This is a genomic window from Streptomyces sclerotialus (genome assembly GCF_040907265.1).
Classification (GTDB): Bacteria; Actinomycetota; Actinomycetes; order Streptomycetales; family Streptomycetaceae; genus Streptomyces; species Streptomyces sclerotialus.
In genome coordinates this window covers 7,411,143-7,468,813 of sequence record NZ_JBFOHP010000002.1, presented here as the reverse complement: position 1 = coordinate 7,468,813, position 57,671 = coordinate 7,411,143, and the positions used below count along the sequence as shown (strand labels likewise).

51 protein-coding genes (3 of these 51 running past the window's edge) are annotated in these 57,671 nt (G+C 71.2%); 14 read left to right on the top strand and 37 right to left on the bottom strand.

Annotation, left to right across the window (positions count from 1 at the left end; genetic code table 11):
- Positions 1-902: the 3' portion of a D-alanyl-D-alanine carboxypeptidase family protein gene (locus tag AAC944_RS32760; RefSeq protein ID WP_030609110.1), read on the top strand. It extends 25 nt beyond the left edge of the window; 902 of the gene's 927 nt are visible here — the last part of the coding sequence; its start codon lies beyond the left edge, outside the window; its stop codon occupies positions 900-902.
- A gap of 111 nt (positions 903-1,013) precedes the next feature.
- On the opposite strand, the gene AAC944_RS32755 is transcribed toward AAC944_RS32760, so the two are convergent.
- From AAC944_RS32755 to AAC944_RS32730, 6 genes are all read right to left on the bottom strand, one after another.
- Positions 1,014-3,407: an ATP-binding cassette domain-containing protein gene (locus tag AAC944_RS32755; protein ID WP_030609114.1), complete on the bottom strand. Its 2,394-nt coding sequence runs from the start codon at positions 3,405-3,407 to the stop codon at positions 1,014-1,016.
- Positions 3,408-3,641: 234 nt separating this feature from the next.
- Positions 3,642-4,058, bottom strand: a complete 417-nt coding sequence (locus AAC944_RS32750) for a VOC family protein (RefSeq protein WP_030609117.1) — start codon at positions 4,056-4,058, stop codon at positions 3,642-3,644.
- A 10-nt stretch (positions 4,059-4,068) separates the two neighbouring features.
- The gene (locus AAC944_RS32745) at positions 4,069-4,443 is read right to left on the bottom strand and encodes a helix-turn-helix transcriptional regulator (RefSeq protein ID WP_051871470.1); all 375 of its coding nucleotides are present in this window, start codon (positions 4,441-4,443) and stop codon (positions 4,069-4,071) included.
- 112 nt (positions 4,444-4,555) lie between these two features.
- Positions 4,556-5,125 carry a hypothetical protein gene (locus AAC944_RS32740; protein WP_030609123.1) on the bottom strand — a complete coding sequence of 190 codons (570 nt, stop codon included), beginning with the start codon at positions 5,123-5,125 and terminating at the stop codon, positions 4,556-4,558.
- Positions 5,126-5,274: 149 nt separating this feature from the next.
- Positions 5,275-5,679 (bottom strand): type 1 periplasmic-binding domain-containing protein, encoded by a 405-nt coding sequence (locus AAC944_RS32735; protein WP_368396621.1) that lies wholly within the window; start codon positions 5,677-5,679, stop codon positions 5,275-5,277.
- A gap of 71 nt (positions 5,680-5,750) precedes the next feature.
- The gene (locus AAC944_RS32730) at positions 5,751-5,972 is read right to left on the bottom strand and encodes a hypothetical protein (protein ID WP_368396619.1); all 222 of its coding nucleotides are present in this window, start codon (positions 5,970-5,972) and stop codon (positions 5,751-5,753) included.
- A gap of 907 nt (positions 5,973-6,879) precedes the next feature.
- Here AAC944_RS32730 and AAC944_RS32725 point away from each other — a divergent pair.
- From AAC944_RS32725 to AAC944_RS32705, 5 genes are read left to right on the top strand one after another with little or no spacing between them, the layout of a single operon-like run.
- Positions 6,880-8,388 (top strand): ATP-binding protein, encoded by a 1,509-nt coding sequence (locus AAC944_RS32725; RefSeq protein WP_196942804.1) that lies wholly within the window; start codon positions 6,880-6,882, stop codon positions 8,386-8,388.
- Between the two features lie 57 nt (positions 8,389-8,445).
- On the top strand, positions 8,446-8,832 hold the full coding sequence (locus AAC944_RS32720; RefSeq protein WP_030609140.1) for a roadblock/LC7 domain-containing protein: 387 nt from the start codon (positions 8,446-8,448) through the stop codon (positions 8,830-8,832).
- Positions 8,829-9,200 (top strand): DUF742 domain-containing protein, encoded by a 372-nt coding sequence (locus AAC944_RS32715; RefSeq protein WP_030609143.1) that lies wholly within the window; start codon positions 8,829-8,831, stop codon positions 9,198-9,200. The genes AAC944_RS32720 and AAC944_RS32715 overlap by 4 nt, the downstream gene beginning before the upstream one ends.
- Positions 9,181-9,804: a GTP-binding protein gene (locus tag AAC944_RS32710; protein WP_030609145.1), complete on the top strand. Its 624-nt coding sequence runs from the start codon at positions 9,181-9,183 to the stop codon at positions 9,802-9,804. Before AAC944_RS32715 ends, AAC944_RS32710 begins: the two co-directional genes overlap by 20 nt.
- Entirely contained in the window at positions 9,798-11,264 is a 1,467-nt protein-coding gene (locus AAC944_RS32705) for a cytochrome P450 (RefSeq protein ID WP_051871449.1), read from the top strand. The genes AAC944_RS32710 and AAC944_RS32705 overlap by 7 nt, the downstream gene beginning before the upstream one ends.
- A gap of 28 nt (positions 11,265-11,292) precedes the next feature.
- On the opposite strand, the gene AAC944_RS32700 is transcribed toward AAC944_RS32705, so the two are convergent.
- Positions 11,293-12,534 (bottom strand): pyridoxal phosphate-dependent aminotransferase, encoded by a 1,242-nt coding sequence (locus AAC944_RS32700; protein WP_030609151.1) that lies wholly within the window; start codon positions 12,532-12,534, stop codon positions 11,293-11,295.
- A gap of 5 nt (positions 12,535-12,539) precedes the next feature.
- Positions 12,540-13,607, bottom strand: coding sequence for a tryptophan dimethylallyltransferase family protein (locus tag AAC944_RS32695; RefSeq protein ID WP_368396616.1), 1,068 nt, complete (start codon positions 13,605-13,607; stop codon positions 12,540-12,542).
- Between the two features lie 456 nt (positions 13,608-14,063).
- Here AAC944_RS32695 and AAC944_RS32690 point away from each other — a divergent pair, with 456 nt between their 5' ends.
- Positions 14,064-14,642, top strand: a complete 579-nt coding sequence (locus AAC944_RS32690) for an Rv1733c family protein (RefSeq protein ID WP_030609171.1) — start codon at positions 14,064-14,066, stop codon at positions 14,640-14,642.
- 131 nt (positions 14,643-14,773) lie between these two features.
- On the opposite strand, the gene AAC944_RS32685 is transcribed toward AAC944_RS32690, so the two are convergent.
- Complete coding sequence (locus AAC944_RS32685) at positions 14,774-15,127, bottom strand: hypothetical protein (protein WP_030609174.1); 354 nt, start codon at positions 15,125-15,127, stop codon at positions 14,774-14,776.
- 66 nt (positions 15,128-15,193) lie between these two features.
- On the opposite strand from AAC944_RS32685, the gene AAC944_RS32680 reads away from it, so the two are divergent.
- The gene (locus AAC944_RS32680) at positions 15,194-15,883 is read left to right on the top strand and encodes a CGNR zinc finger domain-containing protein (RefSeq protein ID WP_063759874.1); all 690 of its coding nucleotides are present in this window, start codon (positions 15,194-15,196) and stop codon (positions 15,881-15,883) included.
- A gap of 188 nt (positions 15,884-16,071) precedes the next feature.
- Here the strand turns inward: AAC944_RS32680 and AAC944_RS32675 are convergent, their stop codons facing one another.
- Positions 16,072-16,572 carry a DedA family protein gene (locus tag AAC944_RS32675; RefSeq protein WP_030609180.1) on the bottom strand — a complete coding sequence of 167 codons (501 nt, stop codon included), beginning with the start codon at positions 16,570-16,572 and terminating at the stop codon, positions 16,072-16,074.
- A 312-nt stretch (positions 16,573-16,884) separates the two neighbouring features.
- On the bottom strand, positions 16,885-17,982 hold the full coding sequence (rutA, locus tag AAC944_RS32670; protein ID WP_030609183.1) for a pyrimidine utilization protein A: 1,098 nt from the start codon (positions 17,980-17,982) through the stop codon (positions 16,885-16,887).
- 342 nt (positions 17,983-18,324) lie between these two features.
- Between rutA and AAC944_RS32665 the strand changes: the two genes are divergently transcribed.
- From AAC944_RS32665 to AAC944_RS32655, 3 genes are all read left to right on the top strand, one after another.
- Positions 18,325-18,648, top strand: coding sequence for a hypothetical protein (locus AAC944_RS32665; RefSeq protein ID WP_490368277.1), 324 nt, complete (start codon positions 18,325-18,327; stop codon positions 18,646-18,648).
- Positions 18,649-18,655: 7 nt separating this feature from the next.
- Positions 18,656-18,931: a hypothetical protein gene (locus AAC944_RS32660; RefSeq protein WP_030609190.1), complete on the top strand. Its 276-nt coding sequence runs from the start codon at positions 18,656-18,658 to the stop codon at positions 18,929-18,931.
- Between the two features lie 191 nt (positions 18,932-19,122).
- A complete protein-coding gene (locus AAC944_RS32655; RefSeq protein ID WP_030609193.1) occupies positions 19,123-21,474 on the top strand; it encodes an ATP-binding protein in 2,352 nt (783 codons plus the stop codon).
- On the opposite strand, the gene AAC944_RS32650 is transcribed toward AAC944_RS32655, so the two are convergent.
- A complete protein-coding gene (locus AAC944_RS32650) occupies positions 21,422-21,862 on the bottom strand; it encodes an ATP-binding protein (protein ID WP_051871450.1) in 441 nt (146 codons plus the stop codon). The genes AAC944_RS32655 and AAC944_RS32650 overlap by 53 nt on opposite strands.
- A complete protein-coding gene (locus AAC944_RS32645; protein ID WP_030609200.1) occupies positions 21,859-22,761 on the bottom strand; it encodes an MEDS domain-containing protein in 903 nt (300 codons plus the stop codon). The genes AAC944_RS32650 and AAC944_RS32645 overlap by 4 nt, the downstream gene beginning before the upstream one ends.
- Before the next feature lie 333 nt (positions 22,762-23,094).
- Here AAC944_RS32645 and AAC944_RS32640 point away from each other — a divergent pair, with 333 nt between their 5' ends.
- Together AAC944_RS32640 and AAC944_RS32635 are read left to right on the top strand one after the other, a co-directional pair.
- Entirely contained in the window at positions 23,095-23,595 is a 501-nt protein-coding gene (locus AAC944_RS32640) for an ATP-binding protein (protein ID WP_196942807.1), read from the top strand.
- A gap of 345 nt (positions 23,596-23,940) precedes the next feature.
- Positions 23,941-24,603, top strand: a complete 663-nt coding sequence (locus tag AAC944_RS32635) for a phosphatase PAP2 family protein (RefSeq protein ID WP_030609206.1) — start codon at positions 23,941-23,943, stop codon at positions 24,601-24,603.
- A gap of 7 nt (positions 24,604-24,610) precedes the next feature.
- On the opposite strand, the gene AAC944_RS32630 is transcribed toward AAC944_RS32635, so the two are convergent.
- From AAC944_RS32630 to AAC944_RS32530, 21 genes are all read right to left on the bottom strand, one after another.
- Positions 24,611-25,936, bottom strand: a complete 1,326-nt coding sequence (locus tag AAC944_RS32630) for a glutamate-1-semialdehyde 2,1-aminomutase (protein ID WP_030609209.1) — start codon at positions 25,934-25,936, stop codon at positions 24,611-24,613.
- Positions 25,937-25,943: 7 nt separating this feature from the next.
- Positions 25,944-26,495, bottom strand: coding sequence for a dTDP-4-dehydrorhamnose 3,5-epimerase (gene rfbC / locus AAC944_RS32625; RefSeq protein ID WP_030609211.1), 552 nt, complete (start codon positions 26,493-26,495; stop codon positions 25,944-25,946).
- Positions 26,492-27,688 carry a polysaccharide pyruvyl transferase family protein gene (locus AAC944_RS32620; RefSeq protein WP_030609214.1) on the bottom strand — a complete coding sequence of 399 codons (1,197 nt, stop codon included), beginning with the start codon at positions 27,686-27,688 and terminating at the stop codon, positions 26,492-26,494. The genes rfbC and AAC944_RS32620 overlap by 4 nt, the downstream gene beginning before the upstream one ends.
- The gene (locus AAC944_RS32615; RefSeq protein ID WP_030609218.1) at positions 27,685-28,632 is read right to left on the bottom strand and encodes a glycosyltransferase family 2 protein; all 948 of its coding nucleotides are present in this window, start codon (positions 28,630-28,632) and stop codon (positions 27,685-27,687) included. Before AAC944_RS32615 ends, AAC944_RS32620 begins: the two co-directional genes overlap by 4 nt.
- Positions 28,629-29,918 carry an MATE family efflux transporter gene (locus tag AAC944_RS32610; protein ID WP_030609221.1) on the bottom strand — a complete coding sequence of 430 codons (1,290 nt, stop codon included), beginning with the start codon at positions 29,916-29,918 and terminating at the stop codon, positions 28,629-28,631. Before AAC944_RS32610 ends, AAC944_RS32615 begins: the two co-directional genes overlap by 4 nt.
- Before the next feature lie 5 nt (positions 29,919-29,923).
- Complete coding sequence (locus AAC944_RS32605) at positions 29,924-31,177, bottom strand: DUF4910 domain-containing protein (RefSeq protein ID WP_030609225.1); 1,254 nt, start codon at positions 31,175-31,177, stop codon at positions 29,924-29,926.
- A 17-nt stretch (positions 31,178-31,194) separates the two neighbouring features.
- Positions 31,195-32,220, bottom strand: coding sequence for an NAD-dependent epimerase/dehydratase family protein (locus tag AAC944_RS32600; RefSeq protein ID WP_030609228.1), 1,026 nt, complete (start codon positions 32,218-32,220; stop codon positions 31,195-31,197).
- Positions 32,221-32,223: 3 nt separating this feature from the next.
- Complete coding sequence (locus AAC944_RS32595; RefSeq protein WP_051871452.1) at positions 32,224-32,901, bottom strand: PIG-L deacetylase family protein; 678 nt, start codon at positions 32,899-32,901, stop codon at positions 32,224-32,226.
- Positions 32,898-33,692, bottom strand: coding sequence for a glycosyltransferase family protein (locus AAC944_RS32590; protein ID WP_030609234.1), 795 nt, complete (start codon positions 33,690-33,692; stop codon positions 32,898-32,900). Before AAC944_RS32590 ends, AAC944_RS32595 begins: the two co-directional genes overlap by 4 nt.
- Positions 33,689-34,954, bottom strand: a complete 1,266-nt coding sequence (locus tag AAC944_RS32585) for a class I SAM-dependent methyltransferase (protein WP_030609238.1) — start codon at positions 34,952-34,954, stop codon at positions 33,689-33,691. Before AAC944_RS32585 ends, AAC944_RS32590 begins: the two co-directional genes overlap by 4 nt.
- Complete coding sequence (locus AAC944_RS32580; RefSeq protein WP_030609241.1) at positions 34,951-36,162, bottom strand: glycosyltransferase; 1,212 nt, start codon at positions 36,160-36,162, stop codon at positions 34,951-34,953. The genes AAC944_RS32585 and AAC944_RS32580 overlap by 4 nt, the downstream gene beginning before the upstream one ends.
- 11 nt (positions 36,163-36,173) lie before the next feature.
- Positions 36,174-37,433: a membrane protein gene (locus tag AAC944_RS32575; RefSeq protein WP_030609244.1), complete on the bottom strand. Its 1,260-nt coding sequence runs from the start codon at positions 37,431-37,433 to the stop codon at positions 36,174-36,176.
- Position 37,434: 1 nt separating this feature from the next.
- Positions 37,435-38,973 carry a right-handed parallel beta-helix repeat-containing protein gene (locus AAC944_RS32570; protein ID WP_030609246.1) on the bottom strand — a complete coding sequence of 513 codons (1,539 nt, stop codon included), beginning with the start codon at positions 38,971-38,973 and terminating at the stop codon, positions 37,435-37,437.
- Between the two features lie 8 nt (positions 38,974-38,981).
- Positions 38,982-40,928 (bottom strand): alginate lyase family protein, encoded by a 1,947-nt coding sequence (locus AAC944_RS32565; RefSeq protein ID WP_030609249.1) that lies wholly within the window; start codon positions 40,926-40,928, stop codon positions 38,982-38,984.
- Positions 40,925-43,105, bottom strand: a complete 2,181-nt coding sequence (locus AAC944_RS32560) for a bi-domain-containing oxidoreductase (RefSeq protein WP_030609252.1) — start codon at positions 43,103-43,105, stop codon at positions 40,925-40,927. The genes AAC944_RS32565 and AAC944_RS32560 overlap by 4 nt, the downstream gene beginning before the upstream one ends.
- The gene (gene asnB, locus AAC944_RS32555) at positions 43,102-45,018 is read right to left on the bottom strand and encodes an asparagine synthase (glutamine-hydrolyzing) (protein ID WP_030609253.1); all 1,917 of its coding nucleotides are present in this window, start codon (positions 45,016-45,018) and stop codon (positions 43,102-43,104) included. The genes AAC944_RS32560 and asnB overlap by 4 nt, the downstream gene beginning before the upstream one ends.
- Positions 45,019-45,021: 3 nt before the next feature.
- Positions 45,022-46,410, bottom strand: coding sequence for a Wzz/FepE/Etk N-terminal domain-containing protein (locus tag AAC944_RS32550; RefSeq protein ID WP_030609255.1), 1,389 nt, complete (start codon positions 46,408-46,410; stop codon positions 45,022-45,024).
- Complete coding sequence (locus AAC944_RS32545; RefSeq protein ID WP_030609257.1) at positions 46,407-47,846, bottom strand: Wzz/FepE/Etk N-terminal domain-containing protein; 1,440 nt, start codon at positions 47,844-47,846, stop codon at positions 46,407-46,409. The genes AAC944_RS32550 and AAC944_RS32545 overlap by 4 nt, the downstream gene beginning before the upstream one ends.
- Positions 47,843-49,105: a glycosyltransferase family 4 protein gene (locus AAC944_RS32540; protein ID WP_438272768.1), complete on the bottom strand. Its 1,263-nt coding sequence runs from the start codon at positions 49,103-49,105 to the stop codon at positions 47,843-47,845. Before AAC944_RS32540 ends, AAC944_RS32545 begins: the two co-directional genes overlap by 4 nt.
- Before the next feature lie 4 nt (positions 49,106-49,109).
- Complete coding sequence (locus AAC944_RS32535) at positions 49,110-50,426, bottom strand: nucleotide sugar dehydrogenase (RefSeq protein WP_030609263.1); 1,317 nt, start codon at positions 50,424-50,426, stop codon at positions 49,110-49,112.
- A gap of 73 nt (positions 50,427-50,499) precedes the next feature.
- Positions 50,500-51,981 carry a sugar transferase gene (locus AAC944_RS32530; protein WP_030609266.1) on the bottom strand — a complete coding sequence of 494 codons (1,482 nt, stop codon included), beginning with the start codon at positions 51,979-51,981 and terminating at the stop codon, positions 50,500-50,502.
- A 612-nt stretch (positions 51,982-52,593) separates the two neighbouring features.
- Here AAC944_RS32530 and AAC944_RS32525 point away from each other — a divergent pair.
- A complete protein-coding gene (locus AAC944_RS32525; protein ID WP_030609270.1) occupies positions 52,594-53,598 on the top strand; it encodes a mechanosensitive ion channel family protein in 1,005 nt (334 codons plus the stop codon).
- 310 nt (positions 53,599-53,908) lie between these two features.
- Here AAC944_RS32525 and AAC944_RS32520 read toward each other — a convergent pair whose 3' ends face one another.
- Positions 53,909-54,850: a hypothetical protein gene (locus AAC944_RS32520; protein ID WP_051871453.1), complete on the bottom strand. Its 942-nt coding sequence runs from the start codon at positions 54,848-54,850 to the stop codon at positions 53,909-53,911.
- 37 nt (positions 54,851-54,887) lie between these two features.
- On the bottom strand, positions 54,888-57,671 hold the 3' portion of the coding sequence (locus tag AAC944_RS32515; RefSeq protein ID WP_030609276.1) for a right-handed parallel beta-helix repeat-containing protein. The gene runs 3 nt beyond the window's last position; the window shows 2,784 of its 2,787 coding nt (coding positions 4-2,787); the start codon falls outside the window, past its right edge; the stop codon is at positions 54,888-54,890.
- Position 57,671, bottom strand: a 1-nt sliver of a protein-coding gene (locus tag AAC944_RS32510; protein ID WP_030609279.1) for a putative T7SS-secreted protein. The gene runs 9,002 nt beyond the window's last position; only 1 of the gene's 9,003 nt is visible here; its start codon lies beyond the right edge, outside the window; the stop codon is cut by the window's right edge — 1 of its three bases falls inside, at position 57,671. Before AAC944_RS32510 ends, AAC944_RS32515 begins: the two co-directional genes overlap by 4 nt.

Genomic DNA, 57,671 nt, shown 5'->3' with positions numbered 1-57,671 from the left:
GCAAGACCCTCCTCGCGTCCGCCCTGGGCGGCGCGCTGCTCCTCTCCTCCCCCCTGGTCGCCCAGGCCGTCACCGCGCCCGAGCCGCCGACCGTCGCCGCCAAGGGCGCCGTGCTGGTGGACGGGGCGAGCGGTGAGACGCTGTTCGGCAAGGACGCGGACACCGTCCGCCCCATGGCCAGTACGGCGAAGATCATGGTCGCCAGCGTGGTACTCGACACCCCGGGTGTCGACCTGGAGCGCCGCGTGCCCGTGAAGCAGGAGTACCGCGACTACGTCACCGAGCACGGCTCCAGCCAGGCCGACCTGCAGACCGGCGACAAGCTGACCATCCGTCAGCTGCTGTACGGGGCCATGCTCCCCTCCGGGGCCGATGCGGCCTACGCCCTCGCCGACACCTTCGGCACCGGCACCACGAGCGCCGAGCGCGCCAAGGGCTTCGTCGCGAAGATGAATGCGAAGGCCGACGAACTCCACCTCGACAAGACGGAGTTCGAGTCCTTCGACGGCACGGGCGGCGACACCAGCACCCCGCTCGAACTGGCGAAGCTGGCCCAGCACGCCATGCAGAACGACACCTTCCGCACGGTCGTCAAGGCCAAGGAGTACAAGGGCGAGGCACCGGCGGCCAACGGCCGTACGCGCTACTACTCCTGGACCAACACCAACCAGCTGCTCGGCTCGTACGACGGTGTCACGGGCATCAAGACCGGCACGACCACGCCGGCGGGCGACTGCCTGGTGTTCGCGGCGACCCGGGGTGACAAGACCCTGATCGGTACCGTCCTGAACGACAAGGACCGGTACACCGACGCGGCGAAGATGCTGGACTACGGGTTCGGTGCCGACTCCGCGGAGGACATGAAACTGCGCAAGCTCCCGGCGGACGCCCAGCGCGACTGATCTACTCGGCACGGACGACGTAGGCCGGAGGGCGTGGGCACGGCAGTGCCCACGCCCTCCGTACAGGTACGTGGGGGACGCGCCTCCGGGGCCCCGGAGAGCGGGCCCCGGTCAGGTGCCGACGTAGTCGGCGAGGTGCTCGCCGGTCAGGGTGGAGCGGGCGGCGACGAGGTCGGCCGGGGTGCCCTCGAAGACGACGCGGCCGCCGTCGTGACCGGCGCCCGGCCCGAGGTCGATGATCCAGTCGGCGTGTGCCATCACCGCCTGGTGGTGCTCGACGACGATGACCGACTTGCCGGAGTCGACGAGCCGGTCGAGCAGTCCGAGCAGCTGCTCGACGTCGGCGAGGTGCAGACCCGTGGTCGGCTCGTCGAGCAGGTACACGCCGCCCTTCTCGGCCATGTGCGTGGCCAGCTTGAGCCGCTGCCGTTCGCCGCCGGAGAGTGTGGTGAGCGGCTGGCCGAGGGTGAGGTAGCCCAGTCCGACGTCGGCGAGCCGGTCGAGGATCTTCTGCGCGGCCGGGATACGCGCCTCGCCGGCGCCGAAGAACTCCCGGGCCTCGGCCACCGACATCGCGAGCACCTCGCTGATGTCACGGCCGCCGAGGTGGTATTCCCGTACCGATGCCTGGTACCGCTTCCCCTCGCACTCCTCGCACGGCGCGGCGACACCGGCCATCATCGCCAGGTCGGTGTAGACGACGCCGGCGCCGTTGCAGTTCGGGCAGGCGCCTTCGGAGTTGGCGCTGAACAGCCCGGGCTGCACACCGTTGGCCTTGGCGAACGCCTTGCGGATCGGGTCGAGCAGTCCCGTGTACGTCGCCGGGTTGCTGCGCCGCGATCCCTTGATCGCGCCCTGGTCGACCGACACCACACCCTCGTCGGCGGAGATCGACCCGTGGACGAGCGAGCTCTTGCCGGAGCCCGCCACGCCGGTGACCACGCAGAGCACGCCGAGCGGGATGTCGACGTCGACGCCTTGCAGGTTGTGTTTCGTCGCGCCGCGGATCGGAAGCGCGCCGGTGGGCTTGCGTACCGTCTTCTTGAGGGCGGCCCGGTCGTCGAAGTGGCGGCCGGTGACGGTGTCGCCGGCCCGCAGCCCCTCGACGGTCCCCTCGTAGCAGACGCTGCCGCCCGCCGTACCGGCCCCCGGGCCGAGGTCGACGACATGGTCGGCGATCGCGATGGTCTCCGGCTTGTGCTCCACGACGAGCACCGTGTTGCCCTTGTCGCGCAGCCGCAGCAGCAGGTCGTTCATCCGCTGGATGTCGTGCGGGTGCAGGCCGATGGTCGGCTCGTCGAAGACGTACGTGACATCGGTGAGCGAGGAACCGAGGTGGCGGACCATCTTCACGCGCTGTGCCTCGCCGCCCGACAGCGTGCCCGACGGCCGGTCGAGGGAGAGGTACCCGAGACCGATCTCCACGAACGAGTCGAGGGTCTGCTGGAGCGCGGTGAGCAGCGGCGCCACCGAGGGCTCCGCGAGGCCGCGGACCCACTCGGCCAGGTCTCTGATCTCCATCGCGCAGGCGTCGGCGATGCTCTTCCGCTTGATCTTCGACGACCTGGCCGCCTCGCTGAGCCGGGTGCCGTCGCACTCGGGGCAGGTGGTGAAGGTGACGGCCCGCTCCACGAACGCCCGGATGTGCGGCTGCATCGATTCCTTGTCCTTGGACAGGAACGACTTCTGGATCTTGGGGATCAGCCCTTCGTAGGTGAGGTTCACGCCGTTGACCTTCACCTTGACCGGCTCGCCGTAGAGGAAGTCGCGCAGCTCCTTCTTGGTGTACTCGCGGATCGGCTTGTCCGGGTCGACGAAGCCCGACTGGGCGTAGACCTGCACGGTCCACTGGCTGTCCGACTTCCAGCCGGGGATGGTGAACGCGCCCTCCGAGAGCGACTTGGAGTCGTCGTAGAGCTGGGTCAGGTCGATGTCGGAGACCGTGCCCCGCCCCTCGCAGCGGGTGCACATACCGCCGGTGCGCTGGAAGGTCGCCTTCTGGGCCTTGGTCTTGTCGCCGCGCTCGACGGTGATCGCGCCGCTCGCCCGGACCGAGGCGGTGTTGAAGGAGTACGCACTGGGCGGGCCGATGTGCGGCTTCCCGAGCCGGCTGAAGAGGATGCGCAGCATGGCGTTGGCGTCGGTGGCGGTGCCGACCGTGGAGCGGGGGTCGGTTCCCATCCGCTGCTGGTCGACGATGATTGCGGTGGTCAGCCCTTCGAGTACGTCGACCTCGGGGCGCGCCTGCGTCGGCATGAAACCCTGCACGAAGGCGCTGTAGGTCTCGTTGATCATCCGCTGCGACTCGGCGGCGATCGTGTTGAACACCAATGAGCTCTTGCCCGAGCCCGAGACGCCGGTGAACACCGTCAGCCGCCGCTTCGGGATCTCGATGCTGACGTCCTTGAGGTTGTTCTCGCGGGCGCCCACCACGCGGATCAGATCGTGGCTGTCAGCAACGTGCAGTGCGGACGACTGCCCGTCCCCCTTGTTGACCTTGCTCATCGTGTCTCTGTCTCCATCTGTCATGCGGAACCGCCTCGCGGTGTCCGTCACGCGGAACCGCCTCGCGGTCTCCGTCGGCATCGCCTCGCTCGATCCAACCAAATTCGAGCAGTACGTCCGGTTCTTTTTCACAGCTCCACGGGCATCGGGAGAGAACCGAGGCCCCCACCCCCATCGGCGGACCGCGCCGACGCCTGCCGTTGCGGCGGCCGGCCTGGCGGCCGGCCGCCGGGCTCACCCGGTGCGGCGCTGGGCGAAGCGCAGCATGTTGCCCGCGGGGTCGCGGAAGGCGCAGTCACGGACGCCGTACGGCTGGTCCATCGGCTCCTGCAGCACCTCGCCCCCCGCGGCGCGGACGCGCTCGAAGGCGGCGTCGCAGTCGTCCGTCTGGAAGATGACCCCGCGCAGCAGGCCCTTCGCCAGCAGTTCCGCCATGGTCCGCCGGTCGGCGGGCGAGGCGTTCGGGTCCGCGAGGGGCGGTTCGAGGACGATCTCCACGTCGGGCTGCGCCGGTGAGCCGACGGTCACCCAGCGCATCCCCTCGAACGATACGTCGTTGCGCACCTCCAGGCCGAGCGCGTCCCGGTAGAAGGCGAGCGCCTTGTCATGGTCGTCGACGGCAAGGAAGCACTGCGAAAGCTTGATCTCCATGCGGCTCACGCTACGGGCCGGGAGCGGGCTTCGCTTCTCCATTCCTGACCGGTCTCGTGTGCACCTTGGCGACGCAGGCGGGAATAGGGGCACCCTCGTCATGACGGCGGGCCCGGTACGCGCTCGGGCTCTCGCCGACGAGCTCGGTGAACCGCGAGCTGAACGACCCCAGTGACGTGCAGCCGACCGCGAAGCAGACCTCCGTCACCGACAGGTCGCCCCGCCGCAGCAGCGCCTTGGCCCGCTCGATCCGGCGCGTCATGAGGTAGCTGTACGGCGTCTCCCCGTACGCGGCCCGGAAGCTACGGGAGAAGTGGCCCGGCGACATGAGGGCCGCACGCGCCAGCGCCGGAACGTCGAGCGGCTCCGCGTAGTCCCGGTCCATCTGATCACGCGCCCGGCGCAGCCGAACAAGATCCTCCAACGACGTCACCCCCTCACCTTCCCACAGCACCGGCCGCTGGTCTCTCCTTCGGCGCCGCTCCCCGCTCTTCCGGTCAGCGCTTTCTGCTGACCGGCGCAGCACCCAGCGGTCCCTCGACGTCGTCGAGGGCTTCCCGGGCCACGGCGGCGAACTCGCTCATGCGCTCCGACAGCCGGCCCACTTCGACGGCGTGGCGTTCCAGGAAGCGGGCGTTGCCGTCCGGAGTGCCCGTCGGAGCGTCGTACAGGGCGAGCAGAGTCGTCTGCATGGACCGCAGCGTGGTGTACACACTGCGAGCGGCCTGCTCGACTTCTTCCGGTCCTTCGATCGCCAGGACGGCCCACGCACCCTGCGCCAGAGCCAGCTGGTCGTGGGCGCGCTGCAGATTGCGGTCGATCTCCTCCAGGTCTCTGTCGCCCACGAACGCACGCCCGGCGATCTTCAGAGCGTTCCGCGCCTCACTGGCGGGGGCCAGGAAGGCACCGTACGCGTCGCGGCGCACCTGCCGGCGCCAATGAGCGTGCTCGGCCTTGGCCTGTGCCCGTACCTGCTGACGTGTCGACCATCCGGTGATGGCCGACGCGAGGACGGTGCCCGCCACCCCCACCGACGCCCCGAGCAGCGCCGCTGTCCCTTGGTCCATAGAAGTTGTTTCTCCCCCGTCCGTGAGCGACCGGCCACGCAGTCGCACCCGCAACGGTCCCACAACGCGCGGTGGGTGGGCCCCCGGGAACGCCGTCGCAGGCGGTCGGACGGCGGTCGGACGGCGATCGGACGGCGATCGGACGAGGGTCAGCAGGTGGGCAGCAGGTCGGCGCCGACGGGGAGGCCCTCGACGTGGCGGTTGGTGACCACGGCCAGGTGGTAGTCGTGGTGGGTGCCCGGCTGCCACTGTCCGCCGGCGAGCCGTACGGTGGCCACGTTCGGGACCGGCCCCGCGGTCCAGTCGAGCGGTCCGGCGACGGTCTCCAGCCGGGTCGCACCGACCGCCTCGGCGACCGCCGCCCGGTCGGTGGGGTCGGCCGCGGTGCGGAGCGCGTGCGCGGCCACCTCGAACAGCGCATGCGCCAGTCCCAGCGGCTGGAGCCACTGCCGTCCGGTGGCCTGCTCGTACGCGGTGGCCAGGTCGGCCGCCGTCATCCCGTCCAGCGATGACCGGTAGGAGTGGGCCGGGGTCCGGTACGCGAGGGTCGCCACCTGCGCCTGCGCGGGCCGCTCCGCCGATTCGGTGACCGACGGCGGGTAGGCCAGCCGGCGGGAACAGGTGATCAGCCGCGGGCTGTGGCCGGCTCCCGGTAACCGTGCGGGTCCACCAGGCGGTGGCCGCGTGCCCTGGCGGCCGGGGCGAAGCAGCGCCGCTCGCACCGGGACCAGTTGCCCTGCGGCCCGTCGTTCCACAGGCAGCCCACGGTCCCCTCCCACAGGTCCGCGATGGCGTCGAGCCCCCAGCAGAAGTGGTACGTCCACCGGAACGGTGCGTCGTCGTCCACGCCGCGTCCGTAGTAGTACACCTGCCAGGGAAAGGCGCTCGAAACGCAGCACACCCCCGCCTCCGCGCGGCGTCGGCGACCGCCGGCAGCCCTGGGTACCGGCCGGCGTCGGAACGATGCACGCGCCCTCGTCGTACGCCAGCTCGCGCACCGCCTGCCGCGCCCCCTCGGCGGTGGAGCGGCTGTCGCGTGCCACCTGGCGGCCCGCGTACTCCCGCGCACCGTTCACCAGACGGGTCAGCTTCGGCCGCAGGAGGGCCGCGGCGAACGCCAGCGGATCGCCCAGGTTCGCCAGTCTGCCGGAGCGGGCTGCCACGACACCCACCGTCAGTGTTCGTCCCCCACGACTGTCCCGGTCCCGGACTCGGTCCCGGACTCGCTCTCTTTCCCGCTCCGGCTCCCACTTCCGCACAGCGCCGCCTCCTGTCCATGGTCCGCGGATACTCCGCGATCAACGACCGGCAGCTGTGTGAGACATGGGCATTCACCCTGGACGGCGGGCGCGGACACTCGCTCGCTTCTGAAAAAACGGATCACCCCACCGGCACCAATTCCGCTGAATTGCCAGCGCGGAACGATTCTTCTTCATTTCGCACGCGCGTACATTCATGTGTTATATGCACTCATCACACAAAGCCCTTCCGGCCCCGCTATGCTCACTGCCGCGCAGACAGTTGTGGCGGTCCCCACGCGTCCCTGCTGACTGCCGTCATGCCGTCCATCGCGCGAGGGCTCGGGCGTCCTGGGACCCGGCTTCCGTGCGCGGAACGCGAATGTGGAATGCGCTGCGGCCGAGTACTGATGAGCCTGAACCGACGGGCGTCGACTTTTCCGCATTCCTTTTCCTGGCGTCCGTAATTCCATGCGTGGCGCCTTGCCCCTATCCAAGAGTGCTCTGAGGATGCCGATGGTTCGTGCTGATTCGCCACCCGGAAAGCCGGGGCGCGCCTCCCCCGCAATCTGGCTGTTGCCGCCCGCGCTGCTGGCCATATGTACGGCAGTGGCCGTGCCGTTGACGCCGTCGGTGGTCCGTGACCTCATCGCCTGGATCGGCATCGTCGCAACGGCGGCGGTGGCCGTCACCGCCGGAGAGGCGGCGCGCCGGGGACGTACCGTCGACCGGCTGCGCCGGCAGTGCGCCGAGACGGAAGCGGTACTGCAAGAGCGGCTGGCCGAGCAGGAAACCGAGACGGTACGGATGGCCAAGGAGATCCTGCCGGCGGCCATGGCCCAGCTGCAGAAGGGCAGCACAGCCGAGAACGTCCTGCACAACACCGCTCCCGCGTCCCGCGTCAGTCCCCGGTTCGAGGCCGCGCACCACTCGGTGCTGCGCTACGTCCTCCAGGCCGTCGAGGCCGAGGAGGACCTGCGTGACTCCGCCCAGCGGGCCTTCGTCAACATCGCCCGCCGGGTCCAGGCGATCGTCCACCAACAGGCCCAAGAGCTGCGGGAGATGGAGGACCGGCACGGCAATGACCCGGAGGTCTTCGGCGACCTGCTGCACCTCGATCACCGGACCGCGCTGATCGGCCGGCTGGCGGACAGCATCGCCGTCCTCGGCGGGGCCCGGCCGGGGCGTCAGTGGCAGAAGACCATCCCGCTGTTCAACGTGTTGCGCGGCGCCATGTCCCGGATCACCGACTACCAGCGCGTCGATCTGCACTCGGTGGCCGACGTGGGCGTTCTCGGACGCGCGGTCGAACCGCTGATCCACGCCGTGTCGGAGCTGCTGGACAACGCCACCCGCTACTCACCGCCGCAGACCCGGGTCCACCTGACCGCGACAGAGGTCCAGTCCGGGGTGGCCGTCGAGATCGAGGACGCCGGGCTCGGCCTGACCGATGAGGCCCGTATCCGCGCCGAGCGGGCTCTCGCGCAGCACTCCTCCAGCGGACTGGACCTCGACGACCTGGGCGAGTCACCACGGCTCGGCCTCGCGGTGGTCGGCCGGCTGTCGCACACGAACCACTTCAGGGTCTCCCTCCGCGCATCCGCGTACGGCGGCGTACGCGTCGTCCTGATCGTGCCGCCGGAGCTGATCACCACCACGCCGGCGCCCGGCGGAGCCGTGGCCAAGGCCGCCACCCTGCCGCCGCCCCGGCACACCCTCGGCCCGCAGCGCCGCTACGGGGTGCCTGTTGAGGAACCGGTGTCCACTGACTCTCCCCGCACCACCAACGGCCTGCCGCAGCGCAGGAGTCGTACGCGCGCGGTGGTCCCGCCCGCACGCCGCAGGCCCGCACCTTCCGCCACGCCCGCCGACACCGCGTCCCCGGCGTCGGTCGAGCAGCCCCCGCAGGCCGGTCTGTGGCTGGCCGCCTTCCACGAGGGCGCCTACGGCGAGTCCCGGGCCGATTCCCGAGCCGATTCCCCAGCACATCGTCCCCATGAGCTGAGCGATGACGAGCCCAAGTAATCACTGAGCCATCAGGTAAGGATGAATAAGTAAGTGGCGACACAGCAGCGGCTCAATATGGACTGGATGCTCGAGGAACTGGCATCCAGCGTCCCTCAGACTCGTAATGTCGTGGTGCTGTCCTCGGACGGCTTGTGCATGGCGCAGTTCGGTACGGACAAAGACACGGCGGACCGCCTCGCCGCCGCCTGTGCCGGGCTGCAAAGCCTGTCGGCGGCCGTCGCTACGGAATTCCCGCACGGCAACGGGCGGATGAAACTCGTAGTCATCGAGGTCGACGGCGGCTTCTTCTATCTGATGGCGGCGGGCGCCGGAGCGTATCTGGCGGTGCTCGCCGACGACGACGTGGACGCCGGGCTCATCGGACAGCGGATGCGGGACCTGGTCGCCCGGATCGGTCAGCACCTCTCCAGCCCGCCACGGGCCGACCGGCAGGTTCCATGAACGACCCGGAAAAGCCACAGCGCCCGGACTGGGAAGAGGGCGGCCCCGAACGGCTCTACGTCCTCACGTCCGGCCGGAACGGGCCCGGAAAACGCTCGTCGTTGGACATGATCACGCTGATCGTGACCAGGAAAGAAGCCAACGCGAGCATGCAGCCCGAACAGGCCGCCATCGTCAACATATGCGACTACCCGCTGTCCGTCGCCGAGCTGTCCGCCTACCTCCGCCTGCCGGTCAGCGTGATCGCGGTACTGCTCACCGACTTGCTGGCGAGCGGCCATGTCGAAGCCCGGTCACCGGCCCCGGCCAAGTCGTTGCCCGATGTCGAACTTTTGGAGGCGGTGATGCATGGACTTCAGAATCTCTGAACCCGTCGTAGGCCCCCGTAGCGAAGACAACCTGCCGGCCTCGGTCACCTCGGCGGTGAAGGTGGTGGTCGTCGGCGGCTTCGGAGTCGGCAAGACCACCCTGGTCGGAGCGGTCAGTGAGATCCGGCCGCTGACCACCGAGGAGACGATGACCCAGGCGAGTGCCGGGGTCGACGACATCGCCGGCATCGAGCGCAAGTCCGAGACCACGGTCGCGATGGACTTCGGCCGGATCACCCTCAACGAAGAACTGGTGCTGTACCTCTTCGGCACTCCGGGGCAGCAGCGCTTCTGGTTCCTGTGGAACGGCCTCTTCGAAGGCGCGCTGGGCGCGGTGGTGCTGATCGACACCCGGCGACTGGAGGACAGCTTCGACGTGATGGGCCGGCTGGAGGAACGCGGCGTGCCCTTCGTCGTCGCGATCAACGCCTTCCCGGACGCTCCCTCCCACCCGGTGTCCGAGCTCCGGGCGGCCCTGGACATCCCCGATGCCGTACCCGTCATCGACTGTGACGCCCGCAACCGCGGCTCCAGTCGTGATGCCCTGCTGACGCTCATGCGTTACCTGCACACCCTCACCACCACAACCCCGGAGCAATGGTGACCGCCTCCTTCCCCGACCAGTCCCGCACCACGTCAGCATCCGGGCCGCCTCCGGAGTGTCCGGCGCACGCCCGGTTCGGGGACCCTGCCGGACTCGTGCGGCTCCTCGGGCCCGAGGCGGCCGCCGACCCCATGGGCCTGTACGAGCGGCTGCGCGCCAAGCACGGGCCCGTCGCACCCATCCTGCTGGACGGCGACCTGCCGGCCTGGATCGTCCTCGGGTACCGCGAGGTGCTGGAGGTCGCCGGTACTCCCTCCCGGTTCAGTCGCGACTCCCGCACCTGGCGCTGGTTCAGGGAGGGCAAGGTCCCGCCGGATTTCCCACTGCTCCCGATGATCGCCTGGCAGCCGGTCTGTCTGTTCCTGGACGGTGCGGAGCGGGACCGGCTGCGCCTCGCGGTCACCGACAGCCTGGAGCGCTTCAACCGGCGCGGAATCCGGCGCCAGATCACCCGCTCAGCGCACCAGCTGATCGACGGCTTCGCTGCACGTGGCGAAGCGGACCTGGTGGGCGAGTTCTCGGAACAGCTGCCCATGCTCGTCCTCACGCAGCTCCTGGGGATGCCCGACGACTACGGACCGCGGCTGGTCGAGGCCAGCAGGGACATGGTGGCAGGCACCGAGACCTCGGTGGCCAGCAACGAGTTCATCGTGGAGACCCTCCAGCAGCTCGTCCGGCGCAAGCGGGGGAACCCCGGCCACGACATCACGTCCTGGCTGCTCGAACACCCCTCCGCGCTCACCGATGAGGAGGTGTGGAACCACCTGCGGGTCATCCTCATCGCGGCGAACGAAACCACGGTGAACCTCCTCAAGAGCACCCTGCGGATGGTGCTGACCGACCCCCGCTGTCACGCATCGCTGGCCGGCGGGCAGATGACCCTGCCGGACGTGGTGGAACAGGTGCTGTGGAGCGAGCCGCCGCTCATGACCATCCCCGGCCGCTGGGCTGCCGTGGACACGGAGATCGGCGGGCAGCAGGTCGAGGCGGGCGACATGCTGCTGCTCTGCCTGGCCGCCGGGAACCACGACCCGGCGGTCCGGCCGGACCCCTCGGTCCCCCTGCACGGAAACCGTTCGCACCTCGCCTTCAGCAGCGGCCCGCAGGAGTGCCCCGGCCAGAACATCGGCCGCGCCATCACGGACACCGGTATCGACACCCTGCTGGCTCGGCTGCCCGACGTGGGCCTGAGCATCCCCGAGGAGCAGCTGCGCTGGAAGTCGGGCTGGATGACGCGCCATCTGACCAGCCTGCCGGTGACGTTCACCAGGCCCCGGAACGGAAGTCCCACGGTTTCTCCCGGGCCGGACGCGGCGATCCTTACGACGACACGAGCCGTGCTTCCCGTCCCCCCTGCGCCGCACCAGCCTCCGCCCCCGGCCATGGCCCCGCCGGCCCCGGCCACCAGGAGGCGCACCTCCTGGTGGGGCTCGCTGAAGGCATGGCTGCGAGGCGGGTGACCGGTGATCCGGGAACGGGGACGGTGTCCTACGCCGCACCGGTGGTCAGGCGTGCCGCAGGGCCCTCGAAAAGGGCGGTGACGGCCCTCTCGATGCGGCTCAACGCTTCATCCAGCACTGCCCGGGAAGTGGCGTAGCTGATACGGACATTGCCTTCGGCGGCCGGGCCGAACCACTCGGTCGTACCGGCCACCACTGCCACCCTGGCCTCGTCGAGGAGGAATTCGCCCATCACCCGGCTTCCCAGCCCGGTGGCAGAGATGTCGGGAAACAGGACGAACGTCCCGTCCGGGCGGCCGCACGATATGCCGGGAATCGCGTTCAGCCGGTCCACACAGTAGTCCCGCGTCTCGTGCAAATGCCTCAGGAAGGAGTTCTTCCAGGGCCAGCCGTGCCGCAGTGCGGCGAGGGCGCCGACCTGGGCGAAGGGTGTCAGGCTGTACGCGGCACCGAGCCGCTGGAAGGTGAGTTGCAGGTTCGCCGCCTGGCGCGCATCCGGGGCGATCACGAATCCCATCCGCAGTCCGGGCAGTGCGAAGGTCTTGGAGAGCCCGGTCACCGTATAGACCGGCCGGCCCCGCGCGGTGTCCAGGCTCGCCAAGCTGATGTGCCGCGCGGGTGGGTACACGATCTCGTTCCATACCTCGTCGGAGAGGACGGGCAGACCGTACGCTTCGGCCGTTTCCGCCACCGCCCGAAGCGTCTCCTCGGGGAAGACCGTCCCCAGGGGATTGTGCGGATTGCAGAGACAGATCAACGCGGTGCGTGGAGTGATCAGAGCGGCCAGGCGGTCCGGGTCGAGCCGCCCCGTGCGCTTGTCCAGCGGGCAGTAGACCCGCCGGGCCCCCGCGGCATCGATGGCCTGGCCGAACAACAGGTCAACCGGATCCAGCAGTATGCACTCGTCGCCTTCTCCGCAGAGCAGGTGCACCACTCCCCAGAGAGCGGACGCCGTGCCCGGCGTCAGCACCACGCAGTCGGGGCCCACGCCGATGCCGTAACGGGCTTCGGCCACATCGGCGAACGTTTCCCGGAGTTCGTCGAGCCCGGCAGGTGACGCGTAGGGAAAATAGCCGTCGGCGAGCGAACGGGCGATGGCGTCCCCCACGGCTTGCGGCCCCGGAAAATCCGGTTCCGCTGCCGTCAGCGGAATGACGTCGGGCGGATAGGCACCCCACCGGACAGGGGATTGTCCCCGCAGCACGTCGGGCCGGACCCGCGCGTCATCGAAAAGCGACCTGAGCGATCCGGTAGCGGCCTGGAACGGCATACGGATCAGCGCTCCTGATAACGGGCGGGCGGGTACCGGTCGTACAGTTCCGAGGACCAGTAGGTCGCCAGGCGGGGGCGGCCCTGGTGCACGCGGGCCGATGCGTACGTGTGTATTCCGCGCCCGTCCGACAGCGGCCGGCGGGCCACCAGGCCCAGCAGTGTCCGGTAGCAGCCGCCGGGAAGTCCCCTGTCGGCCATGACGGAGGTGATGCGGTCGCGCACCGTTTCGTCGCTCTCCGCATATCGCCACAGCGGTACGTACACCGTGGCGGACTCCGGAATGTGCCCGTCGGCGGAGGTGAAGGTCAGATTGCTGACGAGGGGCTGCTCCCTGAGCTCGCCGGTGCGGCCGGTGAGTACACGGCAGAATTCGCCGAGAAAACCGGGCTCGTGCTGGGCGGCAATCTCCATGCGGGCGTCCAGGTCCGCCGGGGACATGTCGTAGTGACGGAAATACACCTTCACGCGTGCTTCAGGACCGTCGGTCAGGTCGAGGCCGAAGTAGACGATCCGGTCGAGGTCGAAGCCCCGGCGGGCGTACGTGCTGACTGCCGTCCAGGCCTTGCCGAACCCCAAGCGCTCCATCGCCTCCTGGGTCCGTTCGGCGCCGGTCATGGAGTGGTCGGCGGCCGGATTCAGATAGACCTTGAACTCGGGACGCGCGGTCGGCGCGAAAATGGCGGCGTGCATCATGGCGAAACCGGCCGGGGCCGCGTCCGGCAGGAACAGGTCCTGCACTGCCGCGAGCCGGTCGCCGACCGCGCCGAATTCCCGGATCAGCCCCTGCGTGAGTTCGAGCGCAGATTGCTGTGCGGCCAGCGGTTCCGGCTCGTCAGGGATCGCCTCCACCAGCACCCGGATTTTCACACCGCTCGCCGAAAAGGCGGCGGAGAACTCGATCGGCGAACCGTCGGCGCATACGTCCGAGCGCCAGGCGGACGGCTCCGATATGTCCCTCCTCCCCCATGGCGAAAGCATCCTACGGAGAACCCGCGTCCCCTCATCGACATCGATTCCTGCGCTGTCGAGAAGACGCGTGGCGGCGGCAATCCCGTAATCCTGGAACGTCACGCCCGAAGTTGCCCGACAACACGACTGCTGAGACGCCATGGAATTCCTCCCTGTCTCTCACCGGTCTCGCCGTGACGCGCGCTTGCCTCGTCGGCCGATCGGCCGATACCGATAGGTCCGCAGGCTTCCGCCTGCCGCTCCGCCGGGAAATCCGCGGAATCTTTTCTCAGCCCCTGGGGCGATTACTAAGAAATAACGAAGAATCTTGCAGGCCGACAGCGGCGCGCGGGGGGCTTGCAAGCGCGTTCCCCATGGGCGGCACGCGCCCTTGCCTGACGGGTGTGGACACCGTTGCCCAGAGAGGCAGGGCCGGTCTCGTCACGCCCTGCCGGAACCGGCTTCCCACATCCACTGAAGGGCGCAACTCACCTCACTACAGTCTCACTTGGGTACGGCATCGACGAGGTGGCGGGGGCGCGGCGGGCCACCGCTGTCCGAACGCAGGGAGGCGTGGCCATGCGGCCGAAGAGGTGGCTGTGGCGCTGGCGGAGCAACCCGGTCAAGCGGCCGTCCGACGTCCTGGAAGGGGCGGTCCTGCTCGTCGCCGTGGTGCTCATGATCGTCGGCGGGCCCACCGTGGCTGTCTTGTCGGGCCTGGCGGCCCATGAGCTCTTCCGGGAACAGCGGCTGGCGCGTTACGCCGCCACGGCCTACCTGGTCGATGACGCACCCGCCCGGAGATCACCCGCCGCCTACAGCAGCGGCGCCGACGACAGAGTGCGCGCCACCATCCGCTGGCGCGACGCACGGAACGCCGAACACACGGGGATCACCCAGGTCGAACCGGGCCGGAAGGCGGGATCGAGCGTTCCCGTCTGGCTGGACGGCCACGGCCGGCTCACCGGTCAGCCACTCGGTTCAACCGGTGGTGCCGCCGCGGCCACGCTGGTCGGCGGCCTGGCGGCAGCCGGCTGGTGCGCCGCGGTGTCGGCCGGCGTCCTCGGCGTACGCCTGGGGCTGAAGCGCCGGCGCGCCCGGCAGTGGGACCGGGAATGGGCCGAGGTCGGCCCCCGCTGGGGACACAAGCACATCTGAACTCCCCCGGCGGAGGCGCCCGTACCTCGGCGCGCCCTCATCGGCACGTGCGGGTCAACTGCCCGTCGCTGCCGGGTCCGCGCTCCACGCCAGCGCCGCGGCGTCCGTTGTCGGCTGCGGCACCGCCTCCGTCAGAGGTCGCCGAAGATGCGTGCCGGCATCGTGCGATACGCCTCGGCGTAGCGCTGCTGGTGTTCCGTGAAGGGGGTGTTCCACGGGCCGAGGACGGCGGCGTCGAGGAGGTGGGCCCGCGGGACGCTGCCGCCGTCGACGGCGTGTCCGACGAGCGCGGGCGCGGTGAGGTCCCAGTGGTCGACGAGCTCGGCGAGGGTGGACGGTGTTCCGCCAGAGGTACGAGGAGGCGGGGTGCCGTGGACGAGCACGACGGGCGGTCCTTCGCCGAAGACGCCGGTGGCGGCCTCACCGGCGGTGACCGGTAAGCGTTGGTGGAGCTGCCACGGGACGGACCGGGCGTACGTGCTCATGCCGATCCCTCCCCAGAGTTAAGGGATATAGTTGGCGTTCTCCGGTTACCGTACATGGAGTAAGGCGTGAAGCTCCCTTTTTCCGATTATGCACGGGGGGCGGGGGTCGCGACCGACCTGGTCAACACCTCCGCCCTGGTCCGCAGAAGCACGGGCGAAATGCTCGTCGACCCCACCGCACTCGGCCGCTTCCTGAGCGAGTTCGAGATCCCCGTGGACCACGCGGCCCCCGGCCGCCGGCTGACCGAGGAGGACCTGGAGCAGGTGCTCGCGCTGCGCCAGGAGCTGCGCGCACTGCTGGAGTGCGACAACGAGGACCGGGTGGCCGAGGGCGCCAACGCGCTGGTCAGGCGGGCAGGCATGGGTACGTCCCTCGAACGGGACGCGGACGGGCGCTGGCAGTGGTACGTCAGCACCGGCCCGGACGCCTCGCTCGCCGACGAGCTGGCCGCCATGATCGGCACCGGCCTGCTGGGCGTGCTGCGGACGCTGAACCACGACCGCATCCGGCACTGCAGCTCGCCCGTGTGCGACGGGATGTTCGTCGACACGAGCAAGGCGGGGCGGCGCCGGTACTGCATGCCCGACCTGTGCGGCAACCGCCTCAACGTCGCCAAGCACCGCGCCCGCCGGCTCGCGGCCTCGGCTCCGGACGGATCCGCCGACGTCACCGAGGCCGACCGGAAGAAGACCGCGGGCCGCAGCGCCACGCCGGGCCAGGCACGTCGCCCGGACGGGACGCGCCGCCGGGACTGAGGCGGGTCGCGGTTGAGGTCGTGGCTGCGCCCGTTCCTGCCCGCCCTCATCACACCCCCGGCCGAACCGGGCCCGCCGCGACGGCCTCACGCCGACTCCTTCACCGGAAGGCCGACTCCTTCACCCGGAGACGGATCCGGGCGGGCCCACGCGGACCCGCCCGGACACGCGCGGACCCACGCGATCTCTCAGGACTCTTCGGCCGCGGTGTCGCAGGCGGCCCTGGTGTCGCGGGCGGCCCGGCTCACGTTCCTTCGCCGGTACACCACCACGCCGCACACGGCGAGGAGGAGGGCGACGACCGCGGCCGCACCGAGTGCCGGCCGCTCGGCGAACAGTCTTGTCAGTACTTCGAGCGCACCGAGCCCGGCGGTCGCGTAGAGCAGCGCCCAGCACGCTCCCCCCACGAACAGTGCGGGGAGATAGCGCGGCAGGGGCATGCGCATGCTCCCCGCCAGGAAGTTGGCAGCGGTCTGGAAACCCACGGTCAGGAAGGAGACGGCCACCACCGGCGCGCCCCACCGCTGGATCGCCCGTTCGGCGCGCCGGAACGTGCCGGCGGAAACCCGCTCGGCGAGCCTGCTGCGCCTGGCGCCGGCAGCGGCGAGCCACCCGACGGCGAACGTCCCGCCGGCCCGCAGCAGGACGATGACGTAGAGACCAGCGGCCGTGAGCGCGACCTTATCCACGACGCCTCACCCTCGGCACCGGGCCGCGGCCCGCTTCCCCCGCCGCCCGGCTGCGCGGTTCCCGCCACAGCGGACCCGCGACGGGTACGAGCCTGGTCTCCATGTCCATCTCACCTGCGGTCTGCTTCTGCCGGTTCCGCCCCTGCGTGCGTGCCGGGACGGCACCGGTACCCGAGCCCGACGCAGAGCACCGTTGCACCTGCGGCCTTCCGGGCCCGGTCCCTCACCAGACCCACCCGGCACAGCCAGGTTAACCGAACGCCCGTACCCCCGGGTACACCGCGCTGAGCAGCGCAGAAGGCCGGCCGACGATCATGAAGGCGCCCCCGGGCGCCCCGACCGGGACCCCACCCGGGACCTCATCAACGGCTGGATGCGCGTACCGAAATCCTCGATCCCCTCGAGGAAGTCGTCGAAGACCAGCATGATCCCCTTGGTGCCGGACACCTCGGCGATCTCGTCCAGCATCCCCGCGACGGTCTCGTACGAGCCGACGAGCGTGCCCATGTTGAAGTTCACCGCGCCCTCGGGCAGCGAGATGGTCCGTGCGGTAGCCGACTCGTCGTCCGTGGCGTCCGCGGCCGTCTCCCCGGCCATGTACGCCAGCGCGGAGAAGTCGGCATTGTCGTGATAGTCCTGCCATTTCGCGCGGGCGGCCTCGTCGGTCTCGGCCGCGATGACCATGAACAGCGACAGCGCACCGACGTCACGGCCGGTTGCCCGCGTCGCGTCCATGAGCGCGGCAGTGGTGTCCGAGAGTGCGAGCGGAGTGTTGACACCGCTGCCCAGGACGAAGTTGTAGTCGGCGTGCTCGGCGGCGAACCGCATACCGGTGCTGCTCTGACCGGCCGCGACGATGTCGATGTGGCCGTCCGCCGGCCGCGGGGACAGCACGCAGCCGTCCATCTCGTAGAACTCGCCCTTGAAGTCGCTGACGCCCTCGCTCCACAGCTCCTTCATCACGGTGACGTACTCGACGGCCCGGTCGTAGCGGTTGCCGAAATGCTCGTCCCCGGGCCACAGGCCCATCTGCGTGTACTCGCCGGGCGCCCAGCCGGTGACGATGTTGACCCCGAACCGCCCGGGGGCGATGGAGTCGACCGTGACCGCCATCCGCGCGACCATCGCCGGCGGCAGGGCGAGGATCGGCGTGGAGGCGTACAGCTTGATCCGCTCCGTCACGGCCGCCAGACCGGCCATCAGCGTGAACGACTCGAGACAGTGGTCCCAGAACTCCGTCTCACCGCCGAAGCCCTTGAGCTTGATCATCGACAGGGCGAAGTCGAGCCCGTGCTCCTCGGCCTTCTGCACCACTGCCTTGTTGAGCTCGAAGGTCGGCATGTACTGCGGAGAGCTCTTCGATATGAGCCAGCCGTTGTTGCCGATGGGAAGGAAAACACCGATGTCCATACCGCTCCTCAACGGGTCGGGGGACGTACACCGATCACGACCGCGGAGCACGTCGATCATGATCGTAGGGCCGAAGCTGACAGCAAGTCAGCACCGGGGCACCCCCGCACCCTTGCGCCCCGCGCCCCATGAAATCGGCCCCGTCCCTCGGTCCCGTCCGTCGCCCCCCCCTGCACCACCCCGCCCCGCCATTTCGCGCCGCCCGAAGCCGCGGCGACCAGACCTCCGTAATTCCGCGGACACTGTCCGGACAACTGACGGACACATGTCGCACCTTCCGGTAAGAGATTTATTCGGCTTTTTCGGGGAGTCCGGAACCGGCCTGTCGAACCCTTTGCGACCTTGACGGGAAACAGCTGGGACGGGTACCCAGTTGGGCGAGCAGAAGAAAACCCCGAAATCATGGGAGGTCTTTCCGTGGCCGGTCCTTTTCGCCTCGCCCCGCAGGAAGTACAGGCACACATCCCCACCTGGGCCTTCGGCAGGCAGACCAAGGTGATCGTCGACTGCAAGGCCGACGGCAACTTCGAGATGACGGCCGGCGGGTCCGCCACCGAGGTCAACGCGCTCAGGGTGGGACGCAACGAATTCGAGCGCTCCTTCGGCGGCGTCGAATTAGCCGTCAAGAATTTAACGCTCGAGGACATCACCGTGACAACGGAATAGGCACGCCATGCCCTGGACGTTCGACAAGAGCCGGATGGAAGTCGTCGGCCAGCTCACGAAATCCGAGCAGGAGACGTTCGACATTTTCCAGAACGCGATCCAGAGCGAGGGACTCCACCCCGCCCAGGCAGCCGCGAGGGCCGGAGACACGAACTACAAGAGGCTGCTGGGCGATCAGTTCCAGATCCGCCTGAGTCAGAGCTCACGCGCGACCTTCCTGGTCCTGGACGAGGGAGGAGGCAACGGACGGGTCGAGATGCTCCAACTCGCCGGCCATACGTAGCCGCCATACGTAGCACCTCGAACACGGAGTTCAACGGCTCGGGGTTCGTCCTCCATGGAGAACCCCGAGCCGCCCCGCGCCGAGTTGGTGCTGACGGGTTCCGCCGGGATTCCGCAGCACCATGCGGTGGCGAAGTACTAGCCTTGGCGAGGCTCAGGTACTCGCACCACTTGCAGAGGGCGTGACCGACCGTGGCCGGAGCGAGGGCGCGGCCCATTGCCGGCTTCCCCGCGGAAGCGACCAGCTTTGTGGGCCGACGGCAGGAGCTGGCAACGGCGAAGCGGCTGTTGTCCGAGACCAGGCTGCTGACGCTGACCGGTCCGAGCGGTGTCGGCAAGACCCGCCTCGCGGCGCGCCTGGCGAAGCAGGTCGCCCGTGCGTTCCCCGACGGCGTGTGGCTGGTGCCGCTGGCCGGGATCCAGGAGAGCGCGCTCGTCCCGCATGCCGTCGCAGACGCACTCGCCGTCCATGACGACAGCGGCCGGCCGCCGGAGGAGATCCTGCCCGAATACCTGCACCGGCGGCGGCTGCTGCTGGTCCTCGACAATTGCGAGCACCTGCGGAACGCCTGCGCATACCTGGCCGGCAGCATTCTCGCGGCTGCGGAGGGGGTGCAGGTGCTCGCCACCAGCCGGCACCGCCTCGGCCTCACCGAGGAGCACCTGCTCCCCGTGGGGCCGCTTGCCACCCCGGCCCCCGGCACGCCACCGCGCGGTACGGCTCCCCTGCACTTCCCGGCACTGCAGCTCTTCGCCGACCGCGCGGCCGCCGTGGCCCCCGGCTTCGAGATCACCGAGGAGAACCAGGCGGCCGTGATCCGCGTCTGCCATCGCCTGGACGGGCTGCCGCTCGCGATCGAACTGGCCGCCGTGCGGATGCAGGCCCTGGGCATCGACCAGCTCGACGAGCGGCTGGACGACCGGTACCACCTGCTCACCTCCGGCAGCCCCGTCGCGCCGCCCCGCCACCAGACGCTGCGCTCGGCCGTGGACTGGAGTTACGACCTGTGCACTTCCGAGGAGCAGCGGGCCTGGGCCGGGCTGTCGGTGTTCGCCGGCAGCTTCGACCTGAGCGCGGCGGAAACGGTGTGCGACGGCGTCGGCCTCGGCCGTCGGGAGGTGCTGGACACTGTGACCGGGCTGGTGGAGAAGTCCATCCTGGTTAAGGAGGAAGCCGGTGGCACGGCTCGGTACCGGATGCTCGCGCTGCTGCGCCAGTACGGTCTGGAGCGGCTGACCGAGCTGGACCGGGCGGCCGTCGTCCGCCGCCGGCACCGAGACCACTTCCTGCACCTGGTCGAAACACTGGAGCTCCAGTGGTTCGGCCCCGACCAGCCCGCCATCGTCGCCCGCCTACGGGCCGAGCACGACAATCTCCGTGCCGCCCTGGATTTCTGCCTGGTCACTCCCGGCGAGTCCGGGCTCGGCCGGCGGCTGGTGGCGGCCCTGTGGTTCTGCTGGGCCGAACGCGGCACCTGGGCGGAGATGCGGCACTGGTGGCAGCGCCTGTCCTCGTGCGAGGCCGGGAAAGCGAGCGGCGCCCCCGCCCAGGCGGTGTGGGTGGCCGGCGTGATCTGGGTGATCCTCACTCGCTCCGCCGCGGTGCTGGCCGGTGCCCCCTCGCAGCAGGTCGTCGAACCGCAGGAGCTGCCGGCCGGCGCCCCGCTGCCCGCCCTCGCCGCGCGAGACGCGCGGGGGGAGCGCGAACTGTGCTTCCACGTCCTGAGCCGCGTGGAGATGGCCTGTACGCTCATCTTCCGGGGCAGGCCCGAGCGCGCCCTGTCCTTGTGCGAGGAGGCCCTCGCCGTCTGCGAGGCGTACGGCGAGCAGTGGGCCCGTTCGTACGTCCTGTGTACGCTCGCCATGGCCCGCGGGGTGCTGGGCGACCAGGACGGCGCCGCCCGGCGCGCCCGGCAGTGTCTGCGGCTCACGTACGTGGCCCATGAGCCGCACGCTGTCGGCAGGGCTCTCGATCTGCTGGCGGTCATCGCCGTCTCCCGCGGGGAGGCCGAACGGGCGGCCGTACTGCAGGGCGCGGTCCACCGCATTCGGCATGCCGTGGAGCACGATCCGCTGACCGGAGCGCTGCGGGTGGGGCAGGGCCGGGTGGGCGAGCGGCAGGCCCGCAGGACACTGGGCGACCGGGCCTATGAGCGGGCGCACCGACACGGGCAGGAGCTGTCCTTGGCGGAGGCCGTCGAGTACGCCTTGTGCGAACGGCCCGAGGCTCGGCGGGGCCGGACCGTTCCCGGGCGGAACGATGCGGGACCATCGGGCCGGTCCGCCACCGGCCGTCCCACCGTCCCCGCTGCGGCAGCGGCAGCGGGGCTCACCCGGCGCGAGTGGGAGGTGGCCGGACTCATCGCCCAGGGGATGACGAACCGGCAGATCGCAGAGGCGTTGGTGATCGCCCGGCGTACGGCCGAGGGCCATGTGGAGCGCATCCTGGCCAAGCTGGGATTCGCCAGCCGCAGCCAGGTGGCCGCGTGGATCAGTGAAGCAGGAAGGGCGAGCGGTTCAGGGACGCGGCCAGAACGACCGTAGTGCCCCGGCCGCCCGGGTTCGGGTGCACTTCGAGGCGGTCGGTGAGCACTTCGGCAATGCGCAGCCCGTGGCCGCCGACCGTGCTCCCGTCGCTCCCTCCGACGGCGTCCCAGGCCGGTGGGCCGGGGGACAGTGGCAGGGCGGACGGGCCGGGACCGGCGTCGGTGACCTCGCACCGCACCTCGCCGTCCGCGGCCCGCACGATGAGCTGCCCCGCTCCCCCGCCGTGCAGGACCGCATTGGCCATGGCTTCGAGTGCCGCCTGGGCAAGGGCATGCCGCGCCGGCTCCGGCAGTCCGGCCCGGCGGAGGGCGGCGGCGAACGTGACCCGCACCAGCGGCAGGTCGGAGTAGGTGAAGTCCACCTTCAGCAGATGACTGTCGTTCATGCCGAGTCCTCCTCGTCCGCCACGTGAAGTTCCAGCTGCGGTACGGCAGCGGAGCCGAGGCCGCGCAGGGTCATCTCCAGCATCGCTCCGCACCTGACGACGACCTTGTGGTTCCGCGGCAGTCCGGCAGCGAAGTCGATCAGGTGCCAGGCACAGTGCGCCTCCATGTAGGCCAGGTCCCTCAGGTCGAATTCGTAGCGGCAGGAGCCGGAATCCGGCCGCCGCACCAGCGCTTCGTGCAGCGCCTTGGTGAACTCCTCGCGCGAGCCCAGTTCCGCCGAACCGGCGATCCGCGCACCGTCCGGAATCCAGGTCACCTCGAGCGCGCCCAGGCGCTCCATGACCTGGAGCGGATGGATCCGGCGCATCGTGGCCACCAGCTGGTCACTGCACTGCTGCCGGTCGTACCAGCAGAGCCCGGTGAAGTACGCGTCCGCGAACAGCGCCGCCACGGAGATTTCGTAATCCACCACTTCCTCGTCGTTCACGCCCGCCTGAGGTGCCCAGGCCATGTCACCCGCACCGCGCAGCCGTGGGTAGCCCTCCTTCCGGGCTTCCTCGATCAGCGCGCCGTGGGTGCGAAGTTGCCGCTCCTTGGAGAAGCGGCCGTCCGGTACATAGACGGACGTGTTGCGGGCGAGCACCAACTGACCGCTCGCCAGGGCGTCTTCCACTTGCCCCATACCACCGTCGAGGCAGGAGAGGGCATCGCCGTCGTTCAGGTCGCTCGGGTCCAGGACGAGCAGCACCTTCTCCCCGCGGGCCAGGCCGGTCCGGGTGAAGGCGGCCAGTACCTGCCAACGGGCCTTCCAGTCGACGACGTCCATGCACGAGTGGTCGCCCGGCCCCAGACGCTCCACCGGAACGATGCGGCCGGTTGTGCCGTGGTGCTCAGTCATCGGCCTGCCTCTTCCGTCATCGGCGCGTCGCGTCGCGTCGGCCGGGCCTTACCCCTGGCCCGGTTCCTTATCCCTCGGCACGTTAGTGAGAAGGCACGCGCATCACTGCGGAAGTCCGCTCTCGCCTCCTTTTGGACACACCCTTGGCATTGCCGCACCGCTTGTGCCGGGAGCTGACTGCGGAGTGCCCTCACGCAGGGAGGCCCCTCACGCAGGGAGGTCCCTCACGCAGGGAGGCCCCTCACCCAACAGGTATGCGAGCGGGTATTTCTCCCGGTGCGCACGGGGCCCGGGCGGCGCACAGTGGGTCCGACCGGAAGGACAGCAATGTTGATGCCTGAAGACGCGCCGGCCGACCTCAGTACGGTCACCACCTACCTCAGTACTGCGATCAGCGCCATGGCTGACGGGCCGCTCCTGGCCCGGCGAGCCGTCCGCAGCTGGCTGACCAGAGCAGGAATCAGCGAGGAGGCCGACAGTGCCCTGCTGCTGACCAACGAACTGGTCACGAATGCGCAGCAGCACGCTCCCGGACCGGCGAGGCTGCGGCTCTTCCTGCGCAACGGGCTCCTGCGCTGCGAGGTCCTGGACAGTTACCGGGCCCTGCCGGTGCTGGTCCACCCCTACATGGACAAGGAGAGGGGGCGAGGCCTGGGCCTGGTGGACGCACTGGCGCTGTGCTGGGGCAGCACGCTGGCGCGCCGCGGAAAGACCGTCTGGTTCGAACTGCCGGTGCCCTCCGCCGTGGCGGGAGCCCCTGCACACCCGCACCGGCTCCCCTGGTCCCGCTCCGCGGTGGTTTTCCCTCTCAGTGCGCAAGGCGTTCTGCGGTAACTGCGGACGTCACCCGAGGGCGGCGACGTCACCCGAGGGCGGCGGCGGTCAGGCGGTTCTGACGCCTGCCGCCGTGCGGCCATGAGCTCTACCAGTTCACCCGCGCTGCGCAGCATGTGCGCTTCGGCCTGGCTTGCGTGGACGTGCAGTGCCCGGTCGGGGTCGGCGCGCTGGAAGAGCGCTCTTACCGGTACAGGACCAGCGTTCCGGCCAACGCGACCCGTTTCTTCCGGCATCAGCCGCTCCGACTCAGCGATCTACGCCAGGATGAGGGATCCGGCTTCGGGGACGCTACGGAACAGGGGGCTCGCGTTGGATCGCCTGGCAGAAGTGCGCGGTGGGCGGGTGACCGGCCGGTCGGCGCCCGCGGTGCTGCCCCCGTCGCTGCGCGCGTGGCTCGGGCCGGTCGCGGCCCTCGCCGCACTGGTGGTCGTCGTGCTCGGGGTCCTGTACGCCGGCCACAGCGAGCCCGGCAGGGTGGACAGGTGGATCGTCCAGCCGACGGCGGACAGTGTGCGGCCGCCGTGGCGGAACGTCGCTCTGGTCACGGACTTCCTCGGTGAGCCCGCCGGAGCGGCGACGCTGGTCGTGGCCGTCGTGACGGGCTGCCTGCTGCTTCGGTGTCCTCGCGCGGCGGTGCTCGCCGTCGTCGGCCCCGGCATGGCCGTGGCGACGACGACGCTGCTGAAGCCCGTGGTGGGACGTACCATCCACGGTGCCGACAACCTGTCCTACCCGAGCGGGCACACCGCCTTCCTCACCGCCCTCGCTCTCGTGGTGGCGCTGCTCGCGACCGGCCGGCTCGGCCTGGGCAGGACGGCCGGCACGTCACTCGTCCTCGCCGCGGCGCTGGTTGCCGGCGCCGCGATGGGATGGGCCCAGGTCGCCCTGGGCGCGCACTACCCGACCGACGCCTTCGGCGGCTGGTGCACCGCGGTGGCGGTGGTACCGGCGACCGCGTGGCTGGTCGGCCAGGGGGCCGGCGCCGGTCGGGGTGAGCTCGGCTGACGCTCCGTCACGCCAGGCGGCGGAAGACGGGCTTCACCGGTCGCCCGCCCAGCCAGGGGGTGGGGTCGGCGGCGTCCAGTGCCTTCCGGTAGACCGCACATGCCTGGGCCACCACGTCAACGGTGTGATCGATGTCGGCGTCGGTGAGCGCGCTGCTCACGACGAATGACGGGGCCAGCACTCCGCCCGCGAGGAGTTGGCGCAGGAACAGGGTGCGGTACTGCTGCGACGGCTGCCCGTTCTCGTCGAGGGTGGCGAAGACCAGGTTGCTGGCCCGGCCCCGGACGACGACGTGGTCGCCGACGCCCATGCTCGCCGCGGCGTCGCGGACACCGGAGGCCAACCGCTCGCCGAGGGCGTGCAGCCGCGCGGTGATGCCCTCCTCGGTGTAAGTGGTTTGTACGGCCATGGCCGCGGCCAGGGAGTGGGTTTCCGCACCGTGCGTGGTGGACAGCAGGAACACCCGGTCGCCGGAGTGACGCAGCCCGCCCCGCTCCATCAGCTCGCGGCGTCCGGCCAGTGCGGAGACGGCGAAGCCGTTGCCCAGCGCCTTGCCGAACGTGGAGAGGTCGGGGACGACGCCGTACAGGCCCTGGGCACCGGCCTCGGACCAGCGGAAGCCGGTGATCATCTCATCGAAGATGAGTACGCAGCCGTGGCGGTCGGCCAGTTCGCGCAGGCCCGCGAGGTATCCGGGCGGTGGCTCGGTGTGGGCGGCGGGTTCGAGGATCAGGCAGGCGATCTCGTCCTGGTACCGGGTGAGCAGGTCCTCCGTGGCGGCCAGGTTCCCGTACGGGAAGGACACCGTGAGATCGGTGGTCGCCGCCGGGATGCCGGCCGACATCGGCGTGGTGCCGATGAACCAGTCGTCGGTGGAGAAGAAGGGGTGGTCGGCGCAGCGGGCCACCCGCGGGCGGCCGGTGACGGCGCGGGCGAGGCGTACGGCGGCGGTGGTGGCGTCGGAGCCGTTCTTCGTGAACTTCACCATCTCGGCGGTCGGCACGGTGGCAAGGAAGCGTTCCGCGGCCTCGGCCTCCACGATGGACGGCCGGACGAAGTTGCTGCCGCGGTCGAGTTGCCGCCGCACGGCCTCGGTCACGCGTGGGTGGGCGTGGCCGAGGCTGACCGACCGCAGCCCGGAGCCGTACTCGATGTACCGGTTGCCGTCGATGTCCCACACGTGGGCACCGCGGCCGTGGCTGATGACCGGGGCCAGGTTCTCGGGGTACTGGTCGTCGCCCTTGGCGTAGGTGTGCGCGCCTCCGGGGATCATCGCGTGCAGCCGCTCGTTCGCCGCCCGCGACCGGGGAAGCCGGAACTCTTCGGTGTCCACGGGGACCTCACCTCTCCTTGTGCTTCAGGACCTCGGCGAGGCTCGGCGCCTCCCGGTCCCGTCGGGACATCGATGTGACCGGCAGCGGCCAGGGGATGGCGAGCTCCGGGTCGTCGAAGGCGATCGTCACGTCCTCGGCCGGATCGTGCGGGCGGTCGATCCGGTACGAGGTGTCGGCGGTGTAGGTCAGCGCCTGGAAGCCGTGCGCGCAGCCCGCCGGGATGTAGAGCGTCGCCTGTGTCTCACCGGACAGTTCGAAGGAGGCCCAGGTGCGGTAGGTCGGCGAGTCCGGCCGCAGGTCCACGACGACGTCGAAGATCTTCCCGTACGAGCACCGCACGAGCTTGGCCTCGCCTGCGCCGGAGCGCAGGTGCAGGCCGCGCAGCACGCCGCGGACCGAGCGGGACACGCTGTCCTGGACGAAGGCGTCCGGGTCGAGGCCCACCGAGCGGACCACGTCGGCGTCGAAGGTACGGCAGAAGAAGCCGCGCTCGTCGGCGTACGGGGTCGGCTCGAAGAGATACGCACCGGTGATTGCCGGGACTTCGGTCGCTTTCATGGAGTCTCCTGCAGGGCGTGGACCGGGAACAGGGCCGCGGTCAACTCGGCGAAATGGTTCCTGAGTTGCTGGGTGGCGACCGCGTTGTGTTCGGCAAGGGTCCGCCGCAGCTCCCCCGATCGGCCCTCCAGTTCCCGGAACTGTTCGAGCAGCCGGTCGGCGTCGATCTCGCGGGCGGGGTGGCTGTACTCGGCAAGGCCCATCCGGTCCATGAGTGCGTCGCTCTTCGCCGCGTAGCTGAGGGCGAGCGTCGGTGTGCCGGCCTTCAGGGCGCAGATCAGGTTGTGGTAGCGGGTCGCCACCACGGTGTCGGCGGCCGCCGTCTCCTTCATCAGGTCGGCAAGCGAGGCCGCCTCGGCGGCCGTGACCAGTGGTGAGTCCACCGCGTCGAGGATCGCGGCGACCACCGGCGCATCGCACGCGTCGCCGGTGAGCAGCCGGACCTGCCTGCCGTCCTCGACCAGCGCGCGCACGAACCGGGTCGTCCCGTCGAGGTAGCGCCGGTGGATCTCCGCGGCCCGGGCGCGGTCGTCGTTGCCGCCGTGGAAGTCCATGACGCCGACGCAGACCGTGCCCGAGGGTGTGCCCGCGGACGGCGTCGGCAGGGCGAACGCGAGGTCCGGACAGACCTCGTCGCGCGCGGTGTCCACGCCCATTTCCCGCATCGCGTCGCGGGACAGGGCGTCCCGGTACGACCGGTACGCGGCCAGCCGCGCCGACCAGCGCACCAGAGCCCGGGTCGGCCGGTCGCTGATCCTGTCCGCGCCGACGCCGACCAGCGCGACGCGGGTGCCGACCAGCCGGCCGCTCGCGCAGAGCAGGAACAGCGCGTACGGGAAGCCCCACGGCCGCAGCGGCAGCGTGGCCTCCAGGACGCCCATGCCCGGCACGATCACCACGTCGTGCCTGCGCACCCAGGCGGCGGTGCGGACGGCGTCGACGAGTTTGCCGAGGCCCTTCGCCGCGATCGCGCCCGCACGCGATGCGGTCCGGTACTCCCCGCGGTACCAGTTCAGCCGCGCCGCGGGGATCCCGTACCGGGCCGCGACGGTCTCCGGCCCACCGCACAGCGCGTCCACGACCGCATCCGGGTGCTCGGCGCGGAGGTACCCGAGCACGGCTTCCAGCGACCCGTCATTGCCGAGGTTGCCGGAGCCGAGCAGGCCGAACACCCCCACTCGCACCGGAGTCATGGCTGCCTCCCCGCGCGGCCGGCGACGAGGGCGTCGACGGAGACACTGAGCTCGGCCGGGTCGACCGGGGCGCGGTCCTCGACCCGCTCGCCGGCGCCAGGGCGGGCCCGGCTGGTCATCCATGCGGCCAGGTGGCGGTAGCACGCGCGCCGGTCGGCCGGGGACAACGGCGCCCGCCGGACCGCCGCGACGAAGCCCCAGACGTACTCGGCGAGCAGCCGCGGCGTCGGGTGCAGCGGTCCCGCCCGGCGCGGGTCCAGGTTCACGCACCGGGAGCGCTTGGAAGGGTTCGCCCGCTCGGCGCGCGTGGGGTGGTCGCGGCGGAAGTACAGCAGCTCCGGCACCTGGTGGAAGGGCCCGTGCAGGGTGATCTCGGCGACGAACGTGCGGTCCGCGTGGTGGTAGCTGTCGTGCGGCCTCACCCGGCGCAGCATGTCGGCCCGCATCACCCCGTAGAAGTCGTCGCCGCCGGGTTCGAACAGCAGGCTGCGGAAGCGCTCCGGTGCGTGCGGTGAGGCGGTGGCGAGCGTGTACGCGTACGGGACCTTCACCTTGCCGTCCTCGTCGATGACCGCCTGGTCGGCGTGCGCGAGGATCACCTCGGGCCGCTCGTCCAGCGCCTCCACGCAGCGCCGCAGCAGGTCCCGGGCGTACAGGTCGTCGTGCGAGGCCCACTTGAACAGCTCGCCGCGGCACTGGGTGAACACGTAGTTGTGGTTCGGCGCGGCGCCGATGTTGCGGGGCAGCCGGATGTACCGGATACGCGAATCCTGCGCCGCGTACTTCCGGCAGATGTCCTGGGTCCCGTCGGTCGAGGCGTTGTCGGAGATGACCAGCTCGAAGTCCTCGTAGGTCTGGCCGAGCAGGGCGTCGAGCGACTCGGCCAGGTACTCCTCACCGTTGTAGACGGGCAGGCCGATGCTCAGCCGGGGGTGGGCGGTCATGTGGTCCTCACTTCGGAGATCGGATTGCGGTGGTGCTCGCGCAGGGCGGACCGCAGGTGCAGCCACCACACGGCCGAGCTGCCGACGGTCGCGGCGGCGACGCCCCAGGCCGAGCCGACCGTGCCGCCCGCGGCCGCGCCGCCGAGCCCGCCGACGACGTAGCAGGCGGAGGCGACCAGTTGGCTGCGCAGGCTGCGCCGGGCCGCGCCGAGCGCGCGCAGTCCGGCCGCCGCGCCGGTGCCGAGCCCTGCACCCGCGACGCCGAGCGTGACCGGCACGATGAGCTCCGAGGCAGCGGTCCAGACGCCCCCGAGCACGAGCTCGCCGACCCGGTCCGGTACAAGGAGCAGCGCACCGCCCCACAGCAGCGCGGCGACGGCCTGCCCGCCACCCAGCAGGAGGCAGAACGCGCCGAGCCGGTGCGGGTCCCGCCGCAGCACCCGCGCCGCCTCCGCGACGGTGACCAGGGACAGCCCCATCAGTACGGCGAGGAACGGGCCGAGCAGGAGCTCGGCGCCACGGATCACGCCCACCGCGCCGACCCCGACGATCGCACCGAGCCCGTACGCCCGCAGCTGGCTCGCGCCACTGTTGCTGACGTTCTCCACCAGGTACCGGGAGCCGAGGTCACGGTGCTCGCGAAGCCACTCGCGGGCTCCGGTCGGCCGGGGCCGGATGCCGGACTGGAGGCAGCCGTACACCGCGGCCACCGCGGCGGACCCGCCCCAGGCGAGCACGAAAGCGGCCACACTGCCCACGCGAGCCGCCACCATCATTGCCGGGACGAGCGCGACGCCCCACACGAGGTCGTTGACGAACGCCTTCCGCCCGGCGCCGGCGGCGAAGAACGCGAACCGCCACGCGTCCTGCAGCAGCAGTCCCGGCAGGACGACGCCGAGGCAGGCGAACGCGGTCCCCACGCCGCCGCCGAGGGCGAGGCCGGCCAGCACGGACGCCGCGCCGAGGGCGGTGCCGACGCCGAGCGCGGTACCCGAAGAGCGGGCCACCGCCGCGCGCCAGGACGCGTCCGGCACGCCGCTGAAGCGCACCATGAGCGGGTCGGTGGCCAGTCCCCGGGAGACGTTGAGCACCACGCCGTAGGTCACCCAGGCAAGGCTGAACACGCCGAACGCGGTCACCCCCAGCGAGCGGGCCACGTAGACGCCCACCACGAAGTTGCTGATGCTGGAGGCCGCCTGGTCGGCGAGGCCCCAGGACAGCCGCCCGGCGAGGGCCCGCCCGGCGGCCGCCGCCTTCGGCCTCGCCCTCTCCCCCTCGGTGGTCATCGGCGTCATGCCTTGATCAGCCCGGCGTCGCGCAGGGCGTCGGCCGCTGCGGCGACGGTGTCGAACGGCAGCCCGGACCGCTCGGCGACGTCCAGCAGGCTGTGCTCACCGTCGGAGAGGTTGAGCACCCAGAGCATGGCCATCTGGGCCTCCTTGGTGTCGCTGCGCCCGCCGAGCGCGTCGTAGAGCCCGCGCCGCCCCAACTGCGGTTCGCCGTACGGGCTGAGGTTCAGATACCTCCGGTTGCGGTCGAGGACGGCGAACGCCTCGCGGCAGACGGCGAGGGTGTCCGCCATCGCCTCCGGGGAGACGAAGTCCAGGTTGTCCGCCGAGGTGTGGTACTCGGGATAGCCCGCGTACGGGGTGCGGGTGAGCGAGCCGACGCCGAGGTCGAACCCGGGCGAGCAGTACTGCCGCTCGTCGTATCCGTACGGCGTGAACTCGGTGACGCGGTGCGGCCGTTCGGAGGTGGCGAGCACGTGCCGAACGACCCGGTCGATCTCCGCGTCGCCGCGCCTGCTCTGCTTGTACGTCAGGTTGCCGGGATCGCCGGCGCAGGCGAGTACGAGCCCGTGCTTGACCTGGTCCACCCGCTCCTTGTTGCGGGCGAGCCAGGTGATCGCGCCGATGGTGCCGGGCGCGAAGACGAACCGGTAGGTGTAGTACGGGTTCTGCTCGGCCAGTGCCCGCGCCAGGAACGTCGCCACCGCGACGCCCGCCATGTTGTCGTTGGCCAGCGACGGGTGGCAGACGTGACAGGAGACGATCACCTCGTCGGGGACCTGCCCCGGGATCACGTGCTCGGCGTAGGTGAGGTGACCGTCGGCGAGCGTCGAGTCGATACGCACCTCGTACTCGCCGTCCGGCATGGCGTCCAGGGTGTCCTGCGCCAGGCAGAACCCCCACTCGGGCTTGTAGTAACTGGTGCGGTACGGCACCAGGCCCGGCTGGTCCGGCAGCGTGTGCAGGTGCTCGCGCAGCTCGGCCAGCGGCAGCGTCGCCGACACCGGGACGCTGTAGCCGAGCACGTGCAGGCTGGACGCGGCGAAGTCGACGACCCGGTGGCCGGTGGCATCGGCGATGTACGCGTCCCGGATGTTCCACTCCTGTGGCACCGTCCAGTCCAGGACCTGGGTCCCGGTCGGCACCTCGTGCACGTGAAGAGGGATGTACTCGCCGACGATGTCGAGGGTGGCGCGCACACCGTCCCCTGTGATGCTCCGGCACAGCGGGTACAGCCGCTCCACCAGGGCGTACATCTCCTCGCCGATCCCGGTCACGGGCGCCGCCGCAGGGTGTCGTCGACGGCGCCGGCCTCGGACGTCGCGCGCAGCACGGCAAGCCGGGTGAAGCGCTGCTCGAAGTCCTCCCGGGTCAGCCCGTGTTGCCGGTAGGCGTCGGCGAGTTCGAGCGCGCCCTGCTTCACCGTCCACTCGCAGTCGAAGCCGGGGATCGCGGCGCGGAACCGGGAGAAGTCCACGCGGTACGAGCGCGGATCGGCACCGGACTCCCCGGTGATCCTCACCTTCGCACCGGGCACCGCCTCGGCGACCTGCTCGGCGATCTCGGCGACCGTGACGTTGTTGGTCTCGCTGCCGATGTTGAACGCCCGGTCGTGGACCGCCTCGCGGGGCGCGGTCAGCGCGGCCGTGAAGGCACGGGCGATGTCGGCGGCGTGCACCAGGGGACGCCAGGGGGTGCCGTCGGAGAGGACGAGTACCTCGCCGGACAGGAGCGCGTGGCCCACCAGGTTGTTCAGCACGATGTCGGCGCGCAGCCGCGGCGAGTAGCCGAAGGCGGTGGCGTTGCGCATGTACACCGGGGTGAAGTCGTCGTCGGCGAGCGCGTGCAGGTCGTCCTCCACCCGCACCTTGGACTCCGCGTACGGCGTCACGGGGCGCAACGGGGCGTCCTCGCCGACGAGTTCGTCACCGCCCGCGGCGCCGTACACCGAGCACGTCGAGGCATACAGGAAGCGCCGCACTCCGGCGTCGCGGGCCAGCCTGGCGAGGCGTACGGACGCGTGGTGGTTGATGTCGTAGGTGAGCTCCGGCGCCAGCGAGCCCAGCGGGTCGTTGGACAGCGCGGCCAGGTGGATCACGGCGTCCACCCCGGCCACGTGTTCCGCTGTGACGTCACGCAGGTCCACCCGGTGCCCCTGCGGGTCCGCGGGCGACGGGCCGAGGACGCAGTCGGCGAACAGGCCGGAGTCGAGGCCGATGACTTCGTGTCCGGCGGCCGTGAGGACCGGGGCCATCACGGTGCCCAGGTAGCCCTGGTGTCCGGTCAGCAGTACGCGCAAGGTTCAGTCCCCCAGGTTGAAGGTGCCCGCATCGAGGGCGCCCAGGTCGAGCGTGAGTTTGGTGACGGCGAACGCCTCGGCGTAGCGCGCGTGGCATTCGATGCCGCGGATCCGCGCGAGACCGAGGAAGGCCTCGCGGTCGTACCAGGGCCGGTGCCGCTGCGAGGGGTAGTGCTCCTGCAGCAGCCGCACCTTCTGTTCGGCGGTCTCGGGCGACAGCGGCTGGTACGCGGCCATCCGGCCGAGGTCGCCGTCCCACTTGACGATCTCGTAGCCGAGCACGAGGTGGTCGCGGAACGCGGTGGGGATCAGCTGCGCCAGGCCGCGGTGGTCCTGGTGCGCGTCGTCGGTGCGGGGGGCCAGGATCAGGTCCGGGTCGGTCTGCGCGCGCAGTTCCTCGACCGCAGCCTTGGCCTCGTCCCAGTGCACGGGCATCCTGCCGTCCGGCAGTTTGAGCACGGTCAGCCGCAGGTCGGCGCCCGGGCAGAAGGCGGCGAGCGCGGCCTGCTCCTCCTGCTCCCGCTCGCTGCCGCCGCCGGACAGCACCAGTGCGTCGACGCGGACACCCGGCCGCGCGTGGCACAGCGTCAGCAGTGTGCCGCCGGCGCCGATGGCGATGTCGTCGCAGTGTGCGCCCACCGCGACGATCCGTTCCAGGCGCCCGGTGCTGAGCCGGATCACACCGTCACCCCCGCGCGGTCCCGCTCCCACACGGCCCACGGGCGGTCGCCCCGGGCGTAGGCGGCGTCGAGCGCGGCCCGCTCCTTCACCGTGTCGGTCGGCTTCCAGAAGCCGCGGTGCTGGTGCGCCACCAGCCGTCCCCGCTTGGCCAGTTCGGTGCAGCCGTCGGCGACCAGGTCCCCGTTCTCCGGTATGTGGTCGAAGACCTCCTGGCGGAGCACGAAGTAGCCGCCGTTCTCCCAGAGCGGCAGTTCACTCACCGCGGTGATGCCTCCCACCAGGCCGTCCTCGCCCAGGTCCACGCAGTGGAAGGAGGACTGCGGAGGCACCACCATCATCGACGCACCGGCGTCGCGCCGGGCGAACCGGTCGATCATTTCGTCCAGCGGGGCGTCGGTGAGCACGTCGGCGTAGTTGGCGAGGAACATCTCGTCGCCGTCCAGGTGGTGCCGCACCCGGCGCAGCCGCTCCCCGATCGGTGACTCGACGCCGGTCTGCGCGAACGTGATCGTCCAGTCCGAGATGTCGGTGGACAGCAGCTCGGTCACCCCGCCCCGGAGCACGAAGTCGTTGGACGTCGTCTCCTCGTAGTTGAGGAAGAAGTCCTTGATGTGGTGCGCCCCGTAGCCGAGGCACAGGATGAACTCGGTGTGCCCGAAGTGCGCGTAGTAGCGCATGACGTGCCAGATGAGCGGTCTGGGGCCGACCATCGCCATCGGCTTGGGCACGTCGTCGGCGGCACCGCTCCGCATCCGCATCCCGTAACCGCCGCAGAACAGTACGACCTTCATGACTTGTTGACCTCGACAATGCTCAGTTCGGGGATGGGAAAGACCAGGCGGCCGCCCCACTCGTGGACGTAGGACAGCTGCTCGACCAGCTCGGCCCGCAGGTTCCACGGCAGGACGAGGACGTAGTCCGGCCGGTCGGCGGCTATCCGCTCGGGCGGCAGGATCGGGATGCGGGTGCCCGGGGTGAACCTGCCGTGCTTGTAGGGGTTGCGGTCGACCGTGTACGGGAGCAGGTCGGGCCGGACGCCGCAGTGGTTGAGCAGGGTGTTGCCCTTGCCCGGGGCGCCGTAGCCGACCACCGTCTCGCCGCGCTCGGCCGCCTCGATGAGGAACCGGAGCAGATCCCGGCGTACCTTGGCCACCCGCGCTGAGAACTCGGTGTAGCCGGACAGCTCCTGCAGCCCGGCGGCCTTCTCCCGGTCCAGCACATCGGCGACGCTCTGCGACGGCTCGCCGGCCACCTCGGCGGGCCGGGCCCACAGCCGGATGGAGCCGCCGTGCGTGGGCAGCAACTCGACGTCCACGAGCGCGAGTCCGCCGCTCGCGAGGGCCCGGATCGCGGACGCGACCGTGTAGTACTGGAAGTGCTCGTGGTAGATCGTGTCGTACTGGTTCTCCTCGATCAGGGTCAGCAGGTGCTGCACCTCGATGGAGACCCAGCCGTCGTCGGCGACCAGGGCGCGCAGCCCCTGGGTGAACCCGACCACGTCGGGGATGTGCGCGTACACGTTGTTGGCCACGACCAGGTCCGCGGGGCCGTGCTCCGCGCGGACTGCGGCGCCGGTGGCCGGGCTCAGGAACTCCGTGAGCGTGGGCACACCGGCCTCGCGCGCCGCGGCGCCGACGTTCACCGACGGCTCGATGCCGAGGCAGCGGATCCCGCGCTCCACCACGTGCTTCAGCAGGTAGCCGTCGTTGCTCGCGACCTCGACCACGAAGGCGTCGGAGCCTTCGGAGCCGTCGGAGCCTTCGGTGTCGAGTCCCACCCGCTGCACGGCATCGGCGACGAACCTGCGCGCGTGCTCCACCCAGGAGGTCGAGTACGAGGAGAAGTACGCGTACTCCTTGAACGTCTCCTCCGGCGTGATCAGCGGCGGGATCTGCGCCAGCCAGCAGTCGGTGCAGACCCGCAGGTGCAGCGGGTACGCGGGTTCCGGCTCGTCCAGTTGGTCCGCGGCGAGAAAGCTCTCGCAGGGTGGTGTCGCCCCGAGATCGACGACGCTCGCCAGCGCCGCCGAGCCGCAGAGTCGGCATCCTGTCATTTACTGCCCCCCATTGATTCCGTCCGACCCGCGATCGCGGTGCGGTACTCCTCCACCAGGCGCTCCAGCCCGACGGCCGGGCTGAAGCCCTGCTCGTAACGGCGCCGGGCCGCCTGGCCCATCTCCCGGTTGCGGTCCGGTCCGCCCGCGATCCGGCGTATGCAGGACGCGAGCGAGGCGGCCTCGCCCGGCCGGTGCAGCAGCCCGGTCACCCCGTCCTCCACGAGTTCGACGAAGGCGCCGTGACCGGCGGCGACGACCGGGACCCCGGCCGCCATCGCCTCCACGGCCACCAGGCCGAACGCCTCCAGCCACGTCGAGGGCGCCACCACGGCGACCGACCGCGCGATGGCCTCCCGGCACTCCGCCGTGTCGTACAGGCCGACGTACCGCACGTCGTCCCGGCCCGCGGCCCAGGCGGTCACCTCTCCCTCCAGCGGACCCGCGCCGGCGATCACGAGCGGCACGCCCACACCGCCGGCCGCGGCGTTCTCGTCCCACGCGGCCATGAGCAGCCGTAGGCCCTTGGCCTCGGCGAGCCGGCCGAGGTAGAGCAGATGCTCGCCGGCGCCCTCCCGGCGGGCACCCGGCTCCGGCACGAAGTTGTGCTTCACCGCCAGCCGCTCGGCCGGCATCCCGGCCCGCACCAGGACGTCGCGCTGCGCAGCGGAGATGCAGAGGAACCGCGCCACGCCGGACCACCACCGCCGCCGGTTGGCCGACAGGCTGACCGCGAGCGGCACCGTCGCCAGCCGGGAGCCGCGGTAGCAGCCGTGCCGTACGGCGGGCAGCGGCGCCGCCGACCCGACGCACTCGGTGCACGGCCGGCCGTCCCGTTGCAGCGTGCCGGGCGGGCAGACCTGGGTGTAGTTGTGCAGCGTGGCGACGGCGGGCACGCCGGCGTCGGCGCAGGCTGCCAGCACCGCGGGCGACAGGAGCGGGAAGACGTTGTGGACGTGCACCACGTCAGGGCGTGCGGTGCGGAGCCGGGCGGCGAGTTCCTTGCGTACCGCCGGATTCCACGGCACAAGGAGCGGCACCGCGGCCTTGCGCGGCAGGGACCGGGCGGCGATGTCGTCGCTGCGCCGCTCGAACACCTCGACCCGGTGGCCTGCGTCGCGCAGCAGCGCCACCTCCTGGTCGACGACCTTGTTCTCCCCGCTCGGCTGCGCCGAGGCGTAGCGGTTGTGCACTACGAGGACGTGGATGCCGTGCATGCTCAGATCCCCTCCGATCTCTGGGCCCATTCCGGAATGCGTCGTCGAGGGCCTTCGGGCGTGGGAAGGGGGCCGGCCGCGGCAGGCGCTGGTGCTGGTGCTGGTGCCGCCAACAGCGAGGCGGCGACGGCCAGATGCAACAGATACGGCGAGGCGTCGCCGAGGCCGGCCTCGGTGTACGACGCGATCGCGCAGTAGCTGATCAGGAAGATCGCGCAGGCCCTCGACGGCGACGGTGGCCGCAGCAACGCGACGCCGCCCAGCACGATGACGATCGCCGCCACCAGGGCGACGCCGGTCAGACCCTGTTCCTGGTAGACGGCCAGCCAGCTGTTGTCGATCGGCAGCCCGCCGTACGACTTGTCGCCCAGGCCGACTCCGAACACCTGCTCCGCGGTCGACCGGTCCGCTGCCAGCAGGGCGTCCCAGACCTTGGCCCGGCCGGTGAGGTTGGAGAAGTTCTCCTGGCTCTGCCCGCGCAGGAACCACGCCTGCAGCGCGGAGCTGAACACCACCGCGGCCACTGCGGCGCACAGCACCGCCCAGGTGAAGAACCGCCGCGCCGCGGCGCTGGTCAGGAGGAGCGAGCCGATCGCCAGCGCCAGCCCGATGAGCAGACCGACCGTCGCCGTGCGGGTATGGGTCAGCGCGAGCAGGACGAGTGACGGCACGATGACCACCGCCGCGCCGGCCTTGTCGGTCCGGCGGCCCAGTACGAGCAGCACCGTGAGCCCGGTGATCACCGCGGCGTACTGGCCGATCTGCGGCGGCGTGAGCGGCCACAACGCGCCGACAAGGCGTCCGCCGTAGAGGTCGGGCAGGGCCGCGCCCGGTGAGATGGCCAGCCCTGCGGCCACCGACCCGAGCACCGCGAAGTACATCCGGATGTGGTGCCGGACGAACGTCGGGCCGCCGTCCCACCAGCGGCTGAGCAGCCACAGTGTGCCGACGAAGAGAGCCAGCCGGGCGCACCGGAACAGCGCGCCGAATCCGGACTCCAGGTGCGCACTGGAGAGCACGCTCGTCACCAGCAGCAGGGTGAGCAGGCACAAGTAGGCGCTCGCTCGGACGCGCAGCCGGAGATTGAGTGCCAGCGCCAGCGCGAACGCGGCGGCCAGCGCGCCCATGGTGACCATCTGGATGAGGGAGCGGGGCAGCGGGACGATGGTCTTCGCCCCGGCGGAGCCGAGCGTGTTGAGGATCAGCAGTCCCCAGACGATGCCGACGGTCTTCGGTGCGGTCCCACTCGTCTCAGCACGCATCTCAACCACCGTCCCGCGGCTGGAAGGTGCTGCCCGTGTCCTGCTGGTACTGCGCGCCCTGCCACTGCCCGAAGTCGAGCAGCCGGCTCGGGTCGTGGGCGACGAACTTCCACGGTCCGAGATAGACGTTGTCGTGCCAGCGGTTGTGTTGTTCGCGGGTGATCGCCTCGGCCACCCGTTCGCCCTGGTACGGCGACCAGTCCGGATAGGTGCCGTAGTTGGCCAGCACCGCCATGCGGTCGCACTTCACGGTGCACTCGGCGACGGACTTGTCGAGCACGAAGCGGTTGCCGTGGATGTCCACCCGCTGGGTCTTCCACCGGCAGTCGGCGTAGAGCGGTGGGGTGGCGATCGCCGGTTCCGCGCAGCGGTCGGTGTCCCGGACCAGCAGTGTGCAGTGGCCGGAGGAGGTGTTGGCCGGGCTGTTGCAGAACCGGTCGGCGTTCTCCCACAGGGTGATCCCGGACCAGTTGTCCTCCAGCACGTTCCGGTAGATCTCGATCTTGTCGGTGCGGGCTCCGATCCGTGGTTCGCCGCCGGACTCGGACAGGTAGACGGTCGCGTACGGGAAGCTGTCGCCGCGGTCGGCCGCCCTGCGGCCTTCGACCCAGTTGTTCCGCCGGATCGTGTTGTTCCTGATGACCGCGTTGTAACTGGTCTCGTAGATCAGCGCGGCACCGTCGTTGGTCTCGAGCACGTTGTTCTCGATGCGGAAGTCGTTGTTGTTGGTGTCCGCCCACAACCCCGTTCCGCGGTTGTCGTGCACCCAGTTGCCGCGTACGTCGGCACCGTCGACGGCCCAGAACTTGATGCCTCCGGTGCAGCCGCAGCCCTTCCGCCGCCGCTCCCAGTCGCCGGTGTTGTTGCCCGTGATCTCGTTGCCCTCGACCACCAGGTCGCCGATACGGCCGCCGGCCTTGTACGCGTTCATGCCGTACTGGCCGTTGCCGCGCAGGCAGCTGGCGCGGACCCGCTGGCGGGCACCGGCCATCAGCCCGGCGCCGGAGTTGTGCTGGATCGTCGCGTGCTCGATCACCCAGCCGTCGGCCGAGTCATGGTTGACCACGCCCTCGTTCTGCGGCGCGACGAAACCCTGCACGGTCAGGTGGCGGATGGTGACGTCGCGGGCACTGCCGCCGAACGCGTACTGGTTCTTCTTCCGGCCGTCGAGCACCGCGCCCGGCGCACCGAGGTAGCGGTTCCCCTTCTTGGGGACGACCTGGGCGTAGCGGTCCGGGTCGAGCCTGTGCTTGCCAGGCCGAAGCCAGAACGTGGTGTCGGGCGGACTGCCCTTGGTCTTCGCGGCCAGGTCACCGACCACCGCGGGGTCGACCGTCACCGCGCCCGCCGGTGGCTTCGCCGGCCCGGCCGCGGGCTCGGCGCACACCCGGGCCACGGGCGTGGCCGGCGGCCCGGACCTGGACGGCGCACCGGCCGCTTTCGCCGGGGCTTCCGGCGTGCTCGTACAGCCGGTCGCCGCCAGCAGGACCAGCGTCAGCGGTGCCGCCGCCCACGCCCGGTGCCGTCTCTTGCTCTCCACGCGCCCCCCTAGCCGTGGAACCTGAGCACGGTGGTGAACTCCCCCGACAACACAGCGCTGTCGGCGAAGCCGGTGCCGACCAGCGTGGTGGTGGGTTCCTTGCGCCCGAAGCCGGCGGAGTACCAGCCCAGCGGCGGCGCGGTCTCGCCGCGGTGCGCCCGCCAGTTCAGCTCGCCGGGCAGTTCCAGCTCCGCGGAGCGGTCCTCGCCGTCCAGGGTCCAGGTGAGCACTGCTCGGTCGCCCGTCAGGTGTGCGGTGATCGCGGGGCCGAGGTGGAACGCCAGACGTACGTCGCGGCCCGGGCCTCGCACCTCGTCGACGATCCTCAACTCCCGCGTCGAGGCGACCAGTTCGACCCGGCGTCGGTGCACGGCGCCCTGGTAGCCGTCGTGCTCGGCAGACCAACGGGCCGCACCCGCCTCCACGACGCGGGTGCGCGCATGCCGGGTCCACAGGAACGGGCCGCCGGAGACGGACTGGTCAGCGCCGTTCAGCTGCAGGGTGTTGTGGCCGAGGGTGGACCGGAAGTACTGCCGCCACTCGGGCTGCCCGTGGTAGCAGTACGTCCCCGGGTCGGCGAGCACGTCGACGCCGTCGTGCCGGACCTCCACGGACAGCGCGTCCGCGTGGGCGTGCGCGGCGATGGACAGGAAGCCGTGCGGGCCACCGTCGCAGCGGCACCAGATCTCCCCCGTTTCCCCCTGGCCGCGCAGGATGGTCATGCCCGCGTCCGCGAAGTGCGCCGGTCGGCTCGCTGGACGGGTCACAGCCGGTTCAGTGGGCTTGATGAGCGCGGCCAGCAGCGGGGTGCGCACATCGGTGCCGGTCACCGTCGGCCACCAGGCGAGCCGGCCGAACACGGCGTCCCCGGTGGCCAGCAGCGAGGCCCAGCGGTCGGTGCCCGCGCCGTCCATGACCAGACCGTGCCCGTCGTCCGCGTCCCCCTGGCGCGGCGGCCGCAGCCGGCTGTCCACGACGGCCGCGAGCGCGTCGGTCATCCGCAGCAGTACCAGCCGGATGGTGGCGGGGACCGGCACACCGGCGGCGTCCGCCTCGGCCACCGCGGCCAGGCCGAGCTCCAGCACGAGTCCGTGGTACTCGGTGGCCAGCTCACGGTTGAGGCCGGAGAGAAAGGTGTTGCTTCGCAGGTGCCGCTCCAGCGACCGCAGCGCGTCGGCCCGCCAGCGCGCCGAGGAGGGGAACCAGTCGAACGCGCAGGCCGCGGCGAACTGCCCGGCGGCCTCGGCGATGACGTGATTGTTCGCCGAGGACCCCCGGCTGGGGAAGGCGGCCAGCCAGCGCTGGTGGTGCCAGATCTGGTTCCGCGCCAACGGGTTGTGCTCGAACAGCCCAACCGCGCCGGGCCAGCCGTCGAGCAGCCGGCGGATCCACACCCAGGACAGCAGCCGGATGCCCAGCTCGATGCCGCTGATCCAGTGCACGCCGCGCAGCGGTGGGTTGGCCGTCCACCACGACCGCAGGTGCGCGGCCACGCGCTCGGCGTACCGCTCGTGCCCGGTGATCGTGTAGGCGGCGGCGAGCACGGTGAGGTACTGGTGCCGGGACAGCTCCCAGATCTGCTTGATGTCCCCGACCGCGTCCTCGTCCCGGTACGGCACGTCGAAGGCGTAGCCCCACGGAGCCCGGCGCCCGGCCTTCGGGTCGTACCACCAGTCCGGGTCGGTCAGGTCGTCGCGGACCACACCGAAATACTCGATGTGCCCGTACATCAGCCGGTCCGCCTCGGCGAGGAGACGTTTCGCGGCGTCCGGAGGTATGGCGGTGATCGCACCGGCGGGCAGGACCGCGGTGAACCGGGCGCCGGTGACGCTCGGGCAGTGAGGGCGTGCCGACCGCCACCGCCGTCTGCGCACCGCGTCGCCCACCCGGCCGGCGACCTCCTGCGGTCCCATCCTGGACAACCGCCGCAGGTACCATCCCACGCTCATGGTCATCGCGGCCCCACCAGCGTCACCGGCGCATCACTGGCCAGACCGGTCTGCACGGCGAGGGTGGCCGCGGTGGTGGCGACCAGCGACTCCAGCGGCACCGGCATCGGCCCGCCGGTGCGCACGGCCTTGATGAACGCGGCCAGCTCGGCGTTCTGGCCCTTGTCCCGGGCCTTGGGCAGCCGCGAACTGACCCACCGCTTACGGCGGCCATCGTAAACAGTGGCACGGACGAAGTCGTCGAGCCGCAGCACCTTGCCGTCCGCGACCATGTCGAGGGTCTCCTTGGGGAAGCCGGGCGCGCCGGTGGTGACGTAGCTGAGGGTGGCGGTGGACCCGTCCGGGTAGCGGAGTACGACCTGAAGGTCCTCGTTGCCGGGTGCGGCGACCGCGTACACCGAGACCGGGTCGGCGCCGAGCAGCCAGCTCGCCGTGTCGATGAAGTGCCCGCCCTCGCCCGCGAACCGTGAGCCCTCGGTGCCCTGCTGGAGGTACCAGCTGCCGTGCTGCAGTTGGCCCGCGTTGACCAGGTAGCGCAGGTTCGCCGGGCCGGTCCGGGCGCCGAACCGCTGCTTGGCCTCGTTCAGCAGCGGCGAGAACCGGCGGTTGAAGCCCACCTGGAGCCGGTCGTTGCCGGACTCCTCCACCGCCGCGAGCACCCCGGCGAGCTCGTCCTCGGTGAGGGCGAGGGGCTTCTCCACGAACACGGCCTTGCCGGCCAGCAGTGCTCTTCGGGTCAGTTCGGCGTGCGAGCTGTGCCGGGTGACGACGAACACCGCGTCGATGGTCTTGTCGCCGAGCACGGCGTCGAGGTCGGTGGTCGCCTGGGCGAAGCCGAACTTCCGCTGCGCGTTGGCCGCGGAGAGCGCCGTCGTGGTGACGACGGTCCACAGCGCTACGCCGTCGCGCTGTGCCAGGTGCGGCAGCAGCATCGACGTCGCGTAGTTTCCCGCGCCGACGAACGCGAGGCGCACCGGCGACTTGACGGAGCGGACCGGAGTGGACGCTCGCACGTTCACCGAGGGCACGGCCACCGCCGGAGCCTCGGCTGCCACCGGCTGGTCGGGATACCGGAACAGCACCGCCACGGCCTTCAGTTCGCCGTCCTTCAGGCGCTGGTACGTCTCCACGGCGTCGTCGAAGTCGGCGATGTGGGAGATCAGGGGCTCCACGTCGACGCTGCCGCGGGCGAGGAGATCGAGGAAGCACGCCAGGTTGCGGCGCTCGGTCCAGCGCACGTAGCCGATCGGGTAGTCCCGGCCCTCCAGCTCGTACTCCGGGTCGTAGCGCCCGGGGCCGTACGACCGGGAGAACCGGACGTCGAGCTCCTTCTCGTAGTACGCGTTCCACGGCAGGTCCAGGCGGCACTTGCCGATGTCGACGACCCGGCCGCGGTCCCGGCAGAGCCGGGCGGCCAGCTCGACGGGCTGGTTGCTGCCGCCGCCGGCGGCCAGGTACACCTGGTCCACGCCGTGCCCGCCGGTGAGTTCGGCGACGGCGGTCTCCACGGCAGCGGACGCGGGGTCGCCGCAGGCCGCGGCGCCCAGGCGCGCGGCGAGCTCGCAGCGTGCCGGGTCGGGGTCGGCCCCGACGACGCGGACTCCCGAGGCGGCGAGGAGCTGCACCACCAGCTGCCCGATCAGCCCGAGGCCGATGACCAGTGCCACTTCGCCGAGCCGTGACTCGCCTTGGCGGACGCCCTGCAGCGCGATCGATCCGACGGTGCCGAAGGCGGCATGCCGCGGCGCGAGGCCGTCCGGCACCGGGGTGTAGAGGTTCTTCGGCACCCAGTTCAGCTCGGCGTGCAGCGCGTGCTCGTTGCCGGCGCAGGCCACGAGGTCGCCGACCTTCACGTCGTCGATCCCGGCGCCGACCTGCTCGACCACCCCGCACAGCGAGTAGCCCAGCGGCGTGTAGGAGTCCAGCTTGCCCATCACCTTGCGATAGGTGGCGGGCACCCCGTTGGTGGCCACGCTCTGCATGACCTTGGCCACCTGGTCCGGGCGGGAGCGGGCCTTGCCCAGCATCGACATGCCGGCCTCGGACACCTTCATCATCTCGGTGCCGGTGGAGATCAGTGAGTAGGCGCTGCGGACCAGCACACCGCCCGGCTTGCACCCCGGCACCGGCACGTCGAGCACCGCCAGCTCGCCGCTCTTGTAGTTCTGCACTACCTGTTTCACCCGTTCTCCCCAGAAGTCGCGCCCCGGTACCAGTACTCGAGGGTCAGCACATGCCACAGATGCTTGGAGAAGTCCCGCTGCCCGGCGGCGTCCTCGGCGACCATGCGCGCCAGCGCGTCACGGCGCAGGAACCCGGAGCGGACGAGCTCGCCGTCGTTGACCACCTCGCGCACCAGCGGTGCCAGGTCCCGGCTCATCCAGGCCCGCAGCGGGGCGCTGAACAGGCCCTTGGGGCGGTACACGATCTCCCGGGGCAGGATCGAGGTGGCCGCTTCCTTGAGGACGGCCTTGCCCTGCCGTCCGGCGATCTTGCGGTCGCCGGGCACGGCGAACGCCGCCTTCACCACCTCGACGTCCACGTACGGCACCCGCACCTCGGTGGACGCCGCCATGCTGGAGCGGTCCGTGTAGGTGAGGTTCAGGCCCGGCAGGAACAGCCGGGCGTCGGCCAGGCACATGCGGTTGACGAAGTCGTCGAGGTCGTTGTCCTGGTAGACGTCCGCGTGCTCGGTCAGTACGTCGTCGACCGTCCCGGCGAGGTCCGGGTGGACCAGGGCGAGCAGCTCGTCCTCGTCGTACATGGTGTAGCTGCGCCGGAACGCGGTCTCCTCCGGGAGCTCGGCGAAGGAGAGGAACCGTTTCGCGAAGCGCACGGACCGGTATCCGCGGCGGGCCGTGGCGACCGGCAGCCGGTCCACGGCCCTGGACACACCGCGCCGCAGGGGACGCGGGACGCGCTGGTAGCGCAGCGCGAGCAGGTTGGCCAGGTGCTTGCGGTACCCGGCGAACAGTTCGTCGGCGCCCATTCCCGAAAGCATCACCTTGACCCCGGCCTCGCGCGCTGCCGAGCAGATCAGGAAGGTGTTGATCGCGGCGGGGTCGCCGATCGGCTCGTCCAGGTGGTGCGTCATCCGGGGCAGCAGGTCGAGCACGTTCGGGGCGATCTCGATCTCGTGCAGGTCGACGCCGAACCGCTCGGCCACCTGCCGGGCGTAGCGCAGGTCGTCCGGCATCGCCTCGAACCTGGCGTCCTCGGCGCGGAACCCGATCGTGTAAGCGGAGATCCCGGGCTGGTGGCGGGCCGCAAGGGCGGTCAGCCAGCTGGAGTCGAGGCCGCCGGAGAGGAAGGTCGCCACGGGGACGTCGGAGAGCAGGTGGCGCCGGGTCGACTCCTCGACGACGGCGGCCAGGTCCGGTTGCTCGCCGCTCCGGGCCCGTTCCCGGCCCTCGGCGGCGATGTCCTTCAGATGCCAGTACCGGCCGCGCTCCACCCGGCCGTCGGGCCGCACCCTGAGCCAGCTCCCCGGCGGCAGCTTCTCCGCTTCACGGAACGCGCACCGCGTGTCCGGCACCCAGTAGTACAGCAACGAGGCCACCAGCGCCGCATGGTCCACCGCCGGCGACCCGCCGGTGGCGGCGGCCAGCGCCTTGAGCTCTGAGGCGAACACCAGGCCCCCGCCGCGCCGGAGGAGGAACAGCGGCTTGATGCCCAACTGGTCGCGGGCGAGCACCAGTTCACCGGTGCGCTCGTCGAAGACGCCGAACGCGAACATGCCGCGCAGCCGGGGCAGGCAGTCCGTGCCCCAGCGCCGCCAGGCCTCCAGCAGCACCTCGGTGTCGGAGGTGCCGCGGAAGCGCACCCCGGCGGCCGCCAGTTCGGCCCGCAGTTCGGGTGCGTTGTACAGCTCGCCGTTGTACGTCAGGGCGAGGCCGTCCGAGACCATCGGCTGGGCGCCGGTACCGGACAGGTCGATGATGGCCAGCCGGCGGTGCCCGAGGTGCACTTCGCCGTCACCGGCGGAGTGGCTGTACCGGCCCGCCCCGTCCGGGCCGCGGTGGGCGAGGGTGTCGGTGAGCCGGTCGGTCACGGCCTTCCCGTCCGGCCATCGATACGTTCCTGCGATGCCACACATGTCCTACCGCGCCTCCTGGTCGTTGTCCGGGACTCGTGCGGCGTGCTTCGGCCGCCGGACCGTCCCGTTCTGCCGGGCCGGCAGCTCGCTCCGGCCCCGCAGCGCGATGTGCAGCCCGTCCCACAGCGTGCCGTCGGTCCGGTCCCGCGGATCGGGGTCGATCAGCACCACGCCGATCACCGGAATGCGCTGGTCCGCGAGTTGCCGCGCCACGGTGTGCAGCCATGCGGCGCTGCCGTGCCCGGCCCGCACGACGAGCACGGCCCGGCTGCCGAGGTGCGGGAGGTCGGTCCACGCCGTGCCGGGCGCGACCGAGCCGACGCCGACCACCGGCCCCTCAGCGCTTGATGCCCTGGTGAGGTCCGTGGCGATCTCCCTCGTGGTGCGCGCACAGCCCAGTTCCAGCAGCGACACCGGTTCCGCGGAGCCGCGCACGGTGCGGGCCAGGGTCGTGGTGAGGCGTTCGCGTGCCGCCTGTGTCCGTCGGCCCGGCCACAGCCTGGCCGGTCGGCGCAGCTCCGCGATGACCGAGGCGCCCAGGTTCGCCGCGATGTCCCGGCGCAGCACGGGGCGGTCCGCCACCACCGCGCCGACCGCGGCCAGCGCGAGTCCGACGACGAGCCCGAGGACGAGCCCGACCGCGGCGTCGGTGGCAGCGGCCCTGGGCAGGGAGTGCCGCACCACGCGCGGGGCGTCCACGATCTGCGTACCGGCGATGACCTGGGGCGTGCCGACGCGCGCCTCCTCGGCGCGCAGGTCGAAATCGGCGATCCGTGAGGTGAGCTCGGCCCGGCGGGCGAAGAGCGACTCCATGCTCGCCGACCCCTTCGGGTCGCTCTCCGGCGGTCCCTCTCCGATCGTCTTGTTGACCTGGGCGAGTTCGTCCCGCATCCGGTCACGCTGGTCGAGCAGGGACTTGGCCTCGGCTTTCGCGGCCGCCCGCATCCGCCGCACATGGTCCGCGATGAACGCATCGGCCAGCGCCCCGGCCCGGGCCACCGCTTCCGCGTCGCTGTCACCTGTCACATCGATCTGCAGCAGGTTGTTGGTCAAGCCGGTACCCCGGTAGTCCTTCATGAAGTCTTCCGGCTTCTCGGGGGACTTGAGGGACCGCAGGGCCTTGTCGGCGATCCGCGTGGTCCCCAGCAGCTCGACGTCGGTGCGGATCAGCGTTCCGGTGTCGTTCGGCTGGTCCTCCTTGTGCGCGACCAGCACCTTGGTCACCGCGGTCGGCGGTGGCGGCAGCAGGACCGCCACCGCCGCGCCGGCCAGCAGCCCCAGCAGCGCCAAGGAGGACCAGAGGCGGCGGCGTCTGCGCACCGCCACCACCAGCGCCTGCAGGTCGATCAGCGGAGCGGCGGCCGACGGCTCCGGAGCCGTACTCGTCGTCACACCGAACCTCCCGTCGCGTGGCCGCGCACCGCGAACGCCGGAGTGGCGCCGTCCGGGGCGGCGTCGTCCGGGGGGCCACCGACAGGCCGCGGTGGACGGGCCCGGACCGGGGCGGCGACGACGATGCCGACGACCGCATGCCCCGCGTCCGCACACGCCTCGGCGATACCGGTGAGCTCCTCCGCGGTCCAGCTGTCCGCGCTGAGGAGGATCAGGGCAGCGGACTCGGTGTCGCGGTCCGGGACGATCGGCCGGTCCACCGGCACCTCCACCACCCGGAGCACAGCATCCCCCCCGGCCTCGGCGGCGAGCTGCCCGGCGGCCCGGAGAGCGATCTCGTCGCCGTCCGGTACGACGACGAGCAGCCGCCCGGGGGCGGGCAGCTGGTCCCGGAGGCGAGCGCACACCCGCCGGTAGCGGATCCGCCTGCCGGCCTCGTCGCCGGAGCTCTGCGGGATCGGTACGTCCCACCGGGTGTCGGCGCCGAGGAGCCGGCGGATCCGGGCCAGCGGGCCACGGTCCGGCCGGTTCACGCGCCGTTCACCAGGTACGTCGACAGGTACGCCACCAGGTACGCCGACAGGTACGCCACCAGGTACGCCGACAGGTACGTCGACGGTGCCGAGGAGCGCCGAGCCCAGCGCCGCGGCGATCTCCGCTTCGGTGCGCAGGCGGCGGTTCATCCGTGCGGCGACGAGGTGGCCGACGACCCCGAGCAGGAAGAACAGCAGCGCCCCGGCGACGACGATCTGCATCCTCGTCGGCGGCGCCTCATCGGTCGGCCGGACCGCCGGACCCATGACGACCATGCCGGCCTTGCCGGACGCCGGATCGGCCTCGTCCAGCTTCGTCATGGCCTCCTCCAGGGAGGTGCGCAGCTTCTCCAGCGAGGTGCGGGCCTGCACGCTCTCCACGGACTGCCCGGGGTCGGCCGCACCGGCGAGGTCGGTGATGCGGCGGTTGGTCTCCATCACCTTCTGCCGCAGCGCCTCGGTCCCCGTAGCCGCGTCGGGGTCGGTGCTGCCGCCTGCGATCCGCGCGGCGAATCCGACGAATTGCTGGGCCACCTGGTCGGAGAGCCGCTGCGCGCGTGCCGGGGTGTCGGCCGTACCCGAGATCTTGATGATGTTCCCGTCGGCGGCCTCCGCGGTCACTCGGTCCCGCAGCTCGCCGCCGCCGACGCCCCGCCAGCCGAGCTCGGCGGCCGCGAGGTCGACCACCGACGAGCTGGTCGCGATGTCCACCTGGGTCAGCAGCTCGCGCTCTTCCCACTGCCCCGGCAGCAGCACCGATGCCGACGCCGTGTAACGCGGCGGGAACAGTACCGAGGTGCCGTAGCCGGCGAGCGCGCCCACCACGGTGAGGACGGCGAGCAGCCGCCAGCGCCGGCGGAGCAGCCGCCCGATCGTGACCAGGCGGATCGTGCCATCGTTCAACGCCGCGGCCTCCGCCCCGTCCGAACCGGGTCGTCCGCCGGCACCGAAGTGTGGTCGCGGCACGCAGCGGCGTAGGCGGCGAGCAGCGATGCCTGCGAGTTCCGCCAGGAGAGCGGCCCGCTGATCCGCTCCTGGCCGGTCTTGCCCATCCGGGCCCGCTTCTCCGGATCGTCGAGCAGCGAGGCGATGAGCCCGGCGAACTCGGCCTCGTCGTTGGCGGGCGCGTAGACGGCGGCGTCACCGGCGGAGACGCGCGCCTCCCGGAGGTCGAACGAGACGATCGGCCGGCCCATCGCCATGTACTCCAGGACCTTGTTCATGGTCGACACGTCGTTGAGCGGGTTACGCGGGTCGGGCGAGAGGCACACGTCCGCGGTGGACAGGTAGCGCACCAGGTCGGCGTCCGGGATGCGTCCGGTGAACTGCACCTGCTCGGAGAGCCCGAGCCGACGGGACAGCTCCACCATCGCGTCGAAGGCGTCACCGGCGCCGACGAACACCGCGTGCCAGTCGGTGCGTCCGAGTCCGTCGCGCAGCTTCGCGAGGGCCCGCAAGGCGTAGTCGACGCCGTCCTGCGGCCCCATCACGCCGAGGTAGCACAGCAGATGAGGCTTGCCGCGCTTCAGCTCCGGCTCGGACGGCACCGGTTGGAACCGCTCGATCGCGGGCGCGCTGCGCACCACGAACACGTCCTCCGGCCGTTTGCCGCCACGGCGCAGCGCGACGTCCCGGTAGCTCTCGTTCGTGGCGAGCACGACGTCCGCGGCCCGGTAGGTCCGCCGTTCCAGCGCGCACACGGCGCGGTAGAGCTGGTCCTTTCCGCGGTCGAACCGGGAGAGGTACAGCTCGGGTACCAGGTCGTGCTGGTCGAAGACGAACCGCGCGCCGTGCCGCTTCAGCCACAGCGCCGGCAGGAACAGCAGGTCGGGCGGATTGCAGGCGTGTACCACGTCGACCGGGCCGACCTTGCGGGCCAGCCGGACCGTGTGCCACAGCGCCGTTCCGTACTCCCGCAGGTAGCCGGCCGGTCCTCCGGTGGCCGCGCGCAACGGGTAGCGGTGGATGCGCACCCCGTCGATCACCGCCTCCGGCTCCGTGTCCCGCTTCTCCCCCCGGGGGCAGATGACGTGCACCTCCCAGCCCGCGTCGCGGAGCGTCGTGCACTCCTGCCACACCCGCCGGTCGAACGGCACCGACAGGTTCTCCACCAGGATCAGCGCGCGCCGGCCGTATCCGTCGCCGCCGGTCGCGTTGTCCACTGCGTCACCAAGCAAGGCCCACGTACCCCGGTTCGGTCCGGCGCGTCTCGGCGTCGGGAAGGCGGACGAGGTCGACGATCACCGGGCCACCACCATGGGGCAGCGCCGACAGCACGGCCGGATCCTTGGTCCCGACCAGGCACACCTCGGCGTGTTCGAGCACCTCCTCGACGGAGTCCGCGAGCAGCTGCGCGAGGTGCGGCAGCCGGTTCTCGATGTACTCGCGGTTCGCGCCGAGCAGCCGGGACAGGCTCACGTTGGCGTCATGGATCTTCAGGTCGTACCCCTTGCCGAAGAGCCGTTCCGCCAGCTCGACGAGCGGGCTCTCGCGGAGGTCGTCGGTGCCGGGTTTGAAGGACAGCCCGAACAGGCCCACCCGGCGCTTGCCGGTGCGCTCGACCAGGTCCACCGCGCGCTGCAGATGGTCGGCGTTGGAGGGCAGTACGTGGGAGAGGATGGGCACCGAGACGTCGGCCCGCCGCGCCGCGTGGACCAGGCTGCGCAGGTCCTTGGGCAGGCAGGAGCCGCCGAAGGCGAAGCCGGGCCGCAGGTAGGCGGGGCTGATGTTCAGCTTGCGGTCGGCCAGGAACACGTCCATCACCTGGTGCGAGTCGACCCCGAGCGCCTGGCACACCGCGCCCAGCTCGTTCGCGAAGCCGATCTTGAGGCCGTGGAACGCGTTGTCCGCGTACTTGATCGCCTCGGCCGTCGCGACCGGCACCCGGAACACCTCGCCGGGCAGGCCGTCGTACAGCGCCGCCACCGCGTCGCCGCTTGCCGGGTCGAGCTCGCCGATGACGGTCTTGGGCGGGTCGAAGAAGTCCCGCACGCTCGTGCCCTCGCGCAGGAACTCCGGGTTGACCGCGACCCCGAAGTCCACCCCGGCCGTGCCGCCGACGTACTTCTCCAGGATCGGTACGAGCAGATTCAGGCAGGTGCCCGGGAGCATGGTGCTGCGGAACACGACGGTCTGCCGCCCGCCCCGCTCGGCGAGCGCGGCGCCGATCTGCTCGGTGACCCGCTCCAGATACGTGGTGCACAGGCTCCCGTTGGGCTCCGACGGGGTGCCCACGCAGACCAGGGAGACCTCACTGCCCATGATCGCCTCGCGGACGTCGCGGGTGGCGCGTAACGCTCCGGTCCGTACGACCTCGGCGACGATCTCGCCGATCCGCTCCTCGACCACCGGGGCCTTGCCGTCGTTGACCAGGTCGACCTTGACCTGGTTCACGTCCACCCCGATGACCTCGTGGCCCATGTGGGCCAGGCACGCGGCTGATACGCAGCCCACGTAACCGAGCCCGAAAACGCTGATCCTCATGCCCCGTCTCTCCCCCCAGGCAGGCCCTTGCGGCCTGCGGTCCACGCGTCGGCCGGACGACGGCTCCCGCGCATCAGTAGGCCCCCTGGCCGTAGAACACCGCACGCAGCGTCTTCCACAAGATCACTGCGTCCAGGGCGAGCGACCAGTCCTCCACGTACCGCAGGTCGAGGCGGACCGCCTCGTCCCACGGCAGGTCGCTGCGCCCGCTGATCTGCCACAGGCCGGTGAGTCCGGGCTTGACCAGCAGCCGCCGCCGGATGTCCGGGCCGTACGCGGCGGACTCCTCCGGCAACGGAGGCCGCGGGCCGACGAGCGACATCGATCCCGTGAGCACGTTGAAGAGCTGCGGGAGCTCGTCGAGCGAGTACCGGCGCAGCACCGCTCCCACCCGGGTCACCCGCGGATCCCGGCGCAGCTTGAACAGCAGCCCCGCGCCCTCGTTGCGGTCGGCCAGCGCGGCGCGTGCTCCGTGGGCCCCCACCACCATGGTGCGGAACTTGAGGATGGTGAACTCGCGGCCGTCCTTGCCGACCCTGCGCTGGCGGTAGACCGCCCCGCCCCGGCTGTCCGCCATCACGAGCAGCGCGACGAGCACCATCAGCGGCGCGAACAGCACCAGCAGGACCGCCGCGCCCAGCCGGTCGACGACCTCTTTGATCGCCCGGCGTCCCCCGGTGAAGGCCGGCATGCTGACCCGCAGCAGCGGGATCCCGAGCACCGCGTCGACGTGCAGCCGCGGCCCTGCCACCTCCATCAGCACGGGGGCCACGACCATCTCGGCATCGCTGCCTTCGAGGTTCCAGGCCAGCCGCTGCAGCCGGTCCGGTGACCAGTGCGGGTCCGGTGTGACCGCGACGACCCGGTAGCCGTCGCGACGGACGTGGCCCGCGACGTCCGCCAGTTCGCCGACGACCGGCACTCCGTCCACCAGTTGGTCGCCGTCGGGCCCGCGACCGTCCGTCGTGCACACCGCCTCCACCCGCCAGCCGAGGTGCGGGAACTTGCGGGTCCGGGTGATCAGGTCGCGCACGGTGTCCGGGCTTCCGGCAGCGAGCACCGGTCGCAGACACGCCCCTTGCTTCCGCTGCTTGTGCAGCCAGAGGCGGAGCACATACCGCGTGGTCATGGTGACGAGCGCGATCGCGGGAATCGCGACGAAGATCCAGAGCTTGATGTTGCGCGAGGTGAGGGCGATCCCGCCGAGCGCGAGGACGACGGTCGCCGTGAACAGTGAGCGTCCGAGCCGGCGGAATTCCTCGGCGCCCTGGCCGAGCACGGCCGGCGCCCACGACCGGCTCACCGCAAGCGCGCCCAGCACCAGCAGCTGGGTGCAGAAGGCGAGAATTCCCCACTTCTCATGCCAGTCGGCCGCGTCCCGGGCCCCGAAGAAGTTGCCGATCGTGGCCACCACCAAGCCGGTGGCCACGGTGTCGCTGGTGATCACGGTACGGCGGTACCGCTGCTCCCAGTCGTTCGCCGGCCGGCTGATCACCCCGTCCGCCAGACGCCCGCGCGCCGACGGAAAAGGGCCGACTAATCCCCCCTGCCGCACAGAAACCCCCCGGTCCCCAGTGGTACGTGGCCGAATAACCAGGAGGCCCCCGCCCCCCGCGCCGCGCATGACAGTTCGGCTGTCTCAGCGCTGTTTGAGCAATTCCAGCAACCCATCCGGACGGCAGGGACCCGCATGCCCCGCCGGACACCCGAGGTACCCGGAAACCCGTCGAAACCTCGGGTGCTCTCCTCCCCCAAAGCCCCCTGGCGCCCGGCGCGGCAGACACAGTTGCCGGCTGTCCGTAGCGCCCGACCCGTAGATCATCATTTGTCGCTTCGTGTCACAGCATGTGAAGCACGGTCAATCTAGACCATCGGGGCCCGTGTGAAGAGAGGGATGTGTGGAATTTGTGCTCAAGATTTGGAGACGATTCCACCGACCGGTGACGAACCGGTGACCGTCTGCCGGGCCTCGAGGACGAGGACATGCCGTGTGACCTGTGCTGACGGGCGTTCTCCGCGCTGCCGGCCTGGTCGGGGGGCACGGGCTGACCGGGCTCACCCGGCACGTCGCCCGAGCACTCATCAGGCTCCTTTTGACCTTGCTCAGGGGCCCCACTACGTTCTACGCGCCGAGTAGCACGTACACCGATCGTCTGGAGCAACTCCCGTGTCACCCCTGGACGCATCCGCGTCTCACGTACTGAGCAGCGACGTCGCCGACCAGGTGATCGCTGTCCCGGACTGGGTCCGGAACAACGTCGACACCTTGATAGGCGTACCGCTGCGCATCCTCCTGATCATCGTGGGGGCGGTCATCGTACGGGCGGTGGCCAAGCGGGCGATCGACCGCGCCGTACAGCGCATCCTGCAGTCCGGTGAAGGTGACGGCGGGCCGCGCCGCACCGGCCGCGGCCCCGCCGTCCTGCACCGCGACCCCTCCCGCGCCAACGAACGGCGCCAGCAGCGAGCACGCACCATCGGCACGGTGCTCAGCAGCATCGTCACCATCGTCGTGTCCGTCATGGGCCTGGCCATGATCCTCGATCAGATCGGCATCGCTCTCGGCCCGATCCTGGCGAGCGCGGGTGTGGTGGGCCTGGCGATCGGCTTCGGCGCGCAGAGCCTGGTCGCGGACTACCTGTCCGGAATGCTCATCATGATCGAGGACCAGTACGGCGTCGGTGACTCCGTCGACCTCGGCGAGGCCGTCGGCGAGGTCGAGCACGTCGGCCTCCGCCTCACTCAGGTCCGCGACCTCAACGGCGGTCTGTGGCACATCCGCAACGGCGAGATCCAGCGGGTGCGGAACGACAGCCAGGAATGGGCCCGCGCCGTCCTCGACGTCTCCGTGGCCTACGACTCCCACCTGGACACGGTCTACCGCGTCCTGGAAGAGACCGGTCACGCCATGCGCCAGGACCCGGAGTTCCAGGACGTCCTCCTGGAGGAGCCGTCGATCTGGGGTGTGCAGTCCCTGGACGCCGACGGTGTCGTCGTACGTGTCGCCGTCAAGACCGCCCCCCTCAAGCAGTGGGGCGTCACCCGCGAGATGCGCCGTCGCGTCAAGGAAGCCCTCGATGCCGCGGGCATCGAGATCCCCTTCCCCCAGCGCACGGTCTGGATGCGCACCGACGACAACGCCGCCGCCCCCACTGTCCCCGCGTCCCGCTGACGGAACCCCGGAGGCGGCTCGTACGGAAGGGGCCGGGGCCGACCGCGCCCGGACCATGGAGTACGGGTACTCATGCCGGTGGCCGAAAGGGCTTCGCATACGCGCGCCATGCCCATGGAACCACCGGGGTGCCCGGACTGCGGAACGCCCCCGGGGCCGCCTCCGCCCGTTCGGTGTGCCCCTTGCCGACTGTCCTGACCGGGCCGGATGCCTTCGCGCTCCGCTTCCCGGTGTGCGGCCGGTCGCGGGCCCGCTGCGCGCTGTGCCGTACGGAACGGTCTGCGGCACGCAGCGGGCCCGCAGCAGGCGCTCAGGCGTGGCAGGTGACCTTGACGGGCGCCGCCGCGTGGTGGGCGGCCTCGCGGCCCGGCCCGTAATCGATGCCGCGGTCCAGCAGCTTCACGGCGATCTTGCCCTGGCGGACCTGGAAGGTGCCGCCCGGCTGCCAGCTGCCGCGGTGCCCGGCCTGGTCGATGGTGAACTGGCCGTACTTGGTGTTTCTGTCGAAGGCGTCGGTCAGCACGTGATAGGTGGTCGGGTGACCGTTCACGTCGCGGTCGTTGGGGCCCTCGGGCACGTAGACCGAGACCTGGCAGGTCCGGGACTCCGGGCCTGGCGCGAACCACCACATCACGCGGCTCTTGGCGTCCTTGGCCGGGTCACCGGACATCGGTACGGACGTGAACTGGCCGCTGCAGCCGCCCTCCTGGGTGCTGCCGCCGGTGAGCCCGTACCAGCCGTTGCCGCCGTCGTTGTAGGCGCCCTGCTGCTGATAGCCGCCGCCGGGCGGGGTCGGGCAGCCGGGTCCCGCGAGGCCCGTGTAGGTCACGCGGGGCGGACCGGCGGGCTTCTTCTTGGCCTCAGGGGCGGGGGTCTTCTTCTCCGGCGCCTTCGGTGCCTCGGGAGCCCGGGAGGGCGCCCCCGCTTCGCTGGGCTTCGGTGACGCCGGGCTCGGCGACTTGCTGGGCTTGGCGGCCGGTGCCGGAGAGCTCGTCTTCGTCGGCTGCGGCTGCTTGGCCGCGACGGGCTTCTCCTGGCCGTCGCCGAAGCGCACCTGGGAGGCGCCGAAGGTGGCCAGCGCCACCACGCCGACGCCGACACCGGCCAGCACGGGCAGGCCCACTACTGTCTTCCACACCCGCCGGCCGGGCGCCAGGCCGCGCAGCGGTGTGCGCGCCCCCTTGGCGAAGGTCTCCGCGAAACCGGTCCCGGACGGGCGGTCCGGACCGGCGTTCTTGTTCGGCTGTGACAACGGGGGTTTCCTCCTGGGAGTGGTCGGGGGCGGCGGGTCAGGACGGGCGGGCGGGCCCGCCGGGGCCGGACGGGAGCGCTTGCGGTACGCCGGGCCCTGACAGGCTCGGCTCCGGGATGTCCAGTTCCGGTACGTCCAGTTCGGACAGCGTCCGCAGGTCCGCCTCGGACGGGGAGTCGTTCTCCGCGACGCGGTACGCCTGCCGTTCGGTCATCGCCTGGAACGTCTGCCGGGCCGAGCGTCCGTTGCCGAACCGGCCGTCGCGGGGTACGTGGTCGAAGTAGCCGGTGAGCGTGGCGCGCGCCGCGTCGGTCAGTTCGTACTGGTGGGCCGCCGCGTGCTGTTCCACGATGCGCACCAGGTCCTCGGTGCCGTAGTCCTCGAACAGCAGCGTGCGGTTGAAGCGGGAGGCGAGACCGGGGTTGGAGTCGATGAAGTGCTCCATCTCCGCCGGGTAGCCGGCGACGATGACCACGACGGCGTCGCGGTGGTCCTCCATCAGCTTCACGAGGGTGGCGACGGCCTCCTGCGCGAAGTCGTTGCCGCCCGAGCCGTGTGCGGGTGCCAGGGAGTACGCCTCGTCGATGAACAGCACGCCGCCCATCGCCTCCATGAAGACCCGCTGGGTCTTCGGCCCGGTGTGGCCGACGTACTCGCCGACCAGCGCGGAGCGGTCGGCCTCCACGAGGTGGCCGCGCTCCAGCAGGCCTACGGCGGCCAGGATACGGCCGTAGAGCCGGGCCACCGTGGTCTTGCCGGTGCCGGGATTGCCCGCGAAGACCAGGTGGCGGCTGAGCGGCGGCGCCGCGAGCCCGGCGGCCTCACGGCGCTGCACCATGCGCATCAGCTTCACGAGCGAGGCGACATCCTGCTTGACCCGGTCCAGGCCGATCAACTGCTGCAGTTCGCCGAGCAGTTCGTCGAGGTCCTCCTCGGTGGCCGGGGCCGTGGCCGTGGCACCCCCGGCCGGGGTGACGCCGGACGCCGCCCCCGTGGCGGTGGCCGTCACGGGCGCCATCGGCGCGGGCCACTGCGCGTCCTTGACCTGCCACGAGACGCAGTCCCGCACCTCCGGTTCGGCGCCGGCCCCGGTGCTCAGGTCGGCGTCGGCGTCCTGCACACGGATGCGGGTCAGTACGGGGGTGGCCGCGTCGCCCAGGTGCACGGCCGGGTAGCCGGGTGCGGTGATCTCGCAGTCCTCGAAGACGCCGGCGCCCTTGGCGTCCACGATCACGCCGTTCTTGCCGGCGCGTACGATCCGTACCCGGCTCACGTGCGGGGCGGCGCCGGCCGCGACCACCACCCCGGACCCGGCCGCCTCGGTGATCTCCACGTCCCGGGCCCGTACGGTGGCGCCGTCCTGGACCACCAGCCCGGCCGTACCGGCACGCAGCACCCGGCCACCGGCCAGTTCCGCGTCGCCGGCGGGGCCGAAGCTGAACCCGGCGCGTTCGGCGTCGGTGACCGTGCAGCCGGTCAGGCGGACCGGGCCGCCGGATCCCGCGACGACACCGTTGCGGCAGCGGACGACGGACAGGTCGGCGGCCTCGGCGCTCGCCGCGCCGGACAGGTCGAGGCCGGACATACCGCAGTCGGTGAGGTGCACCTCGGTCAGCGTGAGCCGGGCGTCGGCGACCGCGTGCAGCCCGTGTTCGGGGCTGCGGCCGGCCCGCAGCCGGGTCAGCGTCACCTCGGCGTCACCACCGGCGTGCACGGCGCTGAACCGGCAGTCGGTCACCTCGCCGTCGATGAGCCGGACGGCGGCGGAGCCGGTGGCCAGCAGGCCGTTGGCCGCCGAGCCGCGTACGGTCGTGCCGCGCGCCTCCAGCCGGGCCGTACCGTGGGCCGTCAGGGCGACCGACGCGGTCCGTGCGATCCGGGTGTCGGCCAGCCGTACTCGCGCCCGCTCCCCCGCCGTGGCGCCGGAGCCGCCGCCGTCGCGCAGGACGCAGCCGGCCAGTACGACGTCGCCGGCCCCGGCGACATGCAGCGCGTCGGCGCCCGCACCGCTCAACTCGCAGCCGTACAGCAGCAGTCCGCCCCGGGCCTCCGCCGGGGCCGCGGCGTCCGCCGCCTCGTACGGGTCGTCGTCCTGCGGTACGGGCGAGGAGTCCAGCACGCGCACCGCTTCGCCGCCGCAGTCCCGTACCCGGCAGTCCACGAGCAGGGCCGCCGACCGGTCCTCGAACAGCAGCCCGCTGCGGCCCGCGCCGTCGACCAGACAGTCGCGCAGCACGACGCGTGCGCCGTCGCGGACCCGCACGCCCGAGCCGGTGGCCCCCCTGATCCGGCTGCCGGTCATCTCCAGCCGGGAGTCGCCGCCCACCACGACGCCGGTGCCCTGGGCGCCTTCCAGGACACAGTCCGTCAGCCGCACCGCACCGGTGGTACGGATCAGCGCCCCGGCCAGTGCCGCGCCCGTCAGGCGGGCGCCGGTCATGGTGAGCGCGGCGTCACGCAGCACTTCGAGGCGCCCGTGGCCGATGCCGCCGCCGTGCCAGTGCGCGCTGCCGCCGGACAGCAGGACGGCCGGCCGGTCCGCCGCACCGCCCCGTACGGCCACCCCGTCCAGCGTCAGCCGGGCACCGGTCAGGACTTCGAGGGCCGGGGTGGTGCCGCCGGGCGCGGCGAGGGTGACCGCGCCGCCGTCCGCGGCCCGCAGCGTCACGTCCCGTACGACGCGCAGCGTCTCCTCGTACGTCCCGGGTGCCATCCGCACTTCGTCGCCCGGAGCAGCGGCCTCCAGGGCAGCGGCCAGCGCGCCGGGGCGGCCGGGGGTCACGTGGTGCACGGTGGCGTCCGGTGCCGCCTGTCCGGTGGT

Bases quoted from the DNA above. Each gene is read 5' to 3' on its own strand.
- AAC944_RS32710 (WP_030609145.1), top strand. From the start codon at position 9,181: ATGGACTTCAGAATCTCTGAACCCGTCGTAGGCCCCCGTAGCGAAGAC.
- AAC944_RS32690 (WP_030609171.1), top strand. From the start codon at position 14,064: ATGCGGCCGAAGAGGTGGCTGTGGCGCTGGCGGAGCAACCCGGTCAAG.
- AAC944_RS32660 (WP_030609190.1), top strand. From the start codon at position 18,656: ATGCCCTGGACGTTCGACAAGAGCCGGATGGAAGTCGTCGGCCAGCTC.
- AAC944_RS32615 (WP_030609218.1), bottom strand. From the start codon at position 28,632: ATGACCGCCCACCCCCGGCTGAGCATCGGCCTGCCCGTCTACAACGGT.
- AAC944_RS32750 (WP_030609117.1), bottom strand. From the start codon at position 4,058: ATGGAGATCAAGCTTTCGCAGTGCTTCCTTGCCGTCGACGACCATGAC.
- AAC944_RS32605 (WP_030609225.1), bottom strand. From the start codon at position 31,177: ATGTACGCCCTGGTGGAGCGGCTGTACCCGCTGTGCCGGAGCATCACA.
- AAC944_RS32745 (WP_051871470.1), bottom strand. From the start codon at position 4,443: ATGGACCGGGACTACGCGGAGCCGCTCGACGTTCCGGCGCTGGCGCGT.
- rutA (WP_030609183.1), bottom strand. From the start codon at position 17,982: ATGGACATCGGTGTTTTCCTTCCCATCGGCAACAACGGCTGGCTCATA.
- AAC944_RS32585 (WP_030609238.1), bottom strand. From the start codon at position 34,954: ATGACAGGATGCCGACTCTGCGGCTCGGCGGCGCTGGCGAGCGTCGTC.
- AAC944_RS32590 (WP_030609234.1), bottom strand. From the start codon at position 33,692: ATGAAGGTCGTACTGTTCTGCGGCGGTTACGGGATGCGGATGCGGAGC.
- AAC944_RS32685 (WP_030609174.1), bottom strand. From the start codon at position 15,127: ATGAGCACGTACGCCCGGTCCGTCCCGTGGCAGCTCCACCAACGCTTA.
- AAC944_RS32575 (WP_030609244.1), bottom strand. From the start codon at position 37,433: ATGCGTGCTGAGACGAGTGGGACCGCACCGAAGACCGTCGGCATCGTC.
- AAC944_RS32720 (WP_030609140.1), top strand. From the start codon at position 8,446: ATGGACTGGATGCTCGAGGAACTGGCATCCAGCGTCCCTCAGACTCGT.
- AAC944_RS32740 (WP_030609123.1), bottom strand. From the start codon at position 5,125: ATGGACCAAGGGACAGCGGCGCTGCTCGGGGCGTCGGTGGGGGTGGCG.
- AAC944_RS32620 (WP_030609214.1), bottom strand. From the start codon at position 27,688: ATGACTCCGGTGCGAGTGGGGGTGTTCGGCCTGCTCGGCTCCGGCAAC.
- AAC944_RS32705 (WP_051871449.1), top strand. From the start codon at position 9,798: ATGGTGACCGCCTCCTTCCCCGACCAGTCCCGCACCACGTCAGCATCC.
- AAC944_RS32535 (WP_030609263.1), bottom strand. From the start codon at position 50,426: ATGAGGATCAGCGTTTTCGGGCTCGGTTACGTGGGCTGCGTATCAGCC.
- AAC944_RS32645 (WP_030609200.1), bottom strand. From the start codon at position 22,761: ATGACTGAGCACCACGGCACAACCGGCCGCATCGTTCCGGTGGAGCGT.
- AAC944_RS32700 (WP_030609151.1), bottom strand. From the start codon at position 12,534: ATGCCGTTCCAGGCCGCTACCGGATCGCTCAGGTCGCTTTTCGATGAC.
- AAC944_RS32755 (WP_030609114.1), bottom strand. From the start codon at position 3,407: ATGAGCAAGGTCAACAAGGGGGACGGGCAGTCGTCCGCACTGCACGTT.
- AAC944_RS32725 (WP_196942804.1), top strand. From the start codon at position 6,880: ATGGTTCGTGCTGATTCGCCACCCGGAAAGCCGGGGCGCGCCTCCCCC.
- AAC944_RS32610 (WP_030609221.1), bottom strand. From the start codon at position 29,918: ATGACCACCGAGGGGGAGAGGGCGAGGCCGAAGGCGGCGGCCGCCGGG.
- AAC944_RS32640 (WP_196942807.1), top strand. From the start codon at position 23,095: ATGCCTGAAGACGCGCCGGCCGACCTCAGTACGGTCACCACCTACCTC.
- AAC944_RS32715 (WP_030609143.1), top strand. From the start codon at position 8,829: ATGAACGACCCGGAAAAGCCACAGCGCCCGGACTGGGAAGAGGGCGGC.
- AAC944_RS32650 (WP_051871450.1), bottom strand. From the start codon at position 21,862: ATGAACGACAGTCATCTGCTGAAGGTGGACTTCACCTACTCCGACCTG.
- AAC944_RS32565 (WP_030609249.1), bottom strand. From the start codon at position 40,928: ATGACCATGAGCGTGGGATGGTACCTGCGGCGGTTGTCCAGGATGGGA.
- asnB (WP_030609253.1), bottom strand. From the start codon at position 45,018: ATGTGTGGCATCGCAGGAACGTATCGATGGCCGGACGGGAAGGCCGTG.
- rfbC (WP_030609211.1), bottom strand. From the start codon at position 26,495: ATGAAAGCGACCGAAGTCCCGGCAATCACCGGTGCGTATCTCTTCGAG.